Origin of the sequence: Mucilaginibacter sp. AK015 (genome assembly GCF_014200785.1) — a bacterium.
GTDB lineage: Bacteria > Bacteroidota > Bacteroidia > Sphingobacteriales > Sphingobacteriaceae > Mucilaginibacter.
This window is the reverse complement of the sequence record NZ_JACHCV010000001.1, coordinates 519,045-576,477: the sequence shown is the minus strand read 5'-3', so window position 1 is coordinate 576,477 and position 57,433 is coordinate 519,045. Positions and strand designations below refer to the sequence as shown.

The 57,433-nt window shown below is 44.5% G+C and carries 57 protein-coding genes (2 of these 57 only partly in view); 25 read left to right on the top strand and 32 right to left on the bottom strand.

Annotation, left to right across the window (positions count from 1 at the left end; genetic code table 11):
- The 3 genes from HDC91_RS02445 to HDC91_RS02435 all read left to right on the top strand — a co-directional run.
- Positions 1-922, top strand: partial view of a lipopolysaccharide assembly protein LapB gene (locus tag HDC91_RS02445; RefSeq protein WP_183548146.1) — the 3' portion only. 188 nt of this gene lie to the left of the window's left edge; 922 of the gene's 1,110 nt are visible here — the last part of the coding sequence; its start codon lies off the left edge, out of view; the stop codon is at positions 920-922.
- Positions 923-989: 67 nt separating this feature from the next.
- Positions 990-2,237: a lipopolysaccharide assembly protein LapB gene (locus tag HDC91_RS02440; RefSeq protein WP_183548145.1), complete on the top strand. Its 1,248-nt coding sequence runs from the start codon at positions 990-992 to the stop codon at positions 2,235-2,237.
- A gap of 197 nt (positions 2,238-2,434) precedes the next feature.
- Complete coding sequence (locus tag HDC91_RS02435; protein ID WP_183548144.1) at positions 2,435-3,229, top strand: SDR family NAD(P)-dependent oxidoreductase; 795 nt, start codon at positions 2,435-2,437, stop codon at positions 3,227-3,229.
- A gap of 53 nt (positions 3,230-3,282) precedes the next feature.
- Here HDC91_RS02435 and HDC91_RS02430 read toward each other — a convergent pair whose 3' ends face one another.
- The gene (locus HDC91_RS02430; protein WP_162432389.1) at positions 3,283-3,492 is read right to left on the bottom strand and encodes a hypothetical protein; all 210 of its coding nucleotides are present in this window, start codon (positions 3,490-3,492) and stop codon (positions 3,283-3,285) included.
- A gap of 131 nt (positions 3,493-3,623) precedes the next feature.
- Here HDC91_RS02430 and HDC91_RS02425 point away from each other — a divergent pair, with 131 nt between their 5' ends.
- The 4 genes from HDC91_RS02425 to HDC91_RS02410 are packed head-to-tail and all read left to right on the top strand — an operon-like array spanning position 3,624 to position 6,635.
- Positions 3,624-4,100 carry a DUF4442 domain-containing protein gene (locus HDC91_RS02425; RefSeq protein ID WP_183548143.1) on the top strand — a complete coding sequence of 159 codons (477 nt, stop codon included), beginning with the start codon at positions 3,624-3,626 and terminating at the stop codon, positions 4,098-4,100.
- A gap of 4 nt (positions 4,101-4,104) precedes the next feature.
- Positions 4,105-4,560: a GNAT family N-acetyltransferase gene (locus tag HDC91_RS02420; protein WP_183548141.1), complete on the top strand. Its 456-nt coding sequence runs from the start codon at positions 4,105-4,107 to the stop codon at positions 4,558-4,560.
- Positions 4,561-4,573: 13 nt separating this feature from the next.
- A complete protein-coding gene (locus HDC91_RS02415; protein WP_162432392.1) occupies positions 4,574-5,197 on the top strand; it encodes a helix-turn-helix domain-containing protein in 624 nt (207 codons plus the stop codon).
- Positions 5,198-5,237: 40 nt separating this feature from the next.
- Entirely contained in the window at positions 5,238-6,635 is a 1,398-nt protein-coding gene (locus HDC91_RS02410) for an MATE family efflux transporter (protein ID WP_183548139.1), read from the top strand.
- Here the strand turns inward: HDC91_RS02410 and HDC91_RS02405 are convergent.
- Positions 6,616-7,518, bottom strand: coding sequence for a histone deacetylase (locus tag HDC91_RS02405; protein ID WP_183548137.1), 903 nt, complete (start codon positions 7,516-7,518; stop codon positions 6,616-6,618). The two genes, HDC91_RS02410 and HDC91_RS02405, sit on opposite strands and share 20 nt — an antisense overlap.
- Positions 7,511-8,821, bottom strand: a complete 1,311-nt coding sequence (kynU, locus tag HDC91_RS02400) for a kynureninase (protein WP_183548135.1) — start codon at positions 8,819-8,821, stop codon at positions 7,511-7,513. Before kynU ends, HDC91_RS02405 begins: the two co-directional genes overlap by 8 nt.
- Positions 8,822-8,893: 72 nt before the next feature.
- Between kynU and HDC91_RS02395 the strand changes: the two genes are divergently transcribed.
- Positions 8,894-9,529: a hypothetical protein gene (locus HDC91_RS02395; RefSeq protein ID WP_183548133.1), complete on the top strand. Its 636-nt coding sequence runs from the start codon at positions 8,894-8,896 to the stop codon at positions 9,527-9,529.
- Here HDC91_RS02395 and HDC91_RS02390 read toward each other — a convergent pair whose 3' ends face one another.
- The 4 genes from HDC91_RS02390 to HDC91_RS02375 are packed head-to-tail and all read right to left on the bottom strand — an operon-like array spanning position 9,530 to position 11,801.
- Complete coding sequence (locus HDC91_RS02390) at positions 9,530-10,027, bottom strand: pyridoxamine 5'-phosphate oxidase family protein (protein ID WP_183548131.1); 498 nt, start codon at positions 10,025-10,027, stop codon at positions 9,530-9,532. It lies immediately after the preceding gene.
- Between the two features lie 44 nt (positions 10,028-10,071).
- A complete protein-coding gene (locus HDC91_RS02385) occupies positions 10,072-10,674 on the bottom strand; it encodes a DNA-3-methyladenine glycosylase (protein WP_183548129.1) in 603 nt (200 codons plus the stop codon).
- A complete protein-coding gene (locus HDC91_RS02380; RefSeq protein ID WP_183548127.1) occupies positions 10,658-11,326 on the bottom strand; it encodes an alpha/beta fold hydrolase in 669 nt (222 codons plus the stop codon). The genes HDC91_RS02385 and HDC91_RS02380 overlap by 17 nt, the downstream gene beginning before the upstream one ends.
- On the bottom strand, positions 11,319-11,801 hold the full coding sequence (locus tag HDC91_RS02375; RefSeq protein ID WP_183548125.1) for a GAF domain-containing protein: 483 nt from the start codon (positions 11,799-11,801) through the stop codon (positions 11,319-11,321). The genes HDC91_RS02380 and HDC91_RS02375 overlap by 8 nt, the downstream gene beginning before the upstream one ends.
- 74 nt (positions 11,802-11,875) lie before the next feature.
- On the opposite strand from HDC91_RS02375, the gene HDC91_RS02370 reads away from it, so the two are divergent.
- Positions 11,876-12,577: a DUF3291 domain-containing protein gene (locus HDC91_RS02370; protein ID WP_183548123.1), complete on the top strand. Its 702-nt coding sequence runs from the start codon at positions 11,876-11,878 to the stop codon at positions 12,575-12,577.
- Positions 12,578-12,583: 6 nt separating this feature from the next.
- Positions 12,584-12,832: a hypothetical protein gene (locus tag HDC91_RS02365; RefSeq protein ID WP_183548121.1), complete on the top strand. Its 249-nt coding sequence runs from the start codon at positions 12,584-12,586 to the stop codon at positions 12,830-12,832.
- Between the two features lie 222 nt (positions 12,833-13,054).
- Here the strand turns inward: HDC91_RS02365 and HDC91_RS19810 are convergent, their stop codons facing one another.
- The 8 genes from HDC91_RS19810 to ribD all read right to left on the bottom strand — a co-directional run bounded on the left by HDC91_RS19810 (position 13,055) and on the right by ribD (position 19,526).
- Positions 13,055-13,372, bottom strand: a complete 318-nt coding sequence (locus HDC91_RS19810; protein ID WP_221262086.1) for an SAM hydroxide adenosyltransferase — start codon at positions 13,370-13,372, stop codon at positions 13,055-13,057.
- Complete coding sequence (locus tag HDC91_RS02360; RefSeq protein WP_221262085.1) at positions 13,366-13,959, bottom strand: S-adenosyl-l-methionine hydroxide adenosyltransferase family protein; 594 nt, start codon at positions 13,957-13,959, stop codon at positions 13,366-13,368. Before HDC91_RS02360 ends, HDC91_RS19810 begins: the two co-directional genes overlap by 7 nt.
- Positions 13,960-14,011: 52 nt before the next feature.
- A complete protein-coding gene (locus HDC91_RS02355) occupies positions 14,012-14,326 on the bottom strand; it encodes a hypothetical protein (RefSeq protein WP_162432404.1) in 315 nt (104 codons plus the stop codon).
- A 46-nt stretch (positions 14,327-14,372) separates the two neighbouring features.
- Positions 14,373-15,389: a biotin synthase BioB gene (gene bioB / locus HDC91_RS02350; protein ID WP_183548120.1), complete on the bottom strand. Its 1,017-nt coding sequence runs from the start codon at positions 15,387-15,389 to the stop codon at positions 14,373-14,375.
- 30 nt (positions 15,390-15,419) lie between these two features.
- The gene (gene mgtE / locus HDC91_RS02345; protein ID WP_183548119.1) at positions 15,420-16,769 is read right to left on the bottom strand and encodes a magnesium transporter; all 1,350 of its coding nucleotides are present in this window, start codon (positions 16,767-16,769) and stop codon (positions 15,420-15,422) included.
- 207 nt (positions 16,770-16,976) lie between these two features.
- Positions 16,977-17,591, bottom strand: coding sequence for a YigZ family protein (locus tag HDC91_RS02340; protein ID WP_183548117.1), 615 nt, complete (start codon positions 17,589-17,591; stop codon positions 16,977-16,979).
- An 8-nt stretch (positions 17,592-17,599) separates the two neighbouring features.
- Positions 17,600-18,463 (bottom strand): DMT family transporter, encoded by an 864-nt coding sequence (locus HDC91_RS02335; RefSeq protein WP_183548115.1) that lies wholly within the window; start codon positions 18,461-18,463, stop codon positions 17,600-17,602.
- Positions 18,464-18,473: 10 nt separating this feature from the next.
- Positions 18,474-19,526, bottom strand: coding sequence for a bifunctional diaminohydroxyphosphoribosylaminopyrimidine deaminase/5-amino-6-(5-phosphoribosylamino)uracil reductase RibD (ribD, locus tag HDC91_RS02330; protein WP_183548113.1), 1,053 nt, complete (start codon positions 19,524-19,526; stop codon positions 18,474-18,476).
- A 33-nt stretch (positions 19,527-19,559) separates the two neighbouring features.
- On the opposite strand from ribD, the gene prmC reads away from it, so the two are divergent.
- Positions 19,560-20,474, top strand: coding sequence for a peptide chain release factor N(5)-glutamine methyltransferase (gene prmC / locus HDC91_RS02325; protein ID WP_183548111.1), 915 nt, complete (start codon positions 19,560-19,562; stop codon positions 20,472-20,474).
- A 67-nt stretch (positions 20,475-20,541) separates the two neighbouring features.
- Here prmC and xerD read toward each other — a convergent pair whose 3' ends face one another.
- The gene (gene xerD / locus HDC91_RS02320) at positions 20,542-21,441 is read right to left on the bottom strand and encodes a site-specific tyrosine recombinase XerD (protein WP_183548109.1); all 900 of its coding nucleotides are present in this window, start codon (positions 21,439-21,441) and stop codon (positions 20,542-20,544) included.
- 40 nt (positions 21,442-21,481) lie between these two features.
- Here xerD and aroQ point away from each other — a divergent pair, with 40 nt between their 5' ends.
- The 3 genes from aroQ (at position 21,482) to HDC91_RS02305 (ending at position 27,469) form a co-directional block, all read left to right on the top strand.
- A complete protein-coding gene (gene aroQ / locus HDC91_RS02315) occupies positions 21,482-21,904 on the top strand; it encodes a type II 3-dehydroquinate dehydratase (RefSeq protein WP_183548107.1) in 423 nt (140 codons plus the stop codon).
- A gap of 49 nt (positions 21,905-21,953) precedes the next feature.
- Positions 21,954-24,497 carry a mechanosensitive ion channel family protein gene (locus HDC91_RS02310; protein ID WP_183548105.1) on the top strand — a complete coding sequence of 848 codons (2,544 nt, stop codon included), beginning with the start codon at positions 21,954-21,956 and terminating at the stop codon, positions 24,495-24,497.
- Between the two features lie 158 nt (positions 24,498-24,655).
- Positions 24,656-27,469 (top strand): prolyl oligopeptidase family serine peptidase, encoded by a 2,814-nt coding sequence (locus HDC91_RS02305; protein WP_183548103.1) that lies wholly within the window; start codon positions 24,656-24,658, stop codon positions 27,467-27,469.
- A 129-nt stretch (positions 27,470-27,598) separates the two neighbouring features.
- Here HDC91_RS02305 and gpmA read toward each other — a convergent pair whose 3' ends face one another.
- Positions 27,599-28,288 (bottom strand): 2,3-diphosphoglycerate-dependent phosphoglycerate mutase, encoded by a 690-nt coding sequence (gene gpmA / locus HDC91_RS02300; RefSeq protein WP_183548101.1) that lies wholly within the window; start codon positions 28,286-28,288, stop codon positions 27,599-27,601.
- A 102-nt stretch (positions 28,289-28,390) separates the two neighbouring features.
- Between gpmA and HDC91_RS02295 the strand changes: the two genes are divergently transcribed.
- Positions 28,391-28,981: an acetate uptake transporter gene (locus tag HDC91_RS02295; protein WP_183548099.1), complete on the top strand. Its 591-nt coding sequence runs from the start codon at positions 28,391-28,393 to the stop codon at positions 28,979-28,981.
- A gap of 101 nt (positions 28,982-29,082) precedes the next feature.
- The gene (locus tag HDC91_RS02290; RefSeq protein WP_183548097.1) at positions 29,083-29,466 is read left to right on the top strand and encodes an SRPBCC domain-containing protein; all 384 of its coding nucleotides are present in this window, start codon (positions 29,083-29,085) and stop codon (positions 29,464-29,466) included.
- 126 nt (positions 29,467-29,592) lie between these two features.
- On the opposite strand, the gene HDC91_RS02285 is transcribed toward HDC91_RS02290, so the two are convergent.
- Together HDC91_RS02285 and HDC91_RS02280 are read right to left on the bottom strand one after the other, a co-directional pair.
- Positions 29,593-30,957, bottom strand: coding sequence for an OmpA family protein (locus HDC91_RS02285; protein ID WP_183548094.1), 1,365 nt, complete (start codon positions 30,955-30,957; stop codon positions 29,593-29,595).
- Positions 30,958-31,247: 290 nt separating this feature from the next.
- Positions 31,248-31,676: an OsmC family protein gene (locus HDC91_RS02280; RefSeq protein ID WP_183548092.1), complete on the bottom strand. Its 429-nt coding sequence runs from the start codon at positions 31,674-31,676 to the stop codon at positions 31,248-31,250.
- A 105-nt stretch (positions 31,677-31,781) separates the two neighbouring features.
- Here HDC91_RS02280 and HDC91_RS02275 point away from each other — a divergent pair, with 105 nt between their 5' ends.
- Positions 31,782-32,258 (top strand): hypothetical protein, encoded by a 477-nt coding sequence (locus HDC91_RS02275; RefSeq protein ID WP_183548090.1) that lies wholly within the window; start codon positions 31,782-31,784, stop codon positions 32,256-32,258.
- Here the strand turns inward: HDC91_RS02275 and HDC91_RS02270 are convergent.
- Positions 32,255-32,689: a DinB family protein gene (locus HDC91_RS02270; protein WP_183548088.1), complete on the bottom strand. Its 435-nt coding sequence runs from the start codon at positions 32,687-32,689 to the stop codon at positions 32,255-32,257. The two genes, HDC91_RS02275 and HDC91_RS02270, sit on opposite strands and share 4 nt — an antisense overlap.
- An 84-nt stretch (positions 32,690-32,773) precedes the next feature.
- Here HDC91_RS02270 and HDC91_RS02265 point away from each other — a divergent pair, with 84 nt between their 5' ends.
- The 5 genes from HDC91_RS02265 to HDC91_RS02245 all read left to right on the top strand — a co-directional run bounded on the left by HDC91_RS02265 (position 32,774) and on the right by HDC91_RS02245 (position 40,229).
- The gene (locus tag HDC91_RS02265; protein ID WP_183548086.1) at positions 32,774-34,012 is read left to right on the top strand and encodes a nucleoside recognition domain-containing protein; all 1,239 of its coding nucleotides are present in this window, start codon (positions 32,774-32,776) and stop codon (positions 34,010-34,012) included.
- Positions 34,013-34,233: 221 nt separating this feature from the next.
- Positions 34,234-38,310 carry a PKD domain-containing protein gene (locus HDC91_RS02260; protein WP_183548085.1) on the top strand — a complete coding sequence of 1,359 codons (4,077 nt, stop codon included), beginning with the start codon at positions 34,234-34,236 and terminating at the stop codon, positions 38,308-38,310.
- Between the two features lie 3 nt (positions 38,311-38,313).
- The gene (locus tag HDC91_RS02255; protein ID WP_183548083.1) at positions 38,314-39,354 is read left to right on the top strand and encodes a PorP/SprF family type IX secretion system membrane protein; all 1,041 of its coding nucleotides are present in this window, start codon (positions 38,314-38,316) and stop codon (positions 39,352-39,354) included.
- A gap of 31 nt (positions 39,355-39,385) precedes the next feature.
- Positions 39,386-39,793 (top strand): hypothetical protein, encoded by a 408-nt coding sequence (locus HDC91_RS02250; RefSeq protein WP_183548081.1) that lies wholly within the window; start codon positions 39,386-39,388, stop codon positions 39,791-39,793.
- Positions 39,794-39,815: 22 nt separating this feature from the next.
- Positions 39,816-40,229 (top strand): OsmC family protein, encoded by a 414-nt coding sequence (locus tag HDC91_RS02245; RefSeq protein WP_183548079.1) that lies wholly within the window; start codon positions 39,816-39,818, stop codon positions 40,227-40,229.
- 6 nt (positions 40,230-40,235) lie between these two features.
- Here the strand turns inward: HDC91_RS02245 and HDC91_RS02240 are convergent, their stop codons facing one another.
- Positions 40,236-40,853 carry a TetR/AcrR family transcriptional regulator gene (locus HDC91_RS02240; RefSeq protein WP_183548077.1) on the bottom strand — a complete coding sequence of 206 codons (618 nt, stop codon included), beginning with the start codon at positions 40,851-40,853 and terminating at the stop codon, positions 40,236-40,238.
- A gap of 89 nt (positions 40,854-40,942) precedes the next feature.
- Positions 40,943-41,425: a DUF4126 family protein gene (locus HDC91_RS02235; protein ID WP_183548075.1), complete on the bottom strand. Its 483-nt coding sequence runs from the start codon at positions 41,423-41,425 to the stop codon at positions 40,943-40,945.
- Between the two features lie 125 nt (positions 41,426-41,550).
- On the opposite strand from HDC91_RS02235, the gene HDC91_RS02230 reads away from it, so the two are divergent.
- Positions 41,551-42,087 carry a hypothetical protein gene (locus tag HDC91_RS02230; RefSeq protein WP_183548073.1) on the top strand — a complete coding sequence of 179 codons (537 nt, stop codon included), beginning with the start codon at positions 41,551-41,553 and terminating at the stop codon, positions 42,085-42,087.
- Positions 42,088-42,154: 67 nt separating this feature from the next.
- Here the strand turns inward: HDC91_RS02230 and HDC91_RS02225 are convergent, their stop codons facing one another.
- From HDC91_RS02225 to HDC91_RS02210, 4 genes are all read right to left on the bottom strand, one after another.
- Positions 42,155-45,577 (bottom strand): efflux RND transporter permease subunit, encoded by a 3,423-nt coding sequence (locus tag HDC91_RS02225; RefSeq protein ID WP_183548072.1) that lies wholly within the window; start codon positions 45,575-45,577, stop codon positions 42,155-42,157.
- Positions 45,578-45,604: 27 nt separating this feature from the next.
- The gene (locus HDC91_RS02220; RefSeq protein WP_183548070.1) at positions 45,605-46,708 is read right to left on the bottom strand and encodes an efflux RND transporter periplasmic adaptor subunit; all 1,104 of its coding nucleotides are present in this window, start codon (positions 46,706-46,708) and stop codon (positions 45,605-45,607) included.
- Positions 46,709-46,738: 30 nt separating this feature from the next.
- The gene (locus HDC91_RS02215; RefSeq protein WP_183548068.1) at positions 46,739-48,088 is read right to left on the bottom strand and encodes a TolC family protein; all 1,350 of its coding nucleotides are present in this window, start codon (positions 48,086-48,088) and stop codon (positions 46,739-46,741) included.
- A 95-nt stretch (positions 48,089-48,183) separates the two neighbouring features.
- Positions 48,184-48,810, bottom strand: a complete 627-nt coding sequence (locus HDC91_RS02210) for a TetR/AcrR family transcriptional regulator (protein ID WP_183548066.1) — start codon at positions 48,808-48,810, stop codon at positions 48,184-48,186.
- Between the two features lie 149 nt (positions 48,811-48,959).
- On the opposite strand from HDC91_RS02210, the gene purB reads away from it, so the two are divergent.
- Positions 48,960-50,303, top strand: coding sequence for an adenylosuccinate lyase (gene purB, locus HDC91_RS02205; RefSeq protein WP_183548064.1), 1,344 nt, complete (start codon positions 48,960-48,962; stop codon positions 50,301-50,303).
- Between the two features lie 150 nt (positions 50,304-50,453).
- The gene (locus tag HDC91_RS02200; RefSeq protein ID WP_183548063.1) at positions 50,454-51,005 is read left to right on the top strand and encodes a NifU family protein; all 552 of its coding nucleotides are present in this window, start codon (positions 50,454-50,456) and stop codon (positions 51,003-51,005) included.
- 161 nt (positions 51,006-51,166) lie between these two features.
- Here the strand turns inward: HDC91_RS02200 and HDC91_RS02195 are convergent, their stop codons facing one another.
- From HDC91_RS02195 to ppk1, 6 genes are all read right to left on the bottom strand, one after another.
- Complete coding sequence (locus HDC91_RS02195) at positions 51,167-51,967, bottom strand: inositol monophosphatase family protein (protein ID WP_183548062.1); 801 nt, start codon at positions 51,965-51,967, stop codon at positions 51,167-51,169.
- Positions 51,968-51,998: 31 nt separating this feature from the next.
- On the bottom strand, positions 51,999-53,168 hold the full coding sequence (locus tag HDC91_RS02190; RefSeq protein ID WP_183548061.1) for a prolipoprotein diacylglyceryl transferase: 1,170 nt from the start codon (positions 53,166-53,168) through the stop codon (positions 51,999-52,001).
- Between the two features lie 132 nt (positions 53,169-53,300).
- Positions 53,301-54,620 carry a tRNA (N(6)-L-threonylcarbamoyladenosine(37)-C(2))-methylthiotransferase MtaB gene (gene mtaB, locus HDC91_RS02185; protein WP_183548060.1) on the bottom strand — a complete coding sequence of 440 codons (1,320 nt, stop codon included), beginning with the start codon at positions 54,618-54,620 and terminating at the stop codon, positions 53,301-53,303.
- A gap of 246 nt (positions 54,621-54,866) precedes the next feature.
- The gene (locus tag HDC91_RS02180) at positions 54,867-55,430 is read right to left on the bottom strand and encodes a UbiX family flavin prenyltransferase (protein ID WP_183548059.1); all 564 of its coding nucleotides are present in this window, start codon (positions 55,428-55,430) and stop codon (positions 54,867-54,869) included.
- A gap of 164 nt (positions 55,431-55,594) precedes the next feature.
- Entirely contained in the window at positions 55,595-56,482 is an 888-nt protein-coding gene (locus HDC91_RS02175) for an ethanolamine ammonia-lyase reactivating factor EutA (protein ID WP_183548058.1), read from the bottom strand.
- A protein-coding gene (gene ppk1, locus HDC91_RS02170) for a polyphosphate kinase 1 (RefSeq protein ID WP_183548056.1) crosses the window boundary here: on the bottom strand, positions 56,479-57,433 show its 3' portion. It continues 1,097 nt past the right edge of the window; only the last 955 of its 2,052 coding nucleotides appear in the window; the start codon falls outside the window, past its right edge; its stop codon occupies positions 56,479-56,481. Before ppk1 ends, HDC91_RS02175 begins: the two co-directional genes overlap by 4 nt.

The following is a 57,433-nucleotide window of genomic DNA, read 5'->3' as shown; positions in this document are numbered from 1 at the left end:
TGCCGATCTGGAGAAGAACGTGTACCGCATTATAGTGAACTCCAGCATACTTTACACCGATTCGCTGAACACCTTAGGCCAGCCCGAAACCTTTCTTGACCAAACTGCAGCTTTGTATGATAAATTTGCGGAAAGGAGCAAAATATATAAGTACCAGCCTGAGATGGATTATGCAAAGCGCTGTATTGCAAATGTTTATATTCGAAAAGGGTTCGCTTTAACCAAAAATAACGATTTCAAAAACGCTGCTGAGGCTTTTCAGAAAGCAAAAAAGTATGCCCCGGCCCATAAACAAATAAACGCCTATATAGCCTATGCCAACAATAAGCTTGGCAACCTTCAGGATGCGGCGAAGTATTATTCGAACCTGATAAATACCGATAGCACAAAATTAGAGTATCTGGAAACAGCCTCGGCCATTTACAAGTCGCTTGGCGATACCGCAAAAGCACTTGAAATTGTTAAAAAGGGTAGGCGATTGCTTCCGCAAAACAAGCAGCTTTTGCACGATGAAGCGAATATCTATAATAACAAAAGGGATTATAAAGCGTTAGAACCACTGCTGGTGCCACTGATTGAAAATAATGCAACTAACCCTGAGATTACTTTTGTAGCGGCAAATTGTTATGACAATTTAAACCAATACGACAAAGCGGAGTCGTTATACCTGCGCACCATTGAGTTAAATGTATCTGCTTATGAGCCCGTATTTAATTTAGGCTTATTGTATTTCAAAAAAAGTACTTTAAAAAATAACAATGACGATAAAAATATAACAAGTGCTATATTGTGGCTTGAGAAAGCCAATGAAATGGCGCCTACAGATAAAAAATGCCTTGAGCTTTTACAACTGGCATATACAAAAACCGGAAACCAGAACCAGTTAGAAAGGGTTAACAGCCGGTTAGAACAGTTAAACTAACACACTAAACACTATAATGTTACCGCAACTATGCCGTAACATCAATTACCAATTTAAAACACACCAAATGAAAATTAAATTTTTGATGACGGGCATTTTAGCCTGCTTAACGGCAACAACCTTTGCACAAAAGGGCGAGTTGAATACCGCACAATCAGAATATGAGAAGTATGTGGGCCTGAAATCGCAACCCGCTTTAGCTATGCCAAGCCTTACCAAGGCCAGGCAGGCGATAGATAAGGCAGCTGCAAACGAAAAAACGGCTAATTTACCCCAAACCTATGCAGTTAAGGCGGGTATCTATGGTTCTTTGGCCGAATTGGATACCGTTGCAACTACTTCGCTGCCATTGTTTAATACAGCCGCCGAAGCGTTGAAAAAAGCAAAAGAACTTGATACAAAAGGCGAGAATAAACAGCTTATTGAAAATGCAGGGGTGGCCTTGGCAAGTTACCAGCTTAATAAAGGCGTAAAGGAATACCAATCGCAAAAGTATGACCTTGCGTACAAATCGTTTGATTTTTACCGTACCATAATGCCAGAGGATACTAACGCCATATTGTACACCGGTTTGGCAGCGTTAAATTCTAAGAACTATCCGGCCGCTATAAGCAATTACACTAAATTACTTACCACCAAATACTCAAAGGTGGAAAGTATGTACAGCGAACTTGCCAACGTATATTTAACCACTAAAGATACTGCCAACGCGTTGAAAACCGTTACCGAAGGTATTGCGAAATACCCGAATAACGCTGATCTGAGAAAGACTGAAATTGAAATCAGCCTAATGCAGGGAAAACAAAAAGAGGTGCTTGACAAAATTTTAAGCGCTATTGCCAACGATCCTAAAAACAAAGATTTATATTATTATGCAGGTTTAGTTTATTCACAGGTGGGTGATGTAGCGTCCCAAAAAATAGCTAAAGCTCCCGCGGCATCAAAAGCAGCTTTACAGGCAGAAAAAGATCAAAACTTCCAAAAAGCAGCCGAGATGTATAAAAAAGCTCTTGAGATTGATCCCAATTATTTTGAGGCAAACCTGAACATGGGCTACGTGATCATTTCGCCGGCAATTGAAGCATATAATGCCGCTAACAAACTGCCCAGCAACCAGCAAAAGGCTTACGATGCAGCAATGGCTAAAGCAAACGCCCAGTTCGACCTGGCCAAACCGTATTTGTTGAAAGCCGTGGAGTTGAACCCGAAATCGTACGATGCTTTAAATAATTTGCTTACTTATTATAAAGGCAAAAAGGATACTGCTAACATTGCTAAATTAAATGCGCAAATAAACGCTTTGCCTAAAAACTAACAATAGGGGTGTTAAAAATATAGAGCCTGCTTAAACAGGCTCTATATTCCAATCTTTTACTTAACATAATGTTAATTATGAGAATTAAAAAAATTCTGGTTTTTGTTAGTTCAGTATATTGTCAAATAGTTGCCTTCTTAATTATTTGAACCAATTTATGGTGTTTATTTCTCTAAACTTGTTTAAAAATTACTGCTATGGATTTAAAATTAAAAAATAAAACCGCGCTGGTTACCGGCTCAACCGCAGGTATTGGTTTTGCTATTGCAAAAGCGCTGGCTTTTGAAGGCGCTGAGGTATATATCAATGGTCGCGACAAAAATAAGGTAGACAAGGTTACACAAGAGCTTGTTTTAGCAACGGGAAATTCCAACATTAAAGGTATCGCAGCCGATTTTTCTGACAAACAACAGATTGATCAACTTTTGAAGCAATTGCCCGCAGTTGATATACTGATCAACAATGTTGGCATATTTGAGCCCAAAGCATTTCAAGATATAACAGACGACGACTGGTTTAAATTTTTTGAAGTAAATGTGTTAAGCGGCGTACGGCTTTCCAGGGTTTATTTTGATAAAATGCTCGAAAAAAACTGGGGCCGCATCATATTTATATCAAGCGAGTCTGCTGTGCAGATTCCTGCGGAAATGATTCATTACGGTATGACAAAAACCGCCCAGATAGCTGTTGCGCGCGGCCTTGCCGAACTTACTGTTGGTACTAAGGTAACCGTAAACAGCGTTTTACCCGGTCCAACTTTATCTGAGGGTGTTGACGGTTTTATGAAGGCATTGGCAGCCGACCAGGGTAAATCTGAGGCCGAGATGGAACAGGAATTTTTTACTAATATGCGTGGCACGTCATTAATAAAGCGCTTTATCATTCCTGAAGAGATCGCCAATATGGTGGCTTATATCGCAAGTCCGTTATCGTCAGCAACAAATGGGGCGGTTTTCCGCGCAGACGGCGGTGTTATCAAAACTGCATTTTAAATAAACGGCCCGCAGCATTGTGCTGCGGGCCGTTTATTTATCACATCAACCAATTACATAGGCTTAGTGGTGGTATCTTTTGTGGTCGTGTCTTTCCTCATAGTATCCATTTTGGCGCTATCAGGGGCTGGTGTAGCCATAGTAGCGGTCGAGTCAGTCATCGTGCTATCAGACCCGCCTGTTTTTTTCTCGGAACTGCAACCTGCTGCAATTGAACCGATCATCGTCGCGACCAGGGCGAAACTTAAAAATTGCTTTTTCATAATAGATATAGTTTTTTGAATTTGTGTTAGTTGTTATCAGTAGTTTACAACCACTCAATAACCGGTTTGTTTGTTAAAAGTTTACTTTATAAAGCAAACTATGTTCCAAAAAATGCTGATATTTAACGGTAATGGTAATCTCAGAGAACGCCTTGAAATGGATAATGCGCCTCTACCCCCCTCTCCTTTTTCAGCGGATCTGGGTGGCTGGTTTCGATAAGGGGTTTCGTGGCGTTAAGGTCAGGGTTTTTAAAAGCATCCTTAATAAAAATTATAATGGCTCAATTTTCGGCGGGACGATATTTGCGGCAGCAGATCCTTTTTACCCGGTATTATTCGACCGCGTGTTGAATACGCCCGGGCGCAGTTTACGGATATGGTCAAAATCATCAAAGATAGATTTTTTGAAACCCGCGTTATCCAGCCTTTGGTTTAATATAAAGCTAAGCGACGCGGATATTGACCTGGCCATACAAATGTTAAACACCACCGGCAAATACGAACAGTGTTTCCCGGTGGATATATATAATAAGAATAACGAAGTGTGCGTATCGATGATGAACGAGGTTTACATACGCGACCTTAATTTTACACCAGCAGCTACTTGATATTATGCCTGTATTTATGAATGATGAGGCCTTCGAAAAAAAGGGCTTCCTGATCTCTACCGATAAAACCTTGCTCGATTTTGATGTGATATTTAACTATCTTGACCAGCAGTCGTACTGGGCAACGCATATATCGCCCCAAAGGTTAAAAACAGCTATACAAAATTCGTTATGTTTTGGCGTTTATAAGGATGACGCACAGGTAGGTTTTGCGCGGGTAATAACGGATATGGCTACATTTGCTTACTTATGCGATGTGTTTGTACTGCCGGACTACAAGGGTAACGGTTTATCAAAGTGGATAATGCAAACGATAATGAACCACCCGGACCTGCAGGGGTTGCGCCGCTGGTCGTTAGCTACTCGGGATGCGCATGGCCTTTATCAACAATTCGGGTTTACACCACTTACAAACCCTGATCAATGGATGCAGATTTTTACGCCTTACAAAGCAGAATAACGGGAGAATTGAAATGAATTTAAAGCGACAGATTTTTGAAGGCGAAGGCGTATCTCTTGATTTTAAAAAAACGATCACAAGCTGCGAAAAAATAGCCAAAACAATGGTATCATTTGCCAATAACATTGGCGGCAGGCTCCTCATCGGCGTTTTGGACGATGGTACTATAAAAGGCGTAAAGGCGGAGGATGAAGAACGTTATATGATAACGCGTGCTGCCCATTTTTTTAGCCGGCCTGCGCTCGAGCCCGTTTTTGAGGAAGTTTATTTTGATGATAAGCTGGTGCTGATTGTAGATATACCAGAAAGTAAGGAAAAGCCCCATTACTCGCTTGCCGAGGACGGTAAATGGTGGGTTTACATCCGCGTAAAAGATAAAAGCGTACTCGCCAGCAAAGTAGTGGTTGATGTGCTAAAGCGATCTTCAGATGACAGCGGTGTACTGATAGAATATTCATCAAAAGAGAAAGCGCTTTTAGAGCACCTGGAGAAAGAAGACCGTATTACCGTAAAAGAGTTTTGTACTTTGTTAAATATCGGCCGCCGGCGGGCGCAGCGCATATTGGTCAACCTGGTGCTTTCGGGAGTACTGCGTGTGCATACTACTGAAAAAGAAGAGTTTTACACAGCCTCCTGAATTAGCGGGCTATTCGTTACTTTTGCCTCCCTTTGCAGTAATGAAAGCCTTATATCAAAAATATCAGTTCTATTATCGTGATAGCCTGAAATTGGCCATACCGGTTGTAATATCGCAATTGGGCCATACACTTGTGCAGGTATCTGATTCGGTGATTGTTGGTCATTTTGCGGGGACTACCGCTTTGGCAGCCGTTTCACTGGTAAATAGCCTGTTCCTGGTGCCTTTGGTTATTGGTGTGGGCATCAGCTATGGCATTACCCCTTTAATTGCGCAAAACAACGGTCGTGGTAATTACCAGGAATGCGGCACACTGCTTTCAAACAGTTTCTTTCTAAATGTTATTACCGGCATTGTACTGTTTTGCGCCATTTACTTTGGCGTGATGCTGTTTATCAACAAACTGCACCAATCTCCCGACGTGGTTATACAGGCCAAACCCTATCTTTTCCTGTTAAGTATATCGCTGATACCTTTGCTGGTGTTTAGTACTTTTAAACAGTTTGCCGAAGGTCTCGGATTTACCAAACAGGCCATGCTCATATCTATTTGGGGCAACGTACTAAACATTGTATTGGGCGTAATATTTGTAAAGGGTCTTTTTGGGGTACACCCTATGGGGATAAAAGGCGTTGGTTACAGCACGCTTATAGATCGGAGCGTTATGGCAATTGTAATGGCAGTGTATGTGCTGCGCTCCCCTATCTTTAAAAAATATCTCAAAGATTTCACTATTAAAAACATCGACCGCGTGCGCGGTTTGCAGATATTAAAAATTGGCATGCCCGTGGCCATGCAATATGTTTTTGAAGTTGGTGCCTTTGGCGGCGCGGCTTTAATTATAGGGAGCATAGGCATGATTGAGCAAGCCGCGCACCAGGTGGCCATAAGCCTCGCCGCCATGACCTACATGATGGCCAGCGGTATTTCGGCAGCGGCAGCTATTCGGTCAGGTAATTATTTTGGCGCGGGCAATCATTCAGAGCTGCGGCTATCTGCCATTTCCAATTATCATATCGTTATTGTTTTTATGAGTTGTACTGCTATTATTTTTACACTCTTTAACCAATATCTTCCATGGATATATACTGGCGACAGGACGGTAATAGCCATTGCAGCACAGTTACTTATCGTTGCCGCTTTCTTTCAGCTTTTTGATGGTACACAGGTAGTAGGCCTGGGTATATTACGTGGTATGGGCGACGTAAATAAACCTACGCTAATAACTTTCATATCGTACTGGATAGTTGGCCTGCCCATGGCATATTTGCTTGGTATTTACTTTGATTTGGGGGTAACCGGTGTTTGGTACGGCCTGGTATTAGGGCTGATGGCATCGTCGATAATGTTATTCCTGCGCTTTCAAAGCATTAGTAAAAGCAATAAGCTTATCATTGTTGACGATATATCGCAGCAGATCAAAAATACATATCATTAGCTAAGCGGAAAGTATTGCAATGCGCTTCAACAATATCTCTTATTTGCGGCGAGTACCCCCCACCCATGCTCACCTGTACAGGGATCTGTCTTTGCTTGCATTGCTCCAGCACAAAGCGGTCACGTTCTTTACAGCCTTCTTTAGTAAGGGCCAGTTTGCCCAACTTATCTGATGCCAGCACGTCTGCCCCTGCAAGGTAAAATATAAATTGTGGTTGGTGTTGGTCGATCAATACAGGCAAGGTATCCTTCAGCAGGTTAAGGTATTCATCATCACCTATGCCATCGGCCAGCGCTATATCAAGGTCCGAGCGTTCTTTTCTGAACGGGAAATTCTTGTCGCCATGCATCGAAAAGGTAAACACCCGCGGTTCATTTTCAAATATTTGCGCGGTGCCATTCCCCTGGTGTACATCTAAATCAATGATTAAGATATTATAACATAAATTATTATATAACAAGTAATTAGCTGCTATTGCCTGATCATTAAGCATACAAAACCCTTCGCCCCAATTGGTGCCTGCATGATGGGTACCGCCGGCAACATTAAAAGCAATGCCATACTCAAAAGCATAACTGCACCCGTTAATGGTGCCTTGCGCTATACGCACCTCCCGTTCTATTAATTGTGCCGACAAAGGAAAACCGATACGCCGCTGTTCTTTAGGCTCAAGGGTTAAGTCGCGCAGTTGCTGCCAGTAACCCGCATCATGGGTTAACAGAATGGTGGCTTCATCCGCAATCGCCGGCGAAAAAAGATTCTCTGCGGTGATCACCCCTTCATGGATCAATTGCGCCGGTATCAATTCGTACTTAAGCATCGGGAAGCGATGCCCCGGCGGCAAAGGATGGGCATATATGGCGTCGTAAGCGATCTTAAGCATTCGGGTCCACTGCTGACTGCTTAATGGCTTTCAGGGCTTTTAAAAGGCTTTCAGCAGTGTTATAAACATCGGCAAAGGTGTTATAAAGCGGCACCGGGCTTAGCCTGATCACATCGGGCTCGCGCCAGTCGCCTATAACTCCGTTCTCCGCAAGATAATTAAATATCGCTTTAGCATCACGCTTACACACTACCGAGAGCTGACAGCCGCGCTCATTCGCGTTTTTTGGTGTGATGATACTGTACATGTCTTCGCCGTATTTTTTGTTTACCTGGCCTATAAGATATTCAAGGTAGCCGGTAAGCATTTCGCTTTTGGCACGCAGCGCCCGCAGGCCGCCCGCTTTTTCAAATATATCCAGCGATGCCTTGTGCAAGGCCATTAAAATAATCGGGCTGGTGCTCACGTTCCATCCCTCAGCGCCGTTCTCGGGTTCAAAACCTGGAGCCATTAAAAACTGTTTATCCTTACGGTAACCCCACCATCCCGCAAAGCGGTTCAAAGTGGTATCGGCAAAATGTCTTTCGTGCACAAATATACCGCTGACACCGCCCGGCCCGGAGTTCATGTATTTATACGAACACCAGCAGGCAAAATCGGCATCCCATTCATGCAGTTTCAAAGGCACATTGCCCGCGGCATGCGCCAGGTCGAACCCGGCTATCGCGCCCACGGCATGGCCGGCTTTAGTGATCGCGGCCAGATCAAAGAACTGGCCGGTATAATAGTTTATACCACCAAACAGCACCAGCGCAAGGTTATCACCATTATCTGTAATCTGTTGTAGGATATCTTCGGTACGCAGCGTAGTTTCTCCCGCACGTGGCGCTACCTCAATAATGGCATCCTTGGGGTCAAATCCATGGAAACGAACCTGGCTTTCAACCGCGTACTGGTCTGATGGGAAAGCCCCCGCCTCCATCAGTATCTTATATCTTTTACCTGCTGGCTTATAGAAACTTACCATCAGCAAATGAAGGTTCACTGTAAGCGAATTCATCACGGTGATCTCGGTTTGTTTAGCCCCCAATATATCCGACAGCGGGGCGAGTAATTGCTTATGATATTTAAGCCAGGGATCATCGCCCATAAACCAGCCTTCTACCGCATTGTCTTCCCAGGCATTTAACTGATCCTGTATATACTTTTTAGCCGAACGGGGCTGCAGGCCTAAAGAATTGCCGCAAAGGTAAGTGGCATCAACGCCGTTATGCTTTGGTATCAAAAATTCTTCACGGAGGCTGCGCAATGTATCCTGCTCGTCCTGTTGAAGGGCAAATTGTAGGGTGTCCTGGTAAATCATCGGTCAATATTACGAAAAACCTGCATCACATATTGACGCTAATAACTAATTTAGCTTTACATTTAAGCATCTATGTGGCACTTTGTAAAAAAATATTACCTGGCAACATTCCTGGGATTTTTAGCAGCAACCCTGCTAAAGGAGTTATTAAACAGGTCTGACAGGACTTTCGTACACAGCTTCGTGGTTGCCGTAATTGTGGCTTTTGTAATAAGCGTTGTGGCGGGCACCATCTATTACTTTCAGGACACTAAATGGGGGCCAAATAAACGCAAAAAACTATTTACAAAGCCACCCTTCAGCCATTTACTAATGAACCGCTTTGTACAGGAAGACGATGCCGCGGTTGGCGTAATAGACGGTTATAATGTTGTAGTATTATATACGTGGCCAAATGGTGGTTCGGCTATAAGCATAAGTGTGTTTTTTGATATGGATTTTGCAAACCGTTACAAAGGGGGAATCGAAGAGATCAGCAAAAGGAATAAAGTTGCCGCAAAAGAAGGATTTGCCTGGGGTAACGAGGGGATGATCAGCTACCTTATCGATTACAGTTTTAAATTACCAACCTATGAAAAGATCATGCAGAGGGCTGAAATGATGATAGCGATCTTAAAGGCTGAGGGTTTGCCGGCTGATAAGTTAGATGATGCCGAAAAGCCAATGCCTGCAACCGGTAACGTTGCACGCTTTGGCTTTGCCGGGTAATTAAATATCAATTTTACCGTGTTCGCCTTCGTCGTACATTTTACCTGTTATAGTGGCTTTTAGTATGTTGAACAACACTACCATACTGCTGCTGCTGCTGTCCCAATATTCCGCGTCGGTAGGTGTAAGCTTCAACAATGTTAGTTTGGGGTCATCTAAGCCCTCCGGAAAGAAAGCCTGTACAAATGGGTTCCACAGCTCTTTCATTTTGGCTTTGTCATCAACTATCGATGCTTCGGCAACAACGCTTAAATAGGTATGATTTTTTATATCAGAATAAGTTAACGATACGGTATTCTCTACTGATATCTCACTGGCTTTAGGCGAATACTCATTTGTAAAGAACCAAACGTTTCCCTCGTTATCAACATCCGCGGTACCCATGGGGCGGCTATTAAACCCTTTTTCCGCGTTGTAGGTGGTTAACATTGCCGTCCTTATCTCTTTAATTTTATCCTTAAAATATTGCAAGCTTTCTGCTTTCGACCAATTACTCATAATAATGTTTTATAAATAGACTGACCAATAAACCAACAAGCAAATTATTTGTTGGGCTTACTTACATAAATATTTCCTTTTACATAAAAGCGGTAAGGCAGCAAGGCATCCTCACCGGCATAATCAACCCCAATACGCGGACCTGCGGCTACTTCGTCATCCGGAAAGGTAAGTCCGCGGTCTTCCAGCCATATCACATCGCTTTGCAGGCTTGTGGCGTTTATTTTGCGGGATATCCCCAACGCTTTCGCTACGGAACCCGGGCCTTTTGTAATGTTTGGCTTCAGTGTATCTAAGTTACGGCGGTACATCATGATATCCAAGCCATCAGTAGGTTGTATCGCCCTGATTAAAATAGCGTGCGGCTGTCCTTCTTCGTTCACTACGATATTGAACATCTCGTGGATGCCATAACACAGGTACACATACGATACCCCACCCTGCATATACATGGTTTGGGTACGCGGTGTTACCTTGCCGCCATATGAGTGCGCCGCCCTGTCGTTAACCCCAGTATAAGCCTCTGTTTCAACAATATACCCACCGGTTAACTCACCATCAATACAGGTAAAAAGATATTTGCCTATCAGGTCGCGGCTAAGGGCAACCGCATCGGGGTTATGGTAATAGCTATCGGGTATTTTCATGGTATTTTAATATGCCGGCCAATAAAGCGCTTATCTCGGCGGCTTTATCAAACACCATAATATGTGTGCCACCTTTTATAACAGCTGTGGGGTTTTTGATGTTTTGGTACGGAAAAACAAGGTCTTTATCGCCAATGATATGGTACAGGTTTGGGAGTACAACGTTGTTACGCCAGTTTAACACTGCACGCATGGCCCATTTTAAAAATACAGGCGCCGAGTTTCTAAGCATGCTTTTAAACAAAGCCAGGTCATCAGCGCTCATTTTACCGAACATGGGCTTTACCAGGAAACCCAAATGGGTCATCAGTTTCCCCGGGATGGCTTTGTAAACAGGTACGCTGCGTCCAACCTTAAAATACCATGGCGCTTCGCTGTCGGCCTTAATGCTTGATATCAATATCACCTTGTCCAGTTGCACAAGCTTAGCTATTTCAACCGAGATCATCCCACCTAACGACACCCCTATTACAGTTGAGTTAGGCTGTATATCGTACTGTTTTACAATATCCCGGGCGTAAGTTGTTAAAGTGTCTGCTGGTTTCGGAGCATGCCAGTCAACCAACATTACCTGGTAATGCGCAGGCAGCTTGATATTCCTAAACAAGCGACTATCGGCTCCCATGCCGGATATCATGTAAACCCTATGCATTAAATTTGATCAGGTCGATCACTTGTTTAAGGAAAATGGCATCCGTTTCGTCAAATTCGTTTAGTTCGGCGCTATCTACATCTAATACGCCGATCACTTCGCCGTGCGAGAACAAAGGCAGCACAATTTCTGAACGTGACGCCGAACTGCAGGCTATATGGCCTGGAAAAGCGTCGACATCAGGTACGATCAATGTTTCGGCCTTAGCCCATGATGTACCGCAAACACCCCTGCCTTTTGCAATACGTGTACAGGCAACCGGCCCCTGGAAGGGGCCTAACACCAATTCATCATGCTTTACCAGGTAAAAGCCCACCCAAAACCAGTTGAACTGCTCTTTTAATGCGGCGGCGGTATTGGCCAGGTTTGCCACCAGGTCGGTTTCGCCATCCAGCAATGCTTCTATCTGGGGGATCAGCGATCGGTATTGTTCCTCTTTACTTGCTGCTGTTATTATTTTTAAGTCCTCTGCCATAAAGCAAAAGTAACGATGCCATGTTGAAAGTAAATAAGCCAAATATCATATTTAATCTTTTATTTCGCAGGTAAATGATCGTCAGCCTCACTATTGTCCGCTACCGAAAGGCCTTTGTGCCGTTCGCGTTGCTTGCCATGGCCGTACACCGTTTGCCCATGTGGCTGCAGCAAGGTTGTACCTTCTGGAAACTCCTGGGCAGCGGCCGTAACGGTACTTTCGACCTGCAGCCCGACTGGCAGCAGTGGGGCTTACTGGCCGTTTGGAATAGCCGGGAAGACCACGAGCGCTTTGCAAAAACATCATTTGTAAGTAAATGGTGGGATCTGTTAGGTACCGAAAGCTGGACCCTATTATGCGAGCCTTTACAAAGCCACGGTAAATGGGATGGCAAAGAACCCTTTGGAAAACCGGATAATATCCTCGCCGAAGGGCCGATAGCTGTACTTACCCGCGCCACTATCCGTATGAGCAGGCTTAAGAACTTTTGGGGCCATGTAGATGAGGTTGCAAATTTGATGCTCGAGGCGCCTGGGTACGTTACCTCGTTCGGGATAGGCGAAGCGCCCGTATACAGGCAGGCTACGTTTTCGGTTTGGGAAAGTGTGGAGCATATGAAAGCTTTTGCCTATGGAAGTAAAAAACATGCCGAGGTGATCAAAAAAACTCGGAGCGAGAACTGGTACAGTGAGGAACTCTTCGCAAGGTTCAGGATCATAGAAACCAGCGGAACATTAAATGGCCAAAACCCTTTGGAGGGAATAAATAAAACATAACACACCATGAGAATAATTGCAGAACTACCCCACCCTGATTTTAAAATATCTATCCTGAACATGAACCAAAAGTTTATAATTAAGATAGAGCAGGGTACCCTGGAACAGAGCTACAAAATACCCGAGATGGATTTAACCGAAGGCGTTAACAGTGTATTTGAATTGCTTGATGAGGCGTTTTTAAAAACAGTTTCCGCCCGCTTTATAGAAATGGGGAAAGATTTCAGGGAGAGCTATTACCGATATAACTATTAACGAATATAAAATCTATAACTTATTGTTTTATAATTATTTATATATTATTAAAAATGGCAGCCAAATTTTATTTGGCTGCCATTTAAGTGTAAACGGTTCTAATATGAAACAGGCAGAATATAATTTGGTTGATCGATTTTAAAAACTACAAGTTATTAATAATCAACATATTAAATCAGTTACCTATACGTTTTTATTTTAGTAAGAATAAACTCTCGTTTATTAACGGCTTTTAGTTACCTCAACGCTCCACTCACTGCCGCTGCCAATTTTATATGTATCCGCAAAGCTTGCCATATTTAAGGCGAAAGATAGCTGCATAAGGCTATTGAGATATGCCAGCGGCTTACCCTTAGCTACGCTGCCAAATGTTTGGCTATATGGCGCATCACTTTCGTGTACCAATACTCCCCTATTGAATATTTTTAAATGCAGCATACCGCCAAACTTCGGGTTCAGCTTTTTAACCAGGTTTTGGTCGATGTCCGTCCAGATGTTGCCGTAATGAATATCGTGGATATCTATAGTGCCTTTTAACATGCCGTTCTCAAAAACCGATTTTGGTATGGAATCGTTACTACTTGTTTAGGCAGTTCCGGCCCCACCTGCTCAAAGGTTATCACGCCTGCAGCCAGGCGGGCGGCTGTGTAAGAGTAAACATCCCGGCCATGAAACGTAAACGAGTTTCCGGATGCAGGACGACGGTTTTTCGTTTCGTCAATTTCGCGGACGGCTGCTATACCGTAAGTTTCGGCCACAAGTGTTAACGTGCCGTTGTCTGGCGTAACAATAAAATGCCCGGTATTGGTTTTGAGGACCACCGATTTACGCGATGTACCTACGCCCGGATCAACTACAGATACGAACACCGTTCCCTTTGGCCAGTAACTGATGGTTTGGAACAAACGGTACGACGCTTCCCATATATTGTAGTTCGGAATTTCGTGGGTAAGGTCGTAAAGTTTCAGATCGGGCGATACGCCGATGGCTACGCCCTTCATTTCAGATACAGCACCATCCTTCAGCCCAAAATCTGATTGATAAACAACGATGTTGTTTTGTGCAAAGGACGTACCTATGCCCAGCAGCGCCAGTGTAAAAATTAAGGTTTTCAGGTTGTTATTCATAACAGCTGTTATCTGAAGTTAATTACAGATAGCGGACTGAAAAATAACAAAATTATTCTGAAGCTTCCTCGCCTTTTTCGCCAAGCGCTACAATATCACCTTCCTTGAATAAGATAGCTTGCAGCGTTTGACGCCATTTGGGTTTCTTGCGCAGTAAAAATTCCAGGTCCATGCCAAAGTGTTTAAACTCCTCGTGCTGGGCGTTTTCCATAATCGCTTTTGCCTGGGGGTCTTTTTCCACCGAAATGCGTTGCTCGTACCAGTTAATGGCTTCGGCTTCCTCACCCAGCGATACGATCATGCGTACAAAAGTGCGGGTCTCTTGTGATAACTCTTCTGGTGGTTCGTGGTATTGATCAAATGCCATAGCGTTTCTTTTTGGTATAAAGTAAAGCTATGGCAATTTTGTTTGATTATATCACCTCGTTAATGCTCATTTCCCTAATCTCTTTCGATTCGTTAGGACGGCCATTTTTAAACGCTTTACGCGGGGTTAAACCCAGTAGCTGGAACATGGCCATATCCTCGTCAAACGATGGGTTCGGTGTGGTCAGTAGCTTTTCGCCGGCGAAGATGGAGTTGGCACCGGCCATAAAACACATGGCCTGTTCAACCGTGCTCATTTCGGTACGGCCGGCAGACAGCCTTACCACTGTTTTTGGCATAATAATTCGTGTGGTGGCAATCATCCTTACCATATCCCAAACAGATACGCGCGGCTGCTCGGCCAGCGGCGTGCCTTGTACCGGCACTAACGCGTTGATCGGGACCGATTCGGGGTGCTTAGGCATGTTAGACAGTGTTTTCAGCATTGATATACGGTCCTGAGCGGTTTCGCCAAGGCCAATGATACCGCCGCTGCAAACCGATATCTTTGCTTTACGCACATGGTCGAGCGTTTGCAGACGGTCGTCATAAGTACGGGTGGTAATGATGCGCTTATAATCGTCTTCAGAAGTATCTAAATTGTGATTGTAGGCATATAGGCCTGCATCAGCCAAACGCTGCGCCTGGCTCTCGGTAAGCATGCCTAAAGTGCAGCAAACTTCCATATCCAGTTCGTTCACGGCCTTCACCATATCAATAACCTTATCAAAGTCGCGGTTATCGCGCACTTCGCGCCAGGCGGCGCCCATACACAGCCTTGAAGCGCCGCCGGCCTTAGCCCTTTGGGCTACCGCAACAACTTCCTCTTTAGGCATTATGGCATGTACATCAACACCTGTGTTATATCGTGCAGCCTGCGGGCAATAAGCGCAATCCTCCGGGCAGCCACCGGTTTTGATAGATATAAGCGAGCTTATCTGCACTTCTGCATAATCCTTATTCTCGCGGTGTATGCTTGCCGCGCGGAATATCAGATCGAGCAATGGCGAATGGTATATTTTTGAGATCTCTTCCTGGGTCCAGTCGTATCTAACTTCAGTCATATCTATAGTATTCGTTTTAATGGGTCAAAATTATAATAAAAGCTTACTTGCCAACCATAGCGGCAGAAAAAATCCTATACAATCTGTAAAAGTTGTGATGATAATGGATGATGCCACTGCAGGGTCTATCCCTACCCTTTTCAAAATCAGGGGGATAGAGGCGCCGGTGATACCGGCGATAACCAGGTTGCCTGTCATGGCTAAAAACAGTACAAGGCCTAGCATGGGGTTCGCATCATAAAAATAGGCCACCGCAAAAACGATAAGCCCGTTACACGCACCATTTATCAATCCAACCAAAAACTCTTTTATCACAGTGTTGTAGGCCTGCGTGTCGCTCAGGTCGCTTAACGAGATACGCCTTACTGTAACGGCAAGGGCCTGGGTTGCGGTGTTGCCGCCCATACCGGCTATAATAGTCATATAAGCAGATATCACCGCAAGGCTTTTTACGGTAGCATCAAAATTACGGATGATGGACGCTGCTAAAAAAGCCGTACCCAGGTTGATGACAAGCCAGGGCAAGCGGCTTTTTACCGCATCCCGCCAGTTACCGCTAAGTTCCTCGTCTTCCGATACCCCCGATATCTTCAGGATATCCTCGGTATTCTCGGCTTCCATAACATCAATGATATCATCAACCGTTATTCGGCCCAGCAATTTCATATTATCGTCAACAACCGGAATGGTGGTCAGGTTATACTGCGAGATCAGTTTGGCAACCTCTTCCTGGTCAAGTTCGGCTTTTACATAAACATAATCGGTTTGTACCAGGTTACGCACTTTGGCTTCGCTGCGCGCTTTGATAATATCCTTTATAGACAGGATGCCTTGTAATATCTGGTTATCATCTACCACGTAAATTGTATAGAACTCTTCCATTTCTTCCGACTGGCGGATGATCTCGGCAAGCGCCCCCCTTTTATCCAGGTTGATATTTACGCAGATAACCTCCGAGTTCATTAAACCGCCCGCGGTATCTTCGCGATAATTTAACAGGGCACGAATGCTGGTGGCATCTTCCTGATCAATATCTTCTAAAATTTCCTGCTGGTCTTCTTTGTCAAGCTGCGAGATAATATCTGTCGCAACGTCATAATCCATTTCCTCAACAATTTCCGACCGTTTTTCGGGATGCAGGCCTACCAGCAGCTCCTCGGGATGAGATTCCTCTGTCATTTCAGAGATAACCTCGGATGCCGTTTCGGTAGGCAGGATATTGATGATGCGCTCTTTAGCCTCTTGCGGAAGCTTTTCAAACAGTATCGCGATCTCTGAAGCATGATAATCATTCAAAACGGCCTGTAATTCAGCATCATCGCCCTCAAGGGCGGTTTTAATGCGGAGCAGGTCGGTTTTATCAATTTCAAAAGATTGCATATGCAGGCAAAATAAGCAATTTTAGTGAGAAGGAAAGCCGCCATTACGCGGATTTTTACCAATAATTGGATTTTATTTGTCCAAAAATTGTGCTAAGTGCAAGTGTTCACGTTCGGCGCACGTGAACACCGTGAACATGATTAAACAATTAATATTCAGGACTTTTACAATTCAGGTGGCATAAGTATGTCACCACGTTCAAAAACCTTAGCCGCTATAATTATAAACAGCTTTTACGCCGCTTATCTTATTCAACTTACTCATCACCCGCTCCACCTGTGTTTTGCGGATAGATAATTTGATGGTGCAGCGAAGTTCGGAAACCTGTTCTAATACCTGAAGCTCGTCGTCCTTAATGATGCGCATTATATCATTCATATGCATATAATCAAACACCACGGTGTAAATGTCATTTACGGTTTTTTCTACCACCTGCGCGGCATCAAGCGCCACTTCTGCAGCGGTTTTGTAGGCGTTGATCAGTCCGGGTACACCCAATAAGGTGCCGCCAAAATAACGTACTACCACCACGAGCACGTTGGTAATGTTGCGCGATAGCAGTGTGTTCAAAATTGGCCTGCCCGCTGTTCCGGATGGTTCACCATCGTCATTGACGCGAAAAACGGACCGGTCTGTCCCGATCCTGATGGCCCAGCAATGATGGTTTGCTTTTGGGTGTTCGGCTTTCAGGGCCGCTACTATCGCCTTGATATCATTATCAGAGGCAACCGGGTAAGCATATCCTAAGAACTTGCTTCCACGGTCGCGAAAGATACTTTCTGTAGGTTGTACTATAGTCTTGTAGGTATCGTCAAACAGCATGAAACGGGTTAAGAAACAGTAATTATGATGATAGCTGTAACTGCCAGCGCCACTCCTACTTTGTTCAGGGTACTTAAGCGTTCGTTAAACACTACCAGCCCTACCAGGGCACCCAGGGCTATTACACCGATGTTCATAGCCGAGAACACGGTTGACGGGCTTTTAGACAACGCAGCATGTGCCTTAAGATAAAACAGGATGTTGCCAAAGTTGGCTACCCCCAGTATCCACCCGAACATAATGTGAGGCCATTTTATACGGTTTTGTTTGGTAAAGATCTTTACGAGCAGGCTGATAAATGCTATTAAAAATGCCAGCGAGTAAATAAAAAATAACGACGTTGTATAAGGCAGTGCAGTAAAGGCGGCCACTTTTTTAAAGAGGATATCGATGGCGCCGAAACCAAAAAATACGATGAGCAGATATACCCAGGCGTTAGAAAGTTTTTTTCGGTTTGCGGTTTGCTTTTGCCATGGTATAGAGCATAATATTGCAGCAAAACCAATAATGATACCTATGACCTTGAGGACAGTAAGGCTTTCGCCAAATAACAGGAACGATGCTATTAACGGGATAAACAACGACAGCCTTTGCGCAACATCTGTACGCACTATGCCGGCAATACGTACTGATGACGCCATTATCCAGAATATCAGCGGCAGCAAAATACCTACAGCAATATATACACCCACCGGCGCTTCCTGAAGCGTAAAGTTTTGTAAACGGGGCTTAAAAAAATACCACGTAAGCAGTATGGCCATGCTATAATTCCAGGTGATGGCCTGAAAGATGTCTATCTGGTAGCGCCGGGCAAGTTTCAGCAATACAGAAACAATTACGCTGCAGCAAATACTTAAAAAAACGTACAACATTGTTATTTGGTTATGTAGGTAGGTTTAATATAACTTTTAAACTATCGGCGCCAACATTGTACTCGCCGGCAGCAGCGCCCATTATAACCGGCGCTTTTACGCCATTTTTCCATACGGGCGCCCCGGTAAAAATACGTGCTTCGTCCCACAAACCGGCCTCTATAAACTGGTTTAAAGTATAGGCGCCACCCTCGATAATCACCGACTGTATATCCTGCAAGTATAGCTGAAATAAAATATATTGAGGTACAAAGCGGTCAAAATCCTCCAGGGCTATGTACTTGTTTAGTCCCTCAATATCCGTTTTAACCTCGTTAAATATCAATGTTTCAACCGACTGGTCAAATACGTTAAGGGTTGTACTTAATGCCAAACGGCGGTCTATGATCACCCTTTTGGGCGACTTGCCTTCCGCGTAACGTACACTTAGCTGCGGATCATCAGCCATTACTGTTTTCTTGCCTACCAGTATAGCATCTTCTTCAGCGCGCCATTGGTGTACTAATCTACGGCTTTCGGGCCCGGTGATCCAACGCTGGCTGCCATCTGCCGGGCCGAAAAAGCCATCTGCCGTTTGCGCCCATTTAAGGATAATATATGGCCTTTGCTTTTGTACCCGCGTAAAAAAGCGCCGGTTTAGCCATTGGCATTCTTTTTCTAAAACGCCAACGATTAACTCAACGCCGGCGGCTTGCAGCTTTTCTATGCCCTTACCATCCACTTGTGGGAAGGGATCGCGGCAGCCAATTACTACCCGGGGTATCTGATGCTTGATGATCAGATTGGCACAGGGTGGCGTTTTGCCGTAATGCGCGCATGGTTCCAGCGAAACATAAATGGTGCTTTGTTTAAGCAGATCGGCATGGTTAACATAATTGGCTACCACCATGTTAACCGCATTTACCTCTGCATGTGCTTCGCCATATTTTTGGTGGTAACCCTCGCCTATTATCTTGCCGTTATGAACTATCACAGCGCCAACCATTGGGTTCGGGCTAACCCGGCCCGCCCCCAAAGCGGCCAGATCAAGACAGCGCTGCATATATATTTCATGTATTGCCATTGTGCAAAAGTAGGTTTTATGTTACTTTGTTGCATGAAAACTATCAAGGATGTATTCCTGAACTTTCAGCAAGAGCTAAATGACCTGTATGACAACCGCGAAATTGAGGCTATAACCCTGCTGGTGCTGGAAGAAATTACGGATATGTCGCGTGCTAAAATAAAGGCTTTCCCGGATGATGATGTGAATGGCGAAGCTGTTGAAAAGATAACCGGCATCCTTGCAGAGCTTAAAACAGGTAAGCCCGTGCAGTATATCCTTGGCAGCACAGAGTTCTACGGTTTCAACTTTCTGGTTAACCCTGCTACACTTATACCGCGACCGGAAACCGAAGAACTGGTGGAATGGATTTTGGCGGAAAGTAAAAAGTTAAAAGTTGAAAGTGGAAAGTCGGTTAACATACTTGACATTGGTACAGGTAGCGGATGTATTGCCATCAGCCTTAAAAAGCACCTGCCTGAAGCTGTTGTTACGGCTATTGATATCTCTGCCGATGCCTTACATACTGCCAGCCAAAACGCTGTAATCAATGATGTTAAAGTAGATTTTGTGCAGGACGATATATTAAGGGTCCGAAAGTCCGAAAGTCCGATAAGTCAGGAAGACAGCATCACTTTATCATTCGATATTCAGTATTCGCTGTTTGATATCATCGTCTCTAACCCCCCATACGTTACTAAAACAGATAAGCTGCGGATGCATCGAAATGTAACCGATTTTGAGCCGCATTCCGCACTGTTTGTGCCTGAGAATGACCCGCTGATATTTTATAAGGCAATCGCTGACTTTGCTGTTGCGCATCTCACAGAAAACGGCTTGTTATTCTTCGAGATCAACGAAAATTTAGGTAAAGAAACAATTGAGTTGTTGAGCGATAAAGGGTTTACCGACATAGAATTACGCAAGGATATGAGCGGCAGGGACAGGATGATAAAGGCGAACCGCTGATTTAAGGATTGAGTGATTTTGCAGATACGAATCAGCGGAATCATAATAATCAACGAAAATCTGTGGTCTAATTCCTCGGATGGAACTCTATTATCGTACTTTTTAGATATTCCCTGTCCAGGTGAGTATATATCTCGGTTGTAGTAATACTTTCGTGTCCCAGCATTTCCTGTACCGCCCGCAGATCGGCGCCGCCTTCTACCAAATGAGTAGCAAACGAGTGTCTGAAGGTATGCGGACTGATGTTTTTTCTTAACCCGGTTATAGCGGCCAATTGCTTTACCAGCATATAAATATAAACCCTGCTTAGCCGGCTGCCACGACGGTTTAAAAATACCATATCTTCTTCGCCCTTTTTGATATCGATATGAACACGTACCTGTTCTATCCATATCTTTAATGCTTTTAGCGCCTCGCTGCCTATAGGTATAAGGCGTTCCTTGCTGCCCTTGCCGGTTACCTTTATAAATTCGATCTCCTGGTAGATATTGGATAGCTTAAGCTCCGTTAACTCAGAAACCCGCAGCCCGCAGCCATACATCACTTCTAAAATAGCTTTGTTGCGCGTACCTTCAGGCGTGGAAAGATCTATAGCCGCTACCATTTTATCAATATCATAGATACTAAGGGTATCCGGAAGTTTACGTTGGATCTTAGGCGTCTCCAATAGTTCCGATGGGTCTGCGGCTATCAGGTCTTCCATCAGCAGGTATTTGTAAAAGGCTTTTATACCCGATATAATGCGCGATTGTGTAGAAGGTATCATCCCTAACTCGTTAACCCACTTAATAAAGTCGCGCAGATCATGTAAAGAAAACTCTGTAGGCGACTTTTTATTTACCTGTAAATCAGAAAATTGATAAAGTTTTTCTAAATCTTTACTATAAGCAGTTATAGAGTTTGCTGCAAGCGACCTCTCGAGCTTTAAATATGTTTTAAATCCTTTAATTGCAGCCTGCCAGTTCAATTGATTTTAGTTTTAATGTTTTATGGTTAAGTTTGAACAAATGAATATACAAATTATAAACGGGCCAAATTTAAACCTGCTTGGCGTACGCGAAAAATCTATATACGGCAGCGCCGATTTTGAGACCTACCTTACCGAGTTAAAAAATCATTTCACAAGCATCACCATTAATTATTACCAAAGTAATGTTGAGGGCGAAATTATAAATAAACTGCATGAGGTTGGCTTTACCTGCGATGGCATAGTGCTTAACGCCGGTGCCTATACCCATACCTCGGTAGCCATTGCCGATGCTATTGCTGCTATTACCGCCCCTACCATTGAGGTGCATATATCAAATGTTTACAAGCGCGAAGAGTTCAGGCACCACTCTATGCTGGCAGCCAGCTGTAAAGGTGTTATAGCGGGCTTTGGCATGCACTCGTACAGGCTGGCGATAGAAAGCTTGCTGTTGACTTATTAAACCGCTAAATCCTAAATTCTAAATAAAGAAGGTTATCCAAAACTATAAAATGAGTAAAGTATTTAAAATAGCCACCCTACTCCTGTTTATACTTACTTTATTTGTGGCCGATGCTTCCGCTCAAAAACGAAAGCAGTCCGTACGCGATTCGCTGCGCCGTGCAATACTCCTCCGCGATTCAATGATGCGGACGTTCAAAAAATCTGATACCTCTATCAACAACCTGCTGCAAAAGGTTGAATATTACACTTCATCGTTCAACCAGATAAAAACCAGCCTGTCGCGCAATATCGATACGGTTGATATCAGCCAAAAACTCCCCTCTTTTGAGCGGCGTATAGGCTTGATTAAAAACCTGATAGAGGACGACCAATCGAGCACCTTGCGCTACCTGTACGCCATCAGGGATATACTTACCCGCAGCGACGACCAACTGGACCTATGGCAGGAGCGGTTGTCTGATATAAACGGCAAGCTGGTGCAAAATCAAAACGAGCTGGCATCAATGGATAAGGACCCGGCATTAAAAGTTATACCTGCCGATAGCAGCCTTCGTACTACCTACCTTATCCAAAAAATAGCTATAGAAAGTAAGTATCAACGCCTGGATACCATCAATAAAAAGCTGTTGCTTAAAATTGGGCTGCTGCAAAACCGCATTTCGTCGGTATACATTTCATTGCTCGATCTCAAAGACCAGATAGATATCAAGATCCGCGAGTTTAGCATACAGGCACTGAGTGAAGAAAATAGCAGCATTTGGGAAATGGATAACAATACCCAAAGCACTTTTAAAACCGCATTAACCAAAACGGTGAGCATGAATACCAAACTGCTTACCTTTTTTATCAGCCGCGACCCTCTGATACACCTTGCCGGTCTGCTAATGCTGGTATTGTTCTTTAGTTGGATATATACCAACAGGCGCAAGGTTATCAACATCAAAGAATCACCGCAATCGGTTTTTAGCCATGCTAAGTATGTGTCGCTTTATCCCATAACCTCGGCAGTTATTGTAGCTTTTGCGATAATACCAAATTTTTACGACCACCCACCGGTTATTGTACTCGAACTGTTTTTTTTAGTGCAGATACTGGCCATCCTTTACATGGTTAAAAAAACCTGCCCGCAACAGCTATTCAAATATCTGCATATACTGTTTTGGCTAACCCTGGTTTATAGCTTTTGCAATCTGTTTGTAGAAGTATCGAACACCGATAGGGTAATTGTGCTGTTATTATCGTTTATTACTACCATAGCAAGCATTCGTTTTTATTTACAGGTAAAAAAAGCGCCCGAAGATTACCTGCCGTACACCAGAATCATCCTTAAAATTTTTATAGGCCTGCAAGGCATTGCTTTTTTATTGAATGTATTTGGCCGTGTTACGCTGTCGAAAATTATTGGTATAACCGCTATATATAACCTTTGGCTCGCGTTTGGTATGTATTACCTGGTGCAAATAGTTATGCAAAGCTTGTTTTTACAGCTCGAGGCCAATAAAAACAGCAACGGCTTAAGCTCGTTCATTGATTTTAAAATGCTGCAAAACAAGTTTAGGAGTATTTTAACCATATTGGCAAGTTTACTTTGGCTGGTAATGCTTACCCAAAACCTGAGCATTGAAGATGTGGTTTTTAGCACCCTTGAAAAATTCCTGACGCAAACCCACAGCCTTGGAGGCACCAATACCAGCTTTACCTTTCAAAGCATTATTATTTTTATAGCGGTAATATGGTTTTCGTCGGTAGCGGCGCGCATTATCAGTTACCTGTACGAAGTAGCCGGTAAGCACGCCAATGATATTGACGTACTGAAAAAGAAGAACCGTACATCTACCCTGCTAATAAAACTGGCGGTGTTTGCTATAGGCTTTTTGCTGGCCATAGCCGCTTCGGGCTTCCCGTTAGATAAGATCACCATCATCATCAGCGCCTTTGGTATAGGTATTGGCTTTGGCTTGCAAAACATTGTAAACAACCTGGTGTCGGGTTTAATACTGGCGTTTGAAAAACCCGTACAAATAGGTGATTATATTGAGGTGGATAACCGCTCGGGGACGATCATGGAAATTGGTATCCGCTCGAGTAAACTGGCTACCAACGATGGCGCAGAAGTGATTATACCTAATGGCGACCTGATATCGCATCACGTAATTAACTGGACGCTGAGCAATAACAATCGCCGCATCGAACTGATTATTGGGGTGGCTTACGGATCGGAGATCGACAAGGTTAAAACGATACTTACCGATGTGCTTACCAACCGCGATGGTATAATGGAAACCCCCGCCCCGGTTGTATTTGTGCATAATTTAAACGAAAGCTCCGTCGATTTCCGCCTGTTGTTTTGGGCGGCTGATATCAGTACCTGGCTATCGCTTAAAAGCAGCGTATTAACAGATATTTATGCAACGTTTGCCAAAGAAGGAGTCGAGATCCCCTTCCCGCAGCGCGACTTACATTTACGATTGACCGCCGAGCAACAGGAAATATTTAAAAATACATCACCGGCGGATAGTAATGATACCGGTTTGCCCAATGCCGAAACCGACCCGGCAGCGCCGATAAGTAAGCGTAAAAAAAATGATTAATCATTAGCGTTTTGAAATCCCGAAAGCGATTTAACCGTTTTTTGATTTCTTAACAGGATACATTGGGTTTAATTGCTTCTTACCACTGTAACTTTTTCATTTCAGTTATAGGCGCTTAATTTAATTTAGGATATTAGGGCGGATACAATCAGCCTGATATGAAAAGAGTTTTACTGCCCGCATTCCTGTTATTCTATGTTTCGGTTTCTGCGCAAACCGTATCAAAGAAACCGCTCGATCAATCGGTTTACGACGGATGGCAAAGCATCACCGGCGAACGCATAAGCAATGATGGCAGATGGGTTGTTTACGTTGTGAAGCCGCAGGAGGGTGATGCCGAACTTGTTATAGCCAACCCCAAAGGTAAAAGCCGGCTTAGCATTCCACGTGCTGATACTGTACGCTTTACGCCCGACTCAAAATTTGCAGTATTCCTGATCAGGCCATTTTATAAAGATATACGCCAGGCAAAGATCAAAAAGAAGAAACCAGCCGAATTTCCGAAAGATACCCTGGGTATTATAACCTTAGGTAAGAATACATTTCAAAAAACACCTGCTATACGTTCGTTTAAAATTGCTGAAAATGCGCCGGTGGTTGCCTATCTTTCTGGTGCTGATACCCTAAAACAAGCCGTGTCGGCTGATACATCAAAAAAAGCGATTGCCGGTACGATAGCCCCGCCAGCTAAAGATGGCGCCGAACTCACTATAAAACAATTACTTAACGGCAAAATACGCAGCTTTAATTATGTAACAGATTATGAACTTAGCAGAAATGGCAAATGGCTTGCATTTGCAGTAACGGCGCCTAAAAAGAACAAAACAGTGGTATCGGGTTTATTTGTTTACGATGTAATAAATAATGTACTCAAAACCATAAGTACCGGCCGTGGAACGTATAAAAATTTGACATTTGACGACGCCGGCAAACAACTGGCCTTTACAGCCGAAAAGAACCCTGAAAAGGCATTGGTGAAACCCTTTAAACTTTATTACTACACGGCTGCAAAAGATAGTGCCGCAGTTATTGCCGGACCCGAAACGGCGGGCATGCCGCTAAATTGGGCTGTAAGCGGCGATGGAAAGGTTTTTTTCAGCAAAAGCGGCAGCAGCGTTTTCTTTGGGACCGCGCCTGTACCAAAGCCAGCAGATACTACCCTGGTTGAGTTTGAACATGCCCGGCTTGATATTTGGAATTACAAGGATGATTACCTGCAGCCTCAGCAGCTAAAAAACCTGCAGCGCGAATTAAAACGCAGCTACCAGGCGGTTATACGGCTTGCTGACGGCCCCAGAAAGTTGATACAGTTAGGTAATAAAGGCATCAGGGAGGTAATTATTCCGGCGTATAATACCGATGCCCGTTTTGTGTTAGGCTTAACCGATACCGGTGCGCGTGTACAGTCGCAGTGGGAAGGTGGCACACAGGAAGCTGCATACCTGATAGATACCCGCACAGGCAACCATTTGCTGGTAAATAACCGTCTTAAGGCGCGTTACAGCATTTCGCCCGGGGGCAATTACGTGGTTTGGTTTGATTACAAGGATCAAAACTGGCACAGCTACAGTATGGCTACCGGAAAAAAAATAAATATATCAGTGAACACGGGCGTAAAAATGGGTAACGAAGAAAATGATGTACCCGACGATCCGTCGCCATACGGCATATCTTCATGGGAAGAAGGCGACAAACGTGTACTGATATATGACCGGTACGACATTTGGGCCATTGACCCTGCTACCGGTAAGGGCACAAATTTAACCAATGGCATGGGGCGCCATTATAAATTGAAATTCAGATACAATGCCGACGATGGTGAAGAAAAATTCATTCCGTCGAAAAAAACGCTATGGCTGATAGCCCAAAATGATGAAAATAAACAATGGGGGTATTATAAAAAAGCGCTGAATGGCAACGTAGCCCCAATAAAAGTAAGCATGCTGCCTATGGCTTACAGCGATTTGCAAAAAGCAAAAAATGCCGGTGTGTTTATTTATACAAAAAGCAGCTACACGCAATCGCCTGATCTTTATATTTCAGCTGATCTGCTTAATGAAACAAAACTGAGCGCCATAAATCCGCAGCAGGCCCAATACAATTGGGGCACCGCCGAATTGGTTGAATGGACAACTCCAATGGGATATCACTCAAAGGGGATCTTATACAAACCCGAGGACTTTGACCCGGCCAAAAAATACCCGATGATAGCTTACTTTTATGAAAAGCTTTCAAACGGTTTATACAGCTACGTCCCCCCTGCTCCTACGCCGTCGCGCTTGCCAATTTCTTGGTTTGTGAGTAACGGTTACCTGGTGTTCGCACCGGACATAAGCTACCAGGCTGGTCATCCCGGTGCGTCGGCTGTCGAGTTTGTTAACTCAGGTGTCGAGGCGTTAAAGAAAAACCCCTGGGTTGATGCCGAACACATTGGCATACAAGGGCAAAGCTGGGGCGGTTACCAGGTGGCTTATCTAATTACGCAGACCGATATGTACGCGGCGGCCTGGGCAGGCGCGCCCGTTGCCAACATGACCTCGGCTTACGGTGGTATCCGTTGGGAAAGCGGTATTAACCGCCAATCGCAGTACGAACGGACACAGAGCCGTATCGGCGCCAGTTTGTGGGAAAAGCCAAATTTGTATATCGAAAACTCGCCGCTGTTTCAATTGCCTAAAGTAAAAACACCCGTAGTTATTATGAGTAACGATGCCGATGGCGCCGTGCCCTGGTACCAGGGCATAGAAATGTTTACCGCACTGCGCAGGCTTGGCAAGCCGGTATGGTTGCTGCAATACAACAACGAGGCGCACAACCTGGTAAAACGCCAGAACCGCAAGGACATCAGCATCCGCGAGGCGCAATTTTTTGACCACTTTTTGAAGGGAGCCCCTATGCCCGTATGGCTTGATAAGGGCGTACCCGCGGTTAATAAAGGCAAAGATTGGGGGCTGGAGATCAGTTCACAGTAATTGCAGTTGGCAGTCTCCCCTGCGTCATTGCGAGGTATGAAGCAATCTCAGAACTATGCATAAACGATTTGCATGCGGCAATACCTATCAGGAGATTGCTTCATACCTCGCAATGACGCGTTTTTTTAGTTACTTCAAATAGTAATGCTTCATACAATTCAACCTATCATCCAATTCGTAAACCCATGGCTTGGCAGTAGGAATATCCAGTTTGGCCACATCTTCATCGCTCAGGTTTTCGATGTATTGTATTAGCGCTCGCAGGCTGTTGCCATGGGCGCAAATAACTACTTTTTTATTTTCGCGTATGGCCGGGACAATGTGCTCGTGCCAAAAAGGTAAAGCCCGGTCCATCGTTTCGCTCAGGTTCTCTGTCAGGGGCAGTTCCCGATAAGTAAGATCGTTGTAGCGCAGGTAATGGCCCGGAAAACGGTCGTCCTGCTCGGTAATGGCCGGAGGGTGTTCGTGCGGGTCGCGTCGCCATTTGTGCACTTGTTCTGCGCCGTATTTCGCTGTCGTTTCGTCCTTGTTAAGCCCTTGCAGCGCGCCGTAAAAGCGTTCGTTCAACCGCCACGACTTATGAACAGGTATCCACAGGTGATCTAATTCCTCCAGCACAAAGTGCATGGTTTTAATACTGCGCTTTAAAACAGATGTAAAACCAACATCAAAAGTGTAGCCATGTTTTGCAAGCAGCTTACCGGCGTTTATAGCCTGTTGCAACCCGTCTTCAGAGAGGTCTACATCCGTCCACCCGGTAAAACGGTTCTCCAGGTTCCATATACTTTCGCCGTGGCGTATCAATACTAATTTCTGCATATCTTTAATATAACAGCCGGGTAACACTGCGGTTTAGAAAAGTATTGTTAATTAATTCAAAATAATTAGATTGCATATATAAACCAAATTTAAACCTTTATTATGATACCAACCACTCCTGCTCCGGTAATTGTTAAAGATGGCATTGCCAATCCGGCACCGCTTGGTCTTTGCGCCTTTGGCATGACAACCGTATTATTAAACATACATAACGCGGGCTTTTTTGAGCTTAACGCTATGATATTGGCCATGGGTATTTTTTATGGCGGGCTGGCACAGGTTATTGCCGGCATCATCGAAGCCAAAAAGAACAACACTTTTGGCCTAACCGCATTTACATCATACGGCTTTTTCTGGCTATCGCTTGTGGCGCTTATTGTGATGCCGAAGCTGGGCTGGGCGCCAAAGGCAAGTGAAGGTGCTATGTGCGCATATTTGGGCATATGGGGCTTGTTTACCTTCTGCCTGTTCTTTGGTACTTTAAAACTAAATCGCGCGCTGCAGTTTGTTTTTGCATCGTTAACTATACTGTTTGCTTTATTGGTTTGGGGTGATGCTACCGGCAACGAAAGCATTAAGCATCTTGCCGGCTACGAAGGCATCATCTGCGGCCTGTCTGCCATATATACAGGTATAGCGGGCGTGATGAACGAGGTTTACGGGCGTACAGTAATGCCTATCGGGGCGGTTTAGCCTCCCCCCGGCCCTCTTCAAAGGAAGAGGGTGATATAAAAATTCCTCTCCTTTGAAAAGGATTTAGGTGAGGCTTCAAATATTTCAGCTAACTTGCCCCTGTGAAAGATTATAAAAAATATTACCTGCTGCCAGCTACGCCCGAGGAAGTGTACACTGCGCTAACTAACCCTGTTACGTTAGAGTTATGGACCGGCGATCCGGCTGAAATGTCTACCGAGCCCGGTTCGGAGTTTTCGTTATGGGAAGGCAGCATCGTAGGTAAGAATATGGAGTTTGTACCCGGAAAAAAGATCGTGCAGCAATGGTATTTTGACGGGCAAACCGACGAATCTATAGTAACTATAAAAATTCATCCCGACTCTCATGGTTCCTCTGTCGAACTAAGACATGTTAATATACCTGATGATGACTATAACGACATTGTTGAAGGCTGGAACGACAGCTACTTTGGCAACCTGGCCGATTTCTTCGAGGTAGGATAGTTGAAAGAAGCAAGACTGTAAGAGCCAGAAATTAAGACAAAGTTTATAAATACAAAGAGCCGCCCCAATCTGGAGCGGCTCTTTTGTTAACGTCTTGATTATTATATCTCGACCTTGTAGCTAACCTTAGTATAAAGTAAACTCTACACGGCGGTTTTGCTGGCGGCCTTCTGCTGTTTTATTAGTAGCTATCGGCTGGCTTTCGCCGTAACCGGTTGCTTCTATACGCGAAGCGTTTGCGCCTTTGCTAACCAGGTACGATTTTATAGCTTCTGCACGGTCTTTTGATAACCTTAAGTTGAGCGCATCAGAACCTGTATTATCGGTATGGCCTGCTAATTTTAAGCTGAAGTTTTTCTCAGTTAACAAGTTAGCAACCCTATCTAAGCTTGGGTACGATCTTGCACGGATAGTTGCTTTACCCAAATCAAATTCCAGGTTGTTTATCGCGTCTTTAACAACACGTTTGTCTTCCTCGGTTACATACACAACCGGTTTAGCCAGCGGACAACCTGAGCCATCTACTTTAGTACCCGCAGGCGTATTAGGGCATTTATCGTTAATGTCTGGTACACCATCACCGTCGCTATCCACAGTTAATCTATCTAACTTAGAGTTAGTGGTGTTAAGATCGTTCCTTAACTGATCGTTCTTTGCGCGTTCGGCATCAATTTGAGCCTGCAGCATAGCTTTTGTTTGTTGATTTTGCCATACGTATTCGGTACGCATAGAGTTAACCGGGTTATAGGTAGACATGGCCGGGGTTTTGGAACTACCCAGTAAAAACTCTAAGCCGATGTGTGCGTAAGAGAACCTGTCGTTAGAACTGCCGGTATTGTAACCATCAAAATTATCTGATTGTACAAAGTTAACCTGGTAGCCAAGGTCTAAATTAACGCTCGAACCTAAATTAACTTTAAAGCCTAATCCTACCGGTACAAACCATTCGTTTATAGAGTTTTCTCCGGCGCCGTTAGTGTAAGCTGTTGTTGTCCCACCGGCATCGGTAGTGGTAGTTTTATAACCCATGTAACCGGCACCTGCTGTTAAATATGGCTGTATGGCGCTTTTGCTGTTAAACCAGCTAATGTTACCTAAAGTAATGTTTGCGCTTAAAGCACCAGACCAATTTAATTTTGTGTTAAAGCTGCTTGGGGTACCAACACCATCCTGTCCGCGCATACCGCTCACTTCTCCGCGAAGGAAGTCGGCCTGTAAGCCAAACGTTGGTGTAAATTGCTTCTTGATATAACCGCCATAGCCAATTTCTGATTGTGGCTGCCTGAAATCCTGGCGGCCATTGGCGCCAAAAATGGTGAACGGGGTTAATAAACCGCCGTGAACACCTATTGACCATGTACGTACAGGGCCGCCCGAGAAAGGTTTTACATAATTGTTAGTGCTTACAGAATCGGGGGTTTGGGCAAATAATGTACCACCAGCCATTAAACCGGCAAGCAGCATTGTAGATCGTTTTAAATTTGTTTTCATGTTGTGTTATTTTTGACCGTCTGCTAAACTGGATAAGCAGACTATCCCCCACAAGGCAACATTAATGCCAGTACATGCTGATGAACGCGGCACCGGGTATAAAAACGCAGATAAAAACAGCTACAGGCAGAATAACATGTTCACCATTAGCAGGTTATATTGAACGGTTGACCAAAAAAATAAATTAGTCAATAGCAATACGCGTTGTTATATCGGCCATTGCTAAAGTGACCCCAAAAAAAGACAATTGAGACTAAAACAAGCCGTTTTAAGAGAATTACCGGTGACGATTATCCCGCGGGATGAACAATTACCTTCCATTTAATGTCAGCATCAGCCTTATAAAGCGTGGCAGCTACCGAACAGTATTTACTTAATGATAATTCGACAGCTTTTTTGGCTTTATCCTCGTCTACAGTGCCGTACAAATGAAATTCGAGTGTGATGTCTTTCCAAAGCGAGGGTTCTTTACCCGGCTCACGTTCACCGGCTATAACCATTTTATAGTCCACCACGTTTTGACGCTGCTTTTTTAGTATAGCTATAACATCAATTGCAGAGCAGCCGCCCAAACCCATTAAAAGCATTTGCATAGGGCGCACGCCAAAATTTTGGCCGCCGCTTTCGGGGCTGCTGTCCATACGTACGGTGTGTCCGTACTCGTCGGTAGCCTCAAAGCCGTAGTCGCCGCTAACGCGTGATAAATTTATAGTAGCCATGGTAAATGTAATAATTGTGCTAAGTTATGTTTTTGTGGTAATAATAAAATGCCAAAGCCATATATTGACCTTAAATAAACATAAACGGGCTTTAGTGCCTTTACTATGAAGCAGTTATTTTTATCCGCGCTTTTTTTCTGTTTTGCAACAACCGGTTTTGCGCAAAGCAACCTGGTATCGTACGATGACCTTAGTTACCTGCTCCACAACAATATTTATAAAGCCGATACATTTTTTACTGCAAAGGGCTATAAGTTGCTGAAAAAAGATGTAAAGAGAAATGTCAGAAAATATAACCTGGATATTCCGGGCGGGACGTACATCAATATCAACCTGCGTAGCGACGGTAAGCGTATGTTTGTTGAATTTGATACCAACGAACTGGCGCAATATAACATGATATACAACTCTATATCTCAGTATGTTGATAAAGAAAGCGCCACCCCTGAGGTACAAACATTCAACGTAAAAGATCTGGGCGTAATCTACATTATGGCAGATGATGCAGTACCTTATAATCCAACGCGCCGCGAGTATACGATACGTATAGTAGCCGACAAAAGCATTACAGCTTATAACTAAATAATCTGCTTTAAATGAAGCTGCATATGCGCGATATAATCGTCGCCTAAGAATGATACTGTATTAAACGAAGGCTGGTAGCGGCCATTATCGCATTTTACCTGCGTGCGCCCTGGTGGATAGTTGTGTAACACCCGTACTATCTGGCGGTTAACCAGTTCCCAAAGTTTTAATATTTCGACGATATCGGCATGGCGGTAATGCTGCGCCTGCACCCATTCGTCCTGAAAATATATGAGTTTAAAACCCTCCTCGTAAGTACAGCGCACAAAACGGTGCAGGTTGATATGCGCGCTGTCAATCAAATGGCCAATGATCTCCTTGTTTGTCCACTTCCCTGCAGGTGGTTCATTATCCCAGTTAATAAGGTGGGCCTTAGTGCACAAAAAATCATCAATAACGGCCTGTAAATTTTTAGCGGTTTGCTTCATCAAAAATCAAATAATCTATTTAAATATGGCTAAATCACGGTAAATTATTCAAAAAAAATTATCTTCATGGCCTGAATCATTGATATGGCCTTAAACTACATCTGGATAGCATTTTTCCTTATCGCCTTTGCAATTGCATTTTGCAAACTGGTGTTTTTTGGCGATGTAGATGCTTTTAAGCTGTTGGTCGACGGTATGTTCGACAGTTCAAAGTCGTCGGTGATGGATATCGCGCTGCCACTGGCAGGTAACATGGTGCTATGGCTGGGTATTTTAAACATAGGTGAAAGGGCCGGCGCCATGAACTTTCTTTCGCGAATAGTAGGCCCTTTTTTGAGCCGGTTATTCCCGGAGGTGCCCAGGAAGCATCCCGCCACCGGGCAAATGATGATGAACTTTTCGGCCAACCTGTTAGGGCTTGATAACGCCGCAACGCCGCTGGGTTTAAAGGCTATGGATAGCCTGCAACAGTTAAACCCGGATAAAGAAACGGCATCAAACGCCCAGATCATGTTCCTGGTTCTGCATACATCGGGTTTGCAATTACTGCCCGTTACCATTATCGCGCAGCGTTTTATACTGGGTGCAAAAGACCCGGCGGACGTTTTAATACCTTGTATAATAGCCACCTATGTTGCAACGGTTGTAGGGATGATTGCCGTAGCTATTAAGCAAAAAATAAACTTGTTTGACCGTGTTATTGTAAGCTGGCTTGGCGGCATGACCGCTTTTATAGCGCTGCTGGTTTGGTATTTTACCCAATATCTTGATAAAGAACAGATAACCGTCGTGTCGAAGGTTGCCAGCAATATGTTGCTTTTTGCAATACCTACAGTATTTATTTTGGGCGCATTACGCAAAAAAGTAAACGTATTTGAAAGTTTTATTGATGGCGCAAAATCGGGTTTTGAGGTATCAGTTAAAATAATACCTTACCTGGTGGCTATGCTGGTGGCCATTAGCGTTTTTAGGAACAGCGGGGCGTTAGATTATCTGAACGGTGGGGTAAGGTGGGCAGCCACGCAATTACATATGGATACCCGCTTTGTTGATGCCTTGCCTGTGGCTTACATGAAACCCTTAAGCGGTTCGGGTTCAAAGGCAATGATGATTAGCACGATGCAAACCTATGGCCCCGATAGTTTTGCCGGCAGGCTTGGGTCTGTTTTCAACGGTTCTGCCGATACCACATTTTATATAGTAGCGCTTTACTTTGGCTCGGTGGGAATAAAAAAATCCAGGTATGCAATACCCGCGGGGCTTATAGCTGATTTTGCGGGGGTAATAGCTGCGATATTGATCTCCTATTTATTTTTTGGGTAAACTTTACCCGGAGTTGCCCCCTTTCCTCGGGTAATAAATGTTAATTCTGTTTGTAACATGCCCGGTTAAATTCCGTATAAGGCAATAATCAACCTTTAGTTTATAAAGCGATTTATTATTGTAACATTTATTATTTTCGCTTAAGCTAATAATCGGTTTGAAAGTGATTGATGGGTAAATTTTTTACTAAGAGTTTATTTCTTGCGCTTTTTTCAATTTTTGTGGCGGCAGCTACCTCCGCGCAAACTATTACATTAGGCGCTATAGATCCCGGGCCATACGGACAAGGGTCTACCATTAGTGTGCCCTTTAATGTAGATATAACATCAGGATGTATTGGTAAAACCAACTCCTTCCGGTTATATTTATCAGATGCTTCGGGTAACTTTGGCAACACGCCCTTAGCAACTTACAGCGGATTTTACGGCACATTTGTGAATGGGGTAATACCTGCCGGTACACCGGCAGGTTCGGGCTATAAAGTAAAAATTGTGTCTACCCTGCCTGCAATAAGCAGTAATATTTCGGCTGCATTTACCATAAGTAATGGTGCCGGCGTTACAGCAGGCGTAAAATCACAGTCTATAAGTGCCTCAAACCCCGAAGTTTTCGGAGCATGTTTCGGTACATCCAATGCATCGTATTCCTTTGTTAACGCATCCACCACCGGCGCCAGTGTAACAGCAACTTTTTTCAACGAGATAACCCAGGCAAACCAGGGGTCACCAATGGCTATACCAGGCAGTTTTAATGCTAAGCTGGCCAATTATACAGTAACCGTAAAGGCTGTTAAGGGCGGCATAGTGGGAACCAAATCTTATACGCTGATAAACAACGATGTGTACAGATCAATCGGGAACTCGGGCAATAACACAACCTGTGCAAATGGTTCAACACCCCTTACGTTTCCCATTACCATCGATGCGGAAGGAGTTGGTTTCAAATACAATTATCCGGGGCTTACTTACAAAGTTGTATGGGGCGATGGCAGCAGCGATGTATACCGGTACTGTGATATCGTTAACCAAAATAATAGTATCAGCCATAACTTTACAAAATCATCCTGCGGCAATAATGTGGGCGCCAACAGAAATGTATTCAGGGTGGAGCTTACGCCCGTTAACGAGTTTTGCTCCGGTTCGGTGCTGCCGGGGGTGGCATATGCACGCGTACTTTCGCCGCCTAAAAACGATTTTAGCTCTCCTGATGCTGCATGCCTGAACAGCGAAGTAACGTTCAAAAACCTTTCGGACCCGGGCCAGGACCCTGATAACACCGGCCCCGATTGTAAAAATCTTGACGCCCGTTACACCTGGTTTGTAGACGGACAGCCGGTTGAAGTGGATCAGACCACCTCGCAGCCCTTTAAGTACACATTTACCACACCGGGTATACATACTGTAACTATACATATGCAAAACCCCAACAATTTATGCCAGCCGAATGATAAATCGCATACGGTTTGCGTGCAAGAACGCCCCAAGCCGGCTTATACCGTGCCCGTAAATTCAGGCTGCGTACCTTTGAGCCTTACTCCTAAAAATACATCGGTAATTGACGCTAATTGTAATACCGACACATCCTACAAATGGACGGTGACTGGCCCCGCTCCCGTTAAATATCAGGGTGGTACAAATTCGGCAAGCCATACCCCTCAATTTTTGTTCGATCAGCCGGGGGTATATAAAATAAAACTTGGGATAAAGACGGCCAGCTGCGGTACCGATACCGCCCTGAATGTTGAGACCATTGTTGTCGACGGCCCTCCGGTAGCTGTATTGTCACCGGATAAACAACTATGCGGTATAAACCAAACTTTTATCTTTAACGGCGACCCCGGCCCTACGCAGTCTACCATAAGCGGCAGTTCGCAGCCGGGCCCCGGCAATTACACATGGACAGTTACCGGCGGGGCTTTTGAGTTTACCGGCGGCACAACTCCCAGCTCAAGATACCCGCAAATATTTTTTAAAGAAGCGGCAGCCTACACCATTAGTGTAACAGCCACCAGCGCGTGCGGAGCGCCCGCGTCAGATCAGCAAGTAATAACTTTTACCGATGCGCCCGTTGTTGATGCAGGCACCAGCCCCCCTATATGCCAGGGCAGTACGGTTTCCTTACAAGGTTCGGTTATCAATGGTACGGTTGACAATGTAAAATGGAGCGGCGGAGCCGGCACCTTTACCAATGATGCCAGCCTAACCACAAGTTATACGCCCACTGCAGCGGAGTACGCTGCCGGCTCTGTTACCTTAACACTAACGGGCTACACAAGTCTTGGCGCGCCCTGCACCGAGATACCTGATAACATTACCATCACCTTTCAGCCGCCCAATTCGGTGACCAGTGCAAATAAGGTGTTCACCTGCTCGGGCGCCGCATTGGGTTACGTAATAACAGCCCAACAGCCGGGAAGCACTTTTAACTGGACGGTTGACGCTGCTAACACATCGCCATCAATATCCGGATATGGCGCTACCGGCAGCGGCGCAACCATTGGCGACCAGCTTGTAAACAACGATCCTAATAACAGCGCGATAATCACTTACAATATTACCGCTACAAATGGTACATGCGTTAGCGATATTTTTGTGCTTACCGTAAGTGTTTCACCAACGCAGCCTATTGCAAACTTTACCAAAACAGCAGCGAGCGGCTGTGGTACAACCAGCGTACAATTCACCAATACATCAGCGCCCAAAGACGGCACCACTTACTCGTGGGATTTTGGAGACGCCACAAACTCCGCTGAAGAAAATCCTACTCATTCCTTCGCACCAAACACTGACGGAACCGACGCTATTTACAACGTTATACTTACCATAACCACACCTTGCGGCGTGGCAACATCGGTACCCCAAACTATCGTTATTAGGCCGGTAGTACCTGTAGCCCGCATTGTGCCGCCTAATATAACCGGCTGTACACCCGTAACCCTCAATGTTAAAAATGAATCGCCCGGTAGCAATATCGACTATACATATTATTTGTATAAGTATACTAATGCGGCAAAAACCGATAGCACCCTGGTAGAAACTATTACCACAACCACCAAAGACCCGGTAAACTTTCAGCCGATATCCGACGCAGGCAATTACACATTGTTTATGCATGTAAAAGGGTTTTGTAATGATGGTGAAACCGTGCATATTCCTATCAAGATAGACGAGCAATTCTTTAGCGCCCAAATATTTCCCACCGGGCCGGTTGAGGGCTGTGACGGGTCGTTCCAGGCGGAAATATTTAACAACGCAACGCCCGGAAATATCTACACTTATTATATTTCGAACTCTGATGGGACGTATAGTGATAGCAAAGCAGGCGCGCTTGGCGCGTTCAATTATGTTTTTCCAGCGCCTGGTATATATTACATTTCGCTCGAAGTACGTAACAGCTGTGGCTTTATAACTTCAACACCATTACAGTATATTGTACATGGTAAACCGTTACCGGATTTTAACCTAGCCAATAACTCTTCGGCATGCCGCGAAAGCACAGTTACCTTTACAAATACCACCCCGCCTGATGCCACCACCCAGGCATCTGCGATGACTTATTTGTGGGATTTTGGCGACGGTTCTACATCTGCGCTGTATAACCCTCCACCCCATAAATATGCCGGCCGCAGTACTCCCTATACGGTTACCTTAACAGCTACCATACCTGCAACCGGCTGTACTAATACAACCGTTAAAACAGACTTGATAACGGTTACACCGCCACCCGGAACATATTTTACGGTAAGGCCCGATACCATAGTTAAACTGCCTAACTTTCATTTCGAGTTTATTGATCAAACCAGCGGAAACCCCGATAGCTGGCAATGGAACTTTGGCGATGGCAATACAGCCAATAGTCAAAATACCAGCCACACTTACGCCGATACCGGAGAGTATGTGGTTACTTTAAAGGTGACAGATATAAGGGGCTGTGACAGTACCTTTAAGCAAAAGGTTAAAATAACGGGCACACCGGGCCAACTATTTATACCCAATGCTTTTCAACCTCAGAGCAATACCACAGAAATACGCACCTTTATGGCTAAAGGATCGGGTATAGCCAAGTGGCGGCTGCAGGTGTACAACAACTGGGGCCAGCTGATATGGCAAACAACCGCCCTGAGCAGTAAAGGCGAGCCCATTGAAGGATGGGATGGCACATTCAATGGGGTTGCGCTGCAACAGGGTACTTATATATGGAAAGCGTCGGCTACTTTTATCAACGGATCCGAGTGGAAAGGCATGTCATACGGGGGCTCTCTGCCTAAACCAAACGGCTATGTGCATTTAATCAGATAGCAGATGAAGGAATTAAAGAAATACCGCTTTTTACTGTTATTTACGATAATGTTGGGTAGTGTACGTTCATCAGCCCAGGATCATATATATTCGCAATTTTTCAACTCGCCGGTATACCTTAATCCGGCTTTAAACGGCCAGTTTGAGGGCGATCTGCGTATGAACCTTATTTACCGCAACCAGTACACGGCAATACCGGGCGGCTTATCGTACCTTACGGCTTCTATAGATTATAATGTACCGCAGTTTGGCGGCGGTGTGGGCTTAATTTTTACCCGTAGCAGCGAAGGTGTAGCTTATCTAAATAAAAATAACATAGCGGCTATATATTCGTACAGTGTAGGCTCAGAGGATTATGTGTTGTCATTTGGTTTACAGGCGGGCGCTACTAACCGGTCGGTTGACTATAGTAAGCTGGTTTTTGGCGATCAGATAGATCCCCGGCTGGGTTATATCCCCGGGTCGGTTTCCGGTGCCGACCAACCCGATTTCAACAACAAATTCTACTTTGACTCAGGTGCCGGCGTTAATCTCACGCTAAAAAATTTCAATATAGGCGCCGCGGCTCAGCACCTTAACCGTCCTAACGAATCGTTCACCGGTTCGCCGGCAATATTGCCTATACGTACAACCCTGCATGCCAGCTTTAAATATAACCTTACCCGCGACGATAATGTAGATGACGAGGATAGATCATACATTATACCCTCGGTGGTGTTTTACAAGCAAGCGCGGGCGCAATCCATTAGCGCAGGAATGCAATATAAGCGGCGTAGCATAAACGCCGGTGTTTGGTATCGCAGCAGCGGCCAGGGCGGGCCTGGCGCTTTGGTTGTATCGCTAATTTTCGATTTATTCATTAACAAGGAAGGCGGCGAAAAAATACGCCTTGGTGTAAGCCACGATGTTCCGGCAGGTGGCTTAAATTACTCCAATACGAGCGGCACTACCGAGGGAAGTATTGGTTATGAAACCACCCTGCCTTCGCGTTCACGGGGCGAGCATAAGTTTTTTGGCGCAAGCAGATGCTATGATTTTTATTAATTTTTTTAACTTTATCGTAATCTAATTTTTTATGGCTAAAGATTACTTAAAGGACAAAGTCGTTAAAAAAAAATCTGCGTCTGTAGTGGGCTGGTTGCTTGCGCTGCTGGTGCTGATATTTGCTATCATGATAGGCAGGTTTGCCCTATCGGGTTCAATTAATATGTTCAGCGGGCTGCCCGACAGCGATGACGCTTATAAAATAGCGAAGCAGTTCATTATCCCTACAACGCTTTCAAAAAACGTCGACTTCTCCGACTCAGAATACAAGTTCGCTAAGAAATCAGATTCGGTATATGTTATAAAATCATTTTACACTTCCAAATTTGATAGTGGTGAAACATCAAAAACAAATTTTACCATTACCTTAAAATACAATGGCGGTGCAGGTGCAAAAACATCCAACTGGACCCTGCTTAATTTAGACCAGGACAATTAAGATCTTCTTATCAAACCCATTTATGGAACCCGATACCGAATTTATCGCAGGTGCATCCGCGCACATAGCTCATGCAAAATATCAAACCATTGTAACCAGTAACAACCACACAATTATTGCAGATGAACCCGCGGAACTCGGCGGAGCGGATACCGGTATGTCGCCTTATAGCCTGCTGCTGGCAAGCCTGGCAAGCTGTACCGTAATTACGCTTCGCATGTATATCGATCGTAAAATGTGGATTGTTAACGAGATAGCGGTTAACCTTGAACTTTTTAAAACTGAGAACGGAATATCAATTGAAAGCAAGCTTGCTTTTAAAGGTGATCTAACGGATGAGCAGCTTAAACGTTTAACAACTATCGCCGATGCTTGCCCTATTCATAAGATCCTGGTAGGGAATATCACGATCAACACCAAGCTTACAAATGCCTGATGCAGGCTATTTTAGCCCCTTAACAAATATATCAATAAGCAGCAGGCGTTTGTTATGTATCTCGTCGAGGTGCTCTTTATGAGGGAAATTTAGCTTTTTATGGGGCAACGAGCCACCTACTTTTATGCCATGCAGTGCATCCAAAAATACCTCCACAATTTCAACAGGGCTGGCAACTGGTTGTATGTTGTTCTTGTCAATTTCTGCTTGGATAGCATTAGCCAATAGCTTAGTCTCGGCATCGCGTATCTGGCCCACTGTCTCCCATATCGTATCGGGCAGGTTCTGCTCATTGAGTCGAAAAAAATCAAAAAAATTATAATTATTTACGATAAAATCGTGGTGGGTGTTCACCTGAAACAGAAATGCTTCGCGCAGGTTGGTAAAGTGACCAAATTTGTCCTCAAGTTGTTTTAAATAGTCGTTGGCCAGCTTACGCATAACCGCCATATACAATTCGCTTTTATCGGGGAAATAATAATAAAGCAAGGCTTTTGACATAGACAGGTCGCCGGCAATTTCGTTCATAGTGGTTTTTGAATAGCCATAATGAAGAAAGCGCTGGTGAGATGCCTCTAATATCTTTTCGCGTTTAATATCCTGCTGATCGTTTGCTGAACTCATTTTTAGTTCCTGACTTTTTTAACAAACTTATCAAATTTCCAACCAATTGGCGGCGGGCTGCCTAAAAAGATGATTTTAAAATGGAAAATTTACAGCTGTTTGGCGATGGCTGTACCGGCGCTAATAGCGATCGCATCTTCAAACGCGCCAATGACGGCATCGGGTAAACGTGTTTTTTTGCCAAGGCCCACACGCAGGAACATGCAACCAAAAGCAGTAGCAATAGCCGCCGTTCCGCCTATCAATCCACCTATAACCGGCATTTTATGGCCGGCCTGATATACGGCCGCACCGCATAAGGCACCCGCTGCGAAACGCCCTATCAATCCGCCTGCGTTTGTACGCTTTGGTGCAAAAGGTAGCTTATCTCCTATAAGCTCGGCCGCGGCCAATACCTTAAATACTTTTGACGTACGGATGGTTTGAAGAAAGTGCAGGGGTGAATTGTCCAGGTTTTTAGACGGATGCCTGCTATAAATATGGCTAACTACAACCGGCGCCGAAAAGGTGCGCATACCGGCAATTGCCCCCAACCCTGCTGCCTTAAGGGCAGGTGTTAATTTAAGTTCCATAATAGTGTGCATTAAGGTTTAACTGAAACAATAACCATTCCTAAATCTAATGGTTGTAGTAAAGAGCTGTTACGGTGAATCAATTGTCCAAATAATTTGTTGTTACCCATACCAACCATGTTATTATGAAAATACACGAAGACAATACATTTGGCGCCCTGGGTAGTGCAATAGGAAAAGGCCTGCTGGCGGGCCTGGCCGCAACTGCTGCCATGACGCTATCGCAAATGATTGAAATGAAGATCAACAAGCGCGAGCCCAGCGATGCAACATTGGTAGTTGCCGAAGATACGGCAGGATTAAAACCCGCCTCGCCGCAAGAAAAGCAACAGCTATCGCAAGAGATACATTGGAGTTATGGCACGGCATGGGGCATTGCCCGCGGACTGATAGGCTTAACCGGTTTAAAGGGTATACCTGCTACCCTTGTACATTTTGGTGCTGTTTGGGGCACCGCTTTGGTTATGCTGCCTAAACACGATGCTGCGAAACCCATTAACAAACAAAAACCGCAGGAGATAGGCATCGACATATTGCACCACGGCATTTATGCCGTTACAGCAGGCATGGTATACGACGCTTTGGACGCGGGCAGCCGCCGCGAACGGAAAGTAAAGAAAATATTAGCATCGTTAAAAGGCTTCAAAAAGGGTATTAAATAATAATGCTTTATGCAAAAGAGCCGCATAATAATATGCGGCTCTTTCTTTTTAAAACGTTAATCAGCTGTTAAACTTCGGCTATTTCTAATTTGGCTTTCTCGGTATCGGTTTTATCCTTTTTACCAAAGAAATAGTTTTTCATGTTTACACGGATGATGTACATACATGGCACCAGTATAAGGGTGATGATTGTTGCAAAACCAAGACCGAAGATCATCGTCCATGCCAGCGGCCCCCAGAATGCAACGTTATCGCCACCGAAGTGAATGTGCGGCTCAAAGTGGGTAAACAGGCCTACAAAGTCGATATTAAAACCAACAGCCAGCGGTATCAAGCCTAATATGGCTGCTGTCGCGGTTAATAAAACCGGGGTCATACGGGTATGGCCGGCTTCAACCACCGCGTCGTGCAGGCTTACCCCCTGCTCTATCAGCATATCGGTAAATTCTACCAGCAAGATACCGTTACGTACCACCACCCCGGCAAGGGCTATGATACCTATACCGGTCATTACAATGGCGGTCGTCATACCAAATATGGCGGTGCCCAGTAAAACACCAATTATACTGAAGAATATCTCGCTGATAATGATAAACGTTTTACCAATCGAGTTGAACTGTATCATCAGGATGAGGAATATGAGGCCAAAGGATATACCAAGCGCAGTCAATATGAATATAGCTGCCTCCATTTGGTCTTCTTGACCGCCCCCCTGGCGTATGATGATGTCCGCCGGTTTCTTAAAGTTACCAAGGGCCTTTAAAATGTTGGCATTTACATCATTCGCGTTGTACGGTTTAATAACGCTTGATGATAAAGTAAGCACCCTGCGCTGCTGTTTATGCTTAATATTACTAAAGGTAGTAGAGTATCTTACATCGCTGAAAGCCGATATAGGTACCTGCCGTATTGCGCCTCCGGTAGCTAAGTCGCGATACGTCATCTTCATGTTGCGTATCTCGTCAATATTAGACCGCTGCTGCTCAAGCGCCCTTACCTTTATCTCGTAATTATCCTCCTTCGTGTTCCTGAAATCGGCAGCTTTCCAACCCAGTATAGCCGTAACAAGGTTTGTTGTTACCTGCTGGGTGGTTATGCCTTCGCGGTTAGCGCGTTCGCGGTCTATATCAAAAACAATATCCGGTTTATCACTTTCCACATCTGGCACCAGGTTTTCTATACCCGCTATATTTTGCCTGGCCAGATATGTTTTTAAACGATTAGCTGTTGTAACAAGCGAATCCAGGTTATCACCGATGATCTCGAGGCTTATGTCCTTTTGTACGGGCGGCCCGCCGGCTTCCTGCGCAACGGCTATTTTTACCCCCGGTACGCCCTGCACAGCTTTGCGGATATTGGCCAATATTACTTTAGTATCCTTACCCTTGCGTTTGCCAAATTCTTCGAAGGCCACGGTTACCTTACCTTTATTTTGATAATCGCCCTGATCTTCGTCCTGCGGGTCGGTTACGCTTTTAGTTACGTTAGAAATAATAGAGGTTACGATATCCTTATCAGGTTCTACAACCTTTGCAACACGCTGCTCTATTCGTTTAGTAACCTCGTTGGTAGTGGCCTGGTCTGTGCCAACAGGCATAGTTATATACACATAGGCAAAGTTAGGGTCGCCCGATGGAAAGAACTCGGGGGTTTTCCCCAGGAAATGATTTACCACAAGCGCAACCACAAATAATACAACGGTACCTGATAGTACAGTAAGCGGACGGCGGACGGCGCGCTCTAACCATTTGGCGTACCAGCGCTGAAATCTTGGCCACGCGTTTTTCTGGAACCTGTCTATCACTCTCAGTAAAAAGAAATGGTTTAACAGGTATAGGGCCATTATTAGCACCATGAAATTACCAAACCCCACATTAATAAGATACCCGATAACGGTAGCGCCGGCAAGCCATATCATGGCCCGCTTGGTTGCTTTATCAAATTTAGGGTTATCGTGCTCACCGTCGTGGTGCGGTTTCATAAAGTCAACCGCGAATACCGGGTTCATAATGTAAGCTACAACCAACGATGCCAGCAGTGTGATGATGAGCGTTATTGGTAAAAAGAACATGAACTTACCAATGATACTGTGCCAGAAAGCTAATGGAATAAAGGGCGCAAGGGTTGTCATGGTACCGGAAAATACCGGCAAAAACACCTCGCCTGCCGCCATCTTGGCCGCTTCTTTTATAGGTACCTTGCCGTTGGCAAATATGCGGTGCGTGTTTTCTATTACCACAATGGCATCATCCACCACAATACCCAACGCCAGCAGGAACGAGAATAATACGATCATGTTGAGCGTAAAACCTATGGCCGGCATCACCAAAAAGGCTATAAAGCATGATAACGGAACTGATAGCGCCACAAATATGGCGTTAGTGGTACCCATAAAAAACATCAGGATAACGGTTACCAGTATAAAACCTATTACGATGGTGTTTATGAGGTCGTTTAAGGTGGTACGGGTTTTATCGCTCTGGTCGCCGGTTACGGTAATGGTTAGGCCTTTGGGGAAAGTGGTCTTCTGCTTGTCGAGGATAAGGCCCCGTATTTTATCTGACGATTCGATAAGATTTTCGCCGGCCCTTTTGCTTATGGCAAGTGTTATAACATTCTTAAAATTAGGGTTGTCGGGCGTTTTTAAGCGCGCAAAACTTTCCTGCTCTAAAAACGAATCTTTTATCTCTGCAATATCGCGCAGGTAAACGGCTTGCCCCTTAGGGTTACGGATAACCAGGGCGGCCACCTCTTCAGCGTTTTTAAAATCCTTTTTTATATCAATGCTGCGCCTTACACCGTCCAGCTTTATTGTACCGGCCGATGCAAGTATGTTCTCGCTTCCTACGTTTTGTATAATGTCGTTAAAAGTGAGCTGTGCCGCGCTCATTTTATTGATATCCACATTGATCTGTATCTCGGGGGTGAGCGCCCCTATTTCGTCAACTTTTGATATCTCTTTATATCCTTCTATCTCATCCTTCAGCAGGTCGGCATATTCTTTTAACTTTTTCAGGTCGTAATCGCCGGAAAGGTTAACGTACAGTATAGGCAGGTCGGATACGTTGATATCCGAAATGGTTGGCTCTTTATAATTGTTATCGTTTTGCGGAAGGTCTTTCTTTGCCTTATCTACAGCATCCTTAACCTCCTGCTTGGCATCCTTAATATCTACGGTAACATTAAACTCGGCCGTTATGATCGATACGTTCTGTACCGAGTTAGAGGTTACCTTTTTAAGGCCCTTAAGCGATTTTAACTGCTTTTCTATCTGCCTTGTTACCAGGTTCTCAACGTTTTGGGGCGATTGGCCGATAAAGGTTGTAGTAACAAATATCTTAGGGATGGTAATATCCGGAAAATTCTCTTTTGGCAAATTGCGATAGCTTAAAATACCCAGCAGGGTAATCATAAACATCAGCACGTATATGGCCGTTTTATTATCGATGGCCCAGCTCGAGGGCGCAAATTCTTTTTTTAGATCTTTCATTATCGCAACAGATCAGGGTGTTTGTGATTAATTAGCTGTAGCAGCCACTTTTATTTTATCGCCGTCTTCAATGTCTTCAACGCCATTGGTTATCAGCTGGTCGCCTGCTTTCAGGCCGGATAATATTTCTGTTTGCCCTCCGTATGTAGAGCCGGCTTTAACAACTGTACGTTTTGCCACGCCGTTTGCATTTATGTAAACATAGTCGCCGTCTTCTGAGTGCTGAAGTGCTTTAACCGGTACGGTAATAGTACTGGTTTTGGCATAATCGGCTATCTTTAAAATTGCTGTCATGTTAGGGCGCAGGTTTTTGCGGGCCGGCAGTTTAATTTCTACGGCAAAACTGCGCGATGTAGGGTCAATGGCCTTAGCCGCAAAAGTAACCTTTGTAGTAAGTGAGTCCTGAGCGTCGGGAATAACGATCTTCACATTGTTACCGGTGCGTACGCTGCCTGCATACGACTCGGGCACATCAGCTTTCACTTTAAGAATATCAGCATTTACGATTCGGATACCATTCCCTGGTTGCCCCGGCTGTACCGCTTGCCCGAGCTTAAGGTCCATTTGATCAATACTCCCGCTTATTGGAGCAACAATACGGAATTGATTAGCCTGCTCGCGGGCAGCTGACAATGCTTTCTTGTCGGCCTGCAAGGTAGTTTGGGCTTGAAGAAACTGTACTTCAGTACCAATTTTTTGATCCCAAAGTGCTTTCTGGCGCTGATATAACTGTTGCGAAAGGTTGGCCTTGGCTTCAGCCTGAGCAATATTTTGTCGAACTACGCTATTATCAAGTTGCACCAACAATTGTCCTTTAGTTACATGCTCACCAACCCGTACGTAAATATTAGTAATTGTACCCGGAACAATGGAATACGCTGTTACGTTATCCTGGGCGTCAATTTTACCTTGTATCTGCACGTAATTTACAAACGGGCCGGTTTTTACTTCGGCAACGTTCACTTCGGTAACTACATCGGGTGTACCAATTTCGGCCTGCAGCTTGGCTATTTTGTTATTGATCTCCGATTGCTGTTTTTGCAGGTCGGCAAGCTCGGCTTTTTTATCTTTAGGTTTATTTGAGCATGCTGCCAATAACAGTAATGCCGGTATGTATATTAATTTTTTCATTTTATATGGATGTGTGTGAGTTTAGTTATGTTATTCAATTCGTCCGTATGCCTTATCAAGATCAACCCTGCTAACCAACGCGTCGTATAAGCTTTGGATATATGAGTTATCGGCATTTTCAAGCGCCGTTTGGGCCTGGGTAACTTCTATACTGGAGCCTACCCCCTGCTGGTATTTTATTTTTGATACCCTCAGCACTTCCTGCGCCAGCTCCTGGTTACGCTTTTGGTTATTTAATGATTGTAAACTGTTAAAGTAAATGATCTTAGCCTGATCGGCCTGCAAGGCTAACCCGTTTTTAAGGCTGTTTAAGCTGTTAATGTTTTTCTGAACGGTGATCTCTGATTGTTTAACCCTGTTGCTACGCTGCCCACCGCTAAAAATTGGTACGTTTAGCGTAAGGCCTATGTAGCTTGATGGAAAACTTGAACTGTAAAGGTCCTTAAAGCTGTTGTTTTGGTAAGAGAATGTGTAAGCTACATTAGCTTTTAACGTTGGCAAAAACTGCGCTTTCATCCGCTTAAGGTCAAATTGGCTTAACTTAAGGTTGGTTTCAAATAAACCATATTCAATACGTTTTTTATAGAAAGCTGTATCGGCTATAACTTCACCGGCATTTTCATCAAGCTTAATATCTGAAAGCCCATCTTTCAATGTTAAGTTATATTGTATAGGCATGCCGATCTGAAATTTGAGCAACTGATAGTTCAGCGCAAGCAAACGGATAGTGTTTTCGCGGGTGGTAACTAAGTTGTTGTATTGAACGGATATCCGGTCCACATCAATTTTCTCTACAAAACCCTGTTTGTTCTGTGCAGAGGTTTGGTCTAACTGCTGCTTTAACTGGGCGATATTGGCATCTAACAATTTAATTTGTTCGTTGCTTACCAAAACCTGGTAATAAGCCTTAGTAACATTTGCAATTACTTCGATCTTTGCACGCGTGTACGAACGGGTATAAAGCTCTTTATACGTTTTGCGGCCCTGTAAGCCGATAATATAACTTGGGTCGAACAAAAGCTGGCTGGCATTAACGCCCAGGTTAGACTGGTACTTTACGCCAAACTTTACGGGAATAAACGTACCTGCCGGCGCGCCAAAAAATTCACCGGGCAGCAGCGTGGTTGGTATTTTTAAATAGTCCTGAAAAGACGCCGTACCGTCTATCTGCGGAAAACCCTGGCCGATAATTTCTTTAACACGATAGTCTGCGCTCTTTACATCCAGGCCGGCATTCACAACCGAATCTTTGTGGGTAATAGCGTAATCTACGGCTTCCTGTACAGAAAAATTATAGGTTTGCGTCGCCGGTGGCTGCGCCTGCGAAAACCCTTGCAGGGCTCCTGTAAGTAATAATAGTAGGGTGAGTATTCGTTTCATTTTTTATGACAAGTGATATATGACAGATGCTTTGTTTGGTGTTGCAAAAAAACAGGGATGATTGACAACCGTATGTCAGCAGCGCCCCTTACGAATTAATTTAATTGCTGCGCATGTACATTTTTATATTGATCTAATAGTTCGTGCCCTTTAATGGTACAAATGCCATAGTTAAAATGCTCCAGCAATTGATACTGCACCCGCCAGGTACTAAATTGCGACACCGGGAATATTGATGCGTTAAAACCCATTTCTACCTGGTTAACGCGCATTTTCGCCAATATTCTAACGTCGATATCAGGCCTTATAAAGCCTTGCTGTATACCTTTGGTCAATAAATCTTCCAACGTTTTCACCAGCACCTCTGCTTTAAAGTTTTGAAACAGCGCCCATGCTTCCGGGTGATACTTCTGCAAATCGTGTATTACGATCGGGTTTATGCGCGAAAAAATGTCTTCCGAGCATTTCATCATGTTGATCATCTCTTCAATTACGTTGGCCGAGCTTTCTATGATACTATTTATCTGACATTCGTCGTCAACTAGCTTTTTTTTCACCAGCGCCATAACCAGGTCGTTTTTATCATTAAAAAAATGATAGATGGTTTTCTTTGACATACCCAGGTGCCTGGCTATATCGTCCATAGTTACGCTTTTTATACCTGCCTGTAAAAACAGGTCTTCACCGCCCTGAATAATTCTCTCTATTTGACCGTTTGACATTATGGGTCAAAACTAAGGAAACATTTTTAGATTTCAAAGTTTCCATTATAAATAAGTTTTTTCTTTTGATCATAACATTTGAAACTAGTGGAATTGGACAAAACCTTAGCTACCTGCCTGCAAATGATTATCTTTGCAAAAACTTAAACATGGAGTTAAATTCTCTTTCTGCAATATCCCCTATCGACGGCAGGTACCGTAATACCACTTCAGCCCTGGCTGCCTATTTCTCAGAATACGCCCTGATCAAATACAGGGTGTTTATTGAGGTGGAATATTTTATTGCCCTTTGCGATCATCCGCTACCCCAGTTACGTGATTTTGATAAAAATGCAACAGAAAAGTTACGGGATATCTATAAAAATTTTTCGGAGGCGGATGCCGCCGATATCAAAAACATCGAAAAAACCACTAATCATGATGTTAAGGCGGTGGAGTATTTTCTGAAAAAACAGTTTGATAGCCTCGGCCTTCAGGACTATAAAGAGTTTATCCACTTTGGTTTAACCTCTCAGGATATTAATAATACAGCCATACCCTATTCTTTTAAACTGGCCGTTAACGAGGTTTATCTGCCGGAAATCAACGGATTGGTTGATCTGCTAAAGAATTTTGCCAGGGAGTGGGACGCAGTGCCAATGCTGGCCCATACCCACGGACAACCAGCTTCGCCAACACGTTTAGGTAAAGAGATAAGCGTATTTGTAGAGCGCCTGGAAAACCAGCTGGCTTTACTGAAAGCCGTGCCTTACTCGGCTAAGTTTGGCGGTGCTACAGGTAACTTTAACGCCCATCACGTTGCATACCCTGAAATTGAGTGGAAGGCATTTGGCAACCATTTTATAAACGACATTTTGGGCCTGCACCGTTCGCAGTTTACTACCCAAATAGAGCACTACGATAATTTTGCCGCCCAGTGCGATGCGTTGAAACGCATCAACAATATCCTGATAGATCTTGACCGCGATATGTGGACCTACATATCCATGAACTTTTTTAAACAAAAGATAAAAGCCGGTGAAATAGGCTCGTCGGCTATGCCGCACAAGGTAAACCCCATTGACTTTGAGAACAGCGAGGGTAACCTGGGCATTGCTAACGCCTTGTTTGAACATTTGGCCGCAAAGCTGCCCATCTCCCGTTTGCAGCGCGATTTGACCGACTCTACCGTGTTACGCAATATTGGCGTGCCGGTGGCCCATACGCTTATCGCCATAAGATCAACCGTTAAGGGCTTAAATAAATTATTGCTGAATGAAGCTGCCATAAACGCCAGCCTGGAGGCGAACTGGGCGGTTGTTGCTGAGGCCATACAAACCATCCTTCGCCGCGAAGCATATCCAAACCCCTACGAAGCGTTAAAAGATCTTACCCGCACCAATATGCAGGTTAATGCCCAAACCATTGCCGGATTTGTAGATGCCCTAGATGTTAGCGATGCCGTTAAGAATGAGATAAAGGCGATTACGCCGCAAAATTATACGGGGATATAGTTTAGAAGTGCAGATGAAAACGTGCAAATATTTTGCACATCTAAAATTTGCACATTAGCGTACCTCTGTCAGTGCGGGGTAAAACTAAGAAGAACAGGCTTGAACAAGCAAAAACCTGTTTACATTTGTTAACTATAAAAATTAACACACATGAATATCAGCGTATATACCGAAGCAACACCTAACCCTGCAACCACCAAGTTTATTGTAAACAAGTTGCTTATAAACGGCAGCGTGGATTATCCTACCAGGGAGAGCGCCGAAAATTCGCCTTTTGCAAAGGAGTTATACAAGTTTTCGTTTGTTAATGGTGTATTTTTTGCCAGCAACTTCGTAACCGTTACCAAAACCGAAGGCAGCGAATGGCAAGATATTTTGCCTATACTAAAAGAATTTGTTAAAGGCGCCGTTGAAAGCGAACTGAAAGTGCAGATAATTGAACAGGAAACAGACGTTACGTTTGAAGGAACTGACACCGAGATCAAGATTCAGCAGATACTAAATGATTACGTACGCCCGGCCGTTGAGCAGGACGGCGGTGCTATCGCATACCGTTCGTTTGATGCAGGGGTGGTTACCGTTGAGCTTCGCGGCTCGTGCAGCGGCTGTCCGTCATCTACCATTACCTTAAAATCGGGTATCGAAAATTTACTTAAACGTATGGTGCCCGAAGTTACCGAAGTGGTTTCTGAAGCAATGTAATTTATATTTATAAGGATTGGTCGATGAGCATCGCATCGATCCGGCAAAGAACCGGTTTGAATAAATTCATACCGGTTCTTTTGTTTTAACAGGGCGTGATCTTCAGGGTTTTCCCATTGCAGAGAAAGAAGAATTGAGAAAAAAAACAAACGGGCGTGCGCCTACTTGTTATCGTTAAAATATCTCCTGATACATTCCAGCATCTCACCTGTTATTTTGCCGTTGGTGGCAAGCAGCTCGCGCGTTTTTAGCACTTCGGGGCCGCCGTTAAAGTTCACGATTTCGCCTCCTGCCTGTTGTACTATCACAATACCTGCCGCAATATCCCAGGGGTTTAAATTGTATTCGTAAAAAGCCTCGAAACGACCGGCGGCCGTATAAGCCAGGTCAACCGCGGCCGACCCTATGCGGCGCAGGCCATGGCATTTACGCATTAGCTCTGTAAATAAACTGATATATTGTTGCTGGTAAGTAAAATCGTAATATGGAAAACCCGTAGCAATCAAGCTGTCGGCAACGGCAGGTTTGTTACTTACCTTTATCTCGGCAGCATTGAGGTACGCAGGCGAATCCCGATGAGCGTAAAAACATTCGTCCTGGTTTATTTCGTAAACTACGCCTAAAACCAGTTTATCGTCGTCTTGCAATGCTATACTCACGGAGTAAGCCGGCAGCCCGTGTATAAAATTGGTAGTGCCGTCCAGCGGGTCAATTATCCAATTGTAGCGGTCGCCAATTTTGGTGCTCGTTTTTTCTTCGGTAATAAAGCCCGCTTCGGGCAGTATCAGTTCCAATCCCGCTACAATTTTTTGTTCAGCAGTTTTATCAACGTACGATACCAGGTCATTAAGGCCTTTGTATTCTATTTTATCCGCGTCAAAAGTTTTACGTTCGTGCCTGATGAATTGCCCGGCCTCTTTAGCCACATCAATTACCTGACTAATAACTGTGTTTAACTGCATAGTATTGATTTGGAATTAGGCGAAACTGATCTTAATTGGTGGCCCCGGTACGTTTATAGCGGTTTGCACTGTAATAGATAAGTGCCGAGCCGCCTAAAACCATAATTACCGAGATCATCTCGGCCTGGGTGAAGGATAGACCGCCAACCACATACCTGGTGTTAACTCGTATAAGTTCGATGCAAAAACGCTCCACACCTGCCATGATCATGTAAATACCAAACAATATGCCTGGCGCCTTAAACTTATGGCGCAATTGCCAAAGTACCAGAAATAACAGGATGCAAACAACAGATTCGTAGAAAGATGTAGGGTATACAGGTAGCTTTAATTCGTTACAAAATTTTCCGATGCAACCCGGAATATGATTATCGTGATCAGACATATCTACGTTATGCGGAAACTTGAAGCTCCACATCCAGTCGGGCAGCCAGCTGATAATGCCTGGCTTAGGGTTTAAGTTAGGTATCCCCCAGTCGCCGTCGCCAGCCATCTGGCAGCCTATACGGCCAACGCCATAGGCCAGCATCATACCCGGGCCTCCAATATCAAGCATAGTTAAGGGCTTAATGTTATGCTTACCCGCTATATACAAGGTTACCGCGCCCCCGCATATCAATCCGCCGTAAAAGGTTAAGCCACTAAAGCCTATCAGCATACCTACCGGGTCGCGCATAAATTCGCCCCAGTTTTCAAGCGCGTTAAACAATTTGGCCCCGGCAAAGCCGCAAATGGCCGCCCATAGTAATATGCTGCCCATTAACTCGTGCGTGTGTACGGTTACACGGCGCCTTTCGGGTTTAGGCAGCACCTGTTTTTTATTTTCATAATAAGCCCAATAAGCCATCAGCCCGGCCGCTATAATACCGCCCGCCCAGTTACCTTTTAAAGATAACAGGAAATCCTGAGGGTTATCTATCAACGCGCTGTAATGCAAAGCCGCATCAACCAGCTTAAAGCCTAATATAAACCCAAACACTGCATTACTTGCAATTTCGACCGGGGTGATAGGCGCCCCAACGGTTATCGTTTTTTCGAACGGGTGTATGTACCCTAATTTTTCGCGTCGTTTAAATTCCTGCGTAAATGCCCAATAGGCAGCCATAAACGCTATAGCCACAAAAAAACCAAATGTTTGTATAGGCAGCGGGATGTTAACGCCGGTAAAGTATTCAATAAGCGACGATAGGGTTGGGAACATATATAGGTGTTATGCTATTTAAATCACGTTTAGTCTGAAGTCGAAAGTATTAAGTTCTAAATGTAAATTATTCTTAGGACTTACGACTAAAGGCTTTTGACTTACCGCAGGTTTGTGCTGCGAATATAATAGTTAATGCACTAATATTTCTTCGCTTTCTGTTATTTCAACATCACCATCCGGTGAAATTGCCGTTAAATTAACGGCCTTAAGCTCGTTAACTAATACCGGATCATATTTAGCCTTTACCTTAACGTAGTTACGTGTAAAGCCGTGCATATAGCCGTCTTTGATATCGCCCTCAAAAAGCACCTCATCGGTTTTACCAAGTTGCGTTTCGTAAAAAGCACGGCGTTTCTTGTCAGACAGTATATGCAGCATTTTACTTCGGTCGGCACGGGCAGAGCCGGGCACAACACCGCTCATGTGTGCCGCGGGGGTGTTTTCGCGTTCGGAGTAGGTGAACACGTGCAGATACGAAATATCCAGGTCGTTCAAAAAATTATAGGTATCTATAAAATCCTCGCGTGTTTCGCCCGGGAAACCAACAATTACATCAACGCCAATACAGCAGTTCGGCATCAGTTCTTTTATTTTGGCAACGCGCTCGGTATAAAGTTCGCGCTTGTAGCGGCGGCGCATTAAACCCAGTATTTTGTTTGACCCGGACTGCAACGGAATGTGAAAATGCGGCACGAAGCGTTTTGAGGTGGCCACAAAGTCTATTATATCGTCGCTAAGCAGGTTTGGCTCTATGGACGATATGCGAATACGTTCGATACCTTCTACTTCGTCCAAAGCTTTAATAAGATCAAAAAAGCGGTCCTGCCGCTTACCCTCGCGGATACCGAAATCGCCAAGGTTCACCCCCGTTAACACAATTTCTTTTACACCTGATGCCGCTATCTCTTTTGCCTGCGCAATAACGTTTTCAATAGTATCGCTGCGGCTGCTTCCGCGGGCAAGCGGTATGGTGCAAAAAGTGCAGGAGTAATCGCAACCGTCCTGCACCTTCAGAAAGGTACGGGTACGGTCGCCAAAAGAATAGGATGGCACAAACTGGTTGGCATGCGTTACCGGCTGGTTCAAAACAACAGCCTTCGGTTTTTTGGTAAGATCGGTAATATGATCCACCAGCTGAAATTTTTCGGCGGCGCCCAAAACCATATCCACGCCGGGTATTTCGGCAATTTCTTTCGGTTTTAACTGCGCGTAGCAGCCTACAATGGTAATAAAGGCGTCGGGCGATATTTTCAGCGCCTCTTTAACTATCTTTTTGCACTTTTTATCGGCATTATCGGTTACCGAACAAGTGTTTATTACATATACGTTAGGGGTGTCGGTAAAATCTACTGTTTCAAAACCGGCGTTATTAAACATCCTCCCGATAGACGAGGTCTCCGAATAATTCAGCTTGCAGCCAAGTGTATAAAAAGCGACTTTCTTATTCATTTGCAAGCCGCAAAGATAAGATTTTTAGAGATTAGTTGATTAAAGGTTACAGATTGGTTGTTAACGGGAATGTAAAATCGGGATTTCAATACAAGTCGGAACTTGGCGAACAGTTTACCCAGCCCAATTACGCTACGCTGGTCGCCCCGCAAAGCGGGTATTCCCAACCTTCTTCCGCTTATGGAGAGAGTGTGGTCAAGCGAAGCAACGACCGGGTTAGTTAAATCGCGAAATAACGGGATGAAATTAGATCCCCTCCCACCGATAGCTCTCATTTTCCAGCCCTATCAGGTCTATCACGCGGTTTACTACCGTCATGGCCAGTTCTTCTACGGTTTTAGGTTTACTATAGTACGACGGTATGGCGGGGCAAATAATACCTCCTGCCTCGGTAACGGTTTGCATATTGCGAATATGGATCAGGTTTAGCGGCATATCGCGGGCTACCAGAATTAGTTTGCGGCGCTCTTTAAGTATCACATCGGCCGCTCGGGTTATCAGGTCGTCAGACACGCCGGATGCTATGCGGCCCAGCGTGCCCATTGAACATGGCACCACAACCATGGTATCGAACCGGGCAGAGCCTGAAGCGAACGGCGCCATAAAATCGTTTTTGGCGTATATCTTAAAAGGGTAATTGCCATGAGTAGTGTCCTCCAGTTCAAACTCCCATACCTGTTTGGCGTTGTCGCTCATTACCACGGCAACTTCTGCAATTTGCGTTTGCAAAACCTGCAGCTTATCCAGCAGTAATTTGGCGTAAACAGAACCGCTTGCCCCCGTAACGGCTACTACAATTTTCTTTTTCATTATGCTTAGTTGAACAAAGTAAGGGATAAAAAGTTAGGGGCACAAAAAAGGGTCGAATAACTTGTACCCGACCCTACATCTACCTATGAAAAACATGCCCTTTGAGCGGGCAATACAAATATAACAACAGTTTATTAATTATTAAACAATTTGTTAAAATATATTTAACGGGCTGTATTGTAGTTTTTTTCGATCAAAGTTTGGATAATTCCATCAACCATACCTACCGTTGGCACATAAATGCTTTTGATATTGGCACATTTCAGCACGGTTAAATAAATTTCGCACGCGGGTATAATAACATCCGCCCTATCCTGGTTCAATCCCAGCACGTTTATACGGTCTTTAAGCGAAAAAGAATTAAGGTAGTTATACAACGCCCGCAGCTTAACATAACTCATGGGTACGTTATCTTTTTCCTGCGATAGTTTGTACAGTTTATTGATATTGCCGCCGGTGCCAATGCCATAAATGGTTTTTAACCCGCGCGTATGCTCGCGTAAAAAATCCTTCATCTCGTTCCAGGTTTCGTCCTTGTCCTGGTTATCCAATATGCGGATGGTTCCGAGGTTGAACGATTGCGAAGCCAGCAATTCGCCGTTGCTGAACAAGGAAAGTTCGGTACTGCCGCCGCCTACATCAATATACAGGTAGTTTTTACTTTTATCGATGTTTACCTCGGCATGGCTGGCGTATATGATCTTGGCTTCGCTTTCGCCATGCACTATCTGCAGATCGATGCCTGCTTCGGCCAATATCCTGTCGGCTACCTCCTGTCCGTTCAGGGCTTCGCGCATAGCCGATGTTGCGCAGGCCATATAATCGGTAACACGATAAACATCCATCAGGTTACGAAACGCCTGCATGGATTTAATGAGGTCGGTTGCTTTATTGTCTGATATTTTTTTTTGCAGGAAGGCATCGTCGCCCAACCTCACGGGCACACGTATCAGCGTAATTTTTTTAAAGGATACCGAATCGTTATTTTCGATGATCCCGGCTATCAGCAGCCTTACAGCGTTCGATCCTACATCAATGGCGGCGTATCTCAATTTGTGTTTTTATTTTTTAAGTAGTTGTAAATATCTATCTGGGCGCGTGTCAACAGTTCCGATTTGGTTTTATGGTAACGGTTAACACTGTTGCCGGTAATGTCTCTTGCCTTAGTGTTATCATCCAGTTGTATCTCGATAATGTCCCTTATCTCGCGGCGCAGGTCGTCATCAAATACCGGGAAACCAACTTCAACACGGTTATCAATGTTACGGGTCATGAAATCGGCACTGGTTAGGTAAATAAGCTCTTTGCCACCGTTGCAAAAAACATGCACACGGGCATGCTCCAGATATTTATCTACAATGCTTATTACCTCAATGTTTTCGCTGAAACCTTTCTGTCCGGCTATAAGGCAGCACATGCCCCTTACAATAAGCTTTATTTTTACGCCCGCGTTGCTGGCCTGATACAGTTTGCCTATCAGTTGTTCGTCGGCAAGGCTGTTCATCTTAAGTATCATGTAAGCTTTTTTGCCTGCCCTGGCCATTTTTATTTCATTATCTATCAGTTCATAGATGGCGGGGCGCGAATCAATGGGCGATACGATGAGCGTTTTCAGCCCTTTGGGCAATGTATTCCGGTTAAGGGCTTTAAATATGGCTAACAGATCGACCGCTATTTTTTTATTCGCAGTAAGAATGGTATGGTCGGCGTATATGGCTGCCGTTTTTTCGTTAAAGTTACCGGTAGACAGGCATGAATAATAAACAGGCTTGCCCTTTTCCATCCGGGTTACCATGCAAATTTTTGAATGCACTTTATAACCGTCGATACCATACAGCACCTTCACACCTTCTTCTTCCAGCCGGTTGCTCCAGTAAATGTTGTTCTGTTCATCAAACCTGGCGCGAAGCTCTATCAGGCAGTTCACCTTTTTGCCGTTCTTGGCCGCGTTTATTAAAGCGTGGATGATCTTGGAATTTTCGGCAAGGCGATAAAGCGTGATG

Excerpts from the sequence above, each read along its gene's own strand:
- HDC91_RS02280 (WP_183548092.1), bottom strand. The coding sequence starts at position 31,676 with ATGGCTACTATAAATTTATCACGCGTTAGCGGCGACTACGGCTTTGAG.
- HDC91_RS02285 (WP_183548094.1), bottom strand. The coding sequence starts at position 30,957 with ATGAAAACAAATTTAAAACGATCTACAATGCTGCTTGCCGGTTTAATG.
- HDC91_RS02390 (WP_183548131.1), bottom strand. The coding sequence starts at position 10,027 with ATGAGTAATTGGTCGAAAGCAGAAAGCTTGCAATATTTTAAGGATAAA.
- HDC91_RS02415 (WP_162432392.1), top strand. The coding sequence starts at position 4,574 with ATGAATTTAAAGCGACAGATTTTTGAAGGCGAAGGCGTATCTCTTGAT.
- gpmA (WP_183548101.1), bottom strand. The coding sequence starts at position 28,288 with ATGCAGAAATTAGTATTGATACGCCACGGCGAAAGTATATGGAACCTG.
- HDC91_RS02245 (WP_183548079.1), top strand. The coding sequence starts at position 39,816 with ATGGAACCCGATACCGAATTTATCGCAGGTGCATCCGCGCACATAGCT.
- HDC91_RS02230 (WP_183548073.1), top strand. The coding sequence starts at position 41,551 with ATGAAAATACACGAAGACAATACATTTGGCGCCCTGGGTAGTGCAATA.
- prmC (WP_183548111.1), top strand. The coding sequence starts at position 19,560 with ATGAAAACTATCAAGGATGTATTCCTGAACTTTCAGCAAGAGCTAAAT.
- HDC91_RS02195 (WP_183548062.1), bottom strand. The coding sequence starts at position 51,967 with ATGCAGTTAAACACAGTTATTAGTCAGGTAATTGATGTGGCTAAAGAG.
- HDC91_RS02275 (WP_183548090.1), top strand. The coding sequence starts at position 31,782 with ATGAAGCAGTTATTTTTATCCGCGCTTTTTTTCTGTTTTGCAACAACC.
- HDC91_RS02200 (WP_183548063.1), top strand. The coding sequence starts at position 50,454 with ATGAATATCAGCGTATATACCGAAGCAACACCTAACCCTGCAACCACC.
- HDC91_RS02420 (WP_183548141.1), top strand. The coding sequence starts at position 4,105 with ATGCCTGTATTTATGAATGATGAGGCCTTCGAAAAAAAGGGCTTCCTG.
- HDC91_RS02405 (WP_183548137.1), bottom strand. The coding sequence starts at position 7,518 with ATGCTTAAGATCGCTTACGACGCCATATATGCCCATCCTTTGCCGCCG.
- HDC91_RS02440 (WP_183548145.1), top strand. The coding sequence starts at position 990 with ATGAAAATTAAATTTTTGATGACGGGCATTTTAGCCTGCTTAACGGCA.
- HDC91_RS02365 (WP_183548121.1), top strand. The coding sequence starts at position 12,584 with ATGAGAATAATTGCAGAACTACCCCACCCTGATTTTAAAATATCTATC.
- HDC91_RS02395 (WP_183548133.1), top strand. The coding sequence starts at position 8,894 with ATGTGGCACTTTGTAAAAAAATATTACCTGGCAACATTCCTGGGATTT.
- ribD (WP_183548113.1), bottom strand. The coding sequence starts at position 19,526 with ATGGCAATACATGAAATATATATGCAGCGCTGTCTTGATCTGGCCGCT.
- HDC91_RS02225 (WP_183548072.1), bottom strand. The coding sequence starts at position 45,577 with ATGAAAGATCTAAAAAAAGAATTTGCGCCCTCGAGCTGGGCCATCGAT.
- HDC91_RS19810 (WP_221262086.1), bottom strand. The coding sequence starts at position 13,372 with ATGTTAAAAGGCACTATAGATATCCACGATATTCATTACGGCAACATC.
- HDC91_RS02220 (WP_183548070.1), bottom strand. The coding sequence starts at position 46,708 with ATGAAAAAATTAATATACATACCGGCATTACTGTTATTGGCAGCATGC.
- HDC91_RS02385 (WP_183548129.1), bottom strand. The coding sequence starts at position 10,674 with ATGAAAATACCCGATAGCTATTACCATAACCCCGATGCGGTTGCCCTT.
- HDC91_RS02190 (WP_183548061.1), bottom strand. The coding sequence starts at position 53,168 with ATGTTCCCAACCCTATCGTCGCTTATTGAATACTTTACCGGCGTTAAC.
- HDC91_RS02435 (WP_183548144.1), top strand. The coding sequence starts at position 2,435 with ATGGATTTAAAATTAAAAAATAAAACCGCGCTGGTTACCGGCTCAACC.
- bioB (WP_183548120.1), bottom strand. The coding sequence starts at position 15,389 with ATGACTGAAGTTAGATACGACTGGACCCAGGAAGAGATCTCAAAAATA.
- mtaB (WP_183548060.1), bottom strand. The coding sequence starts at position 54,620 with ATGAATAAGAAAGTCGCTTTTTATACACTTGGCTGCAAGCTGAATTAT.
- HDC91_RS02295 (WP_183548099.1), top strand. The coding sequence starts at position 28,391 with ATGATACCAACCACTCCTGCTCCGGTAATTGTTAAAGATGGCATTGCC.
- HDC91_RS02305 (WP_183548103.1), top strand. The coding sequence starts at position 24,656 with ATGAAAAGAGTTTTACTGCCCGCATTCCTGTTATTCTATGTTTCGGTT.
- HDC91_RS02180 (WP_183548059.1), bottom strand. The coding sequence starts at position 55,430 with ATGAAAAAGAAAATTGTAGTAGCCGTTACGGGGGCAAGCGGTTCTGTT.
- kynU (WP_183548135.1), bottom strand. The coding sequence starts at position 8,821 with ATGATTTACCAGGACACCCTACAATTTGCCCTTCAACAGGACGAGCAG.
- HDC91_RS02250 (WP_183548081.1), top strand. The coding sequence starts at position 39,386 with ATGGCTAAAGATTACTTAAAGGACAAAGTCGTTAAAAAAAAATCTGCG.
- HDC91_RS02410 (WP_183548139.1), top strand. The coding sequence starts at position 5,238 with ATGAAAGCCTTATATCAAAAATATCAGTTCTATTATCGTGATAGCCTG.
- purB (WP_183548064.1), top strand. The coding sequence starts at position 48,960 with ATGGAGTTAAATTCTCTTTCTGCAATATCCCCTATCGACGGCAGGTAC.
- HDC91_RS02270 (WP_183548088.1), bottom strand. The coding sequence starts at position 32,689 with ATGAAGCAAACCGCTAAAAATTTACAGGCCGTTATTGATGATTTTTTG.
- mgtE (WP_183548119.1), bottom strand. The coding sequence starts at position 16,769 with ATGCAATCTTTTGAAATTGATAAAACCGACCTGCTCCGCATTAAAACC.
- HDC91_RS02210 (WP_183548066.1), bottom strand. The coding sequence starts at position 48,810 with ATGTCAAACGGTCAAATAGAGAGAATTATTCAGGGCGGTGAAGACCTG.
- HDC91_RS02215 (WP_183548068.1), bottom strand. The coding sequence starts at position 48,088 with ATGAAACGAATACTCACCCTACTATTATTACTTACAGGAGCCCTGCAA.
- HDC91_RS02310 (WP_183548105.1), top strand. The coding sequence starts at position 21,954 with ATGAGTAAAGTATTTAAAATAGCCACCCTACTCCTGTTTATACTTACT.
- HDC91_RS02380 (WP_183548127.1), bottom strand. The coding sequence starts at position 11,326 with ATGCATAGGGTTTACATGATATCCGGCATGGGAGCCGATAGTCGCTTG.
- HDC91_RS02375 (WP_183548125.1), bottom strand. The coding sequence starts at position 11,801 with ATGGCAGAGGACTTAAAAATAATAACAGCAGCAAGTAAAGAGGAACAA.
- HDC91_RS02360 (WP_221262085.1), bottom strand. The coding sequence starts at position 13,959 with ATGAATAACAACCTGAAAACCTTAATTTTTACACTGGCGCTGCTGGGC.
- HDC91_RS02240 (WP_183548077.1), bottom strand. The coding sequence starts at position 40,853 with ATGAGTTCAGCAAACGATCAGCAGGATATTAAACGCGAAAAGATATTA.
- HDC91_RS02335 (WP_183548115.1), bottom strand. The coding sequence starts at position 18,463 with ATGTTGTACGTTTTTTTAAGTATTTGCTGCAGCGTAATTGTTTCTGTA.
- HDC91_RS02425 (WP_183548143.1), top strand. The coding sequence starts at position 3,624 with ATGGTAATCTCAGAGAACGCCTTGAAATGGATAATGCGCCTCTACCCC.
- HDC91_RS02255 (WP_183548083.1), top strand. The coding sequence starts at position 38,314 with ATGAAGGAATTAAAGAAATACCGCTTTTTACTGTTATTTACGATAATG.
- HDC91_RS02370 (WP_183548123.1), top strand. The coding sequence starts at position 11,876 with ATGATCGTCAGCCTCACTATTGTCCGCTACCGAAAGGCCTTTGTGCCG.
- HDC91_RS02430 (WP_162432389.1), bottom strand. The coding sequence starts at position 3,492 with ATGAAAAAGCAATTTTTAAGTTTCGCCCTGGTCGCGACGATGATCGGT.
- HDC91_RS02340 (WP_183548117.1), bottom strand. The coding sequence starts at position 17,591 with ATGCTGTTTGACGATACCTACAAGACTATAGTACAACCTACAGAAAGT.
- HDC91_RS02265 (WP_183548086.1), top strand. The coding sequence starts at position 32,774 with ATGGCCTTAAACTACATCTGGATAGCATTTTTCCTTATCGCCTTTGCA.
- HDC91_RS02355 (WP_162432404.1), bottom strand. The coding sequence starts at position 14,326 with ATGGCATTTGATCAATACCACGAACCACCAGAAGAGTTATCACAAGAG.
- HDC91_RS02235 (WP_183548075.1), bottom strand. The coding sequence starts at position 41,425 with ATGGAACTTAAATTAACACCTGCCCTTAAGGCAGCAGGGTTGGGGGCA.
- aroQ (WP_183548107.1), top strand. The coding sequence starts at position 21,482 with ATGAATATACAAATTATAAACGGGCCAAATTTAAACCTGCTTGGCGTA.